45 protein-coding genes and 1 pseudogene (1 of these 46 running past the window's edge) are annotated in these 57,671 nt (G+C 69.7%); 26 read left to right on the forward strand and 20 right to left on the reverse strand.

The features are described from left to right. The first annotated feature begins 142 nt into the window (after nt 1-142). On the forward strand, nt 143-1,354 hold the full coding sequence (locus OEB96_RS14640; RefSeq protein ID WP_266216369.1) for an IS256 family transposase: 1,212 nt from the start codon (nt 143-145) through the stop codon (nt 1,352-1,354). On the opposite strand, the gene OEB96_RS14645 is transcribed toward OEB96_RS14640, so the two are convergent. Beyond that, nucleotides 1,311-2,099 carry a hypothetical protein gene (locus OEB96_RS14645; RefSeq protein WP_266216371.1) on the reverse strand — a complete coding sequence of 263 codons (789 nt, stop codon included), beginning with the start codon at nt 2,097-2,099 and terminating at the stop codon, nt 1,311-1,313. The genes OEB96_RS14640 and OEB96_RS14645 overlap by 44 nt on opposite strands. Nucleotides 2,100-2,569: 470 nt before the next feature. Between OEB96_RS14645 and OEB96_RS14650 the strand changes: the two genes are divergently transcribed. After that, on the forward strand, nt 2,570-3,442 hold the full coding sequence (locus OEB96_RS14650; RefSeq protein WP_266216373.1) for a hypothetical protein: 873 nt from the start codon (nt 2,570-2,572) through the stop codon (nt 3,440-3,442). A 283-nt stretch (nt 3,443-3,725) separates the two neighbouring features. Here the strand turns inward: OEB96_RS14650 and OEB96_RS14655 are convergent, their stop codons facing one another. The 4 genes from OEB96_RS14655 to pyrC form a co-directional block, all read right to left on the reverse strand. Then, on the reverse strand, nt 3,726-4,079 hold the full coding sequence (locus tag OEB96_RS14655) for a DUF2200 domain-containing protein (RefSeq protein ID WP_266216375.1): 354 nt from the start codon (nt 4,077-4,079) through the stop codon (nt 3,726-3,728). 211 nt (nt 4,080-4,290) lie between these two features. Continuing rightward, nucleotides 4,291-4,812, reverse strand: coding sequence for a hypothetical protein (locus OEB96_RS14660; protein WP_266216377.1), 522 nt, complete (start codon nt 4,810-4,812; stop codon nt 4,291-4,293). A gap of 135 nt (nt 4,813-4,947) precedes the next feature. Continuing rightward, on the reverse strand, nt 4,948-6,144 hold the full coding sequence (locus tag OEB96_RS14665; RefSeq protein WP_266216379.1) for an RCC1 domain-containing protein: 1,197 nt from the start codon (nt 6,142-6,144) through the stop codon (nt 4,948-4,950). Next, a complete protein-coding gene (gene pyrC / locus OEB96_RS14670) occupies nt 6,141-7,187 on the reverse strand; it encodes a dihydroorotase (protein WP_266216380.1) in 1,047 nt (348 codons plus the stop codon). The genes OEB96_RS14665 and pyrC overlap by 4 nt, the downstream gene beginning before the upstream one ends. Before the next feature lie 130 nt (nt 7,188-7,317). On the opposite strand from pyrC, the gene OEB96_RS14675 reads away from it, so the two are divergent. Together OEB96_RS14675 and OEB96_RS14680 are read left to right on the forward strand one after the other, a co-directional pair. Beyond that, on the forward strand, nt 7,318-7,893 hold the full coding sequence (locus OEB96_RS14675; RefSeq protein WP_266216382.1) for a hypothetical protein: 576 nt from the start codon (nt 7,318-7,320) through the stop codon (nt 7,891-7,893). Nucleotides 7,894-7,932: 39 nt separating this feature from the next. Then, the gene (locus OEB96_RS14680) at nt 7,933-8,991 is read left to right on the forward strand and encodes a S41 family peptidase (protein ID WP_266216384.1); all 1,059 of its coding nucleotides are present in this window, start codon (nt 7,933-7,935) and stop codon (nt 8,989-8,991) included. 9 nt (nt 8,992-9,000) lie between these two features. Here OEB96_RS14680 and OEB96_RS14685 read toward each other — a convergent pair whose 3' ends face one another. Both OEB96_RS14685 and OEB96_RS14690 read right to left on the reverse strand, forming a co-directional pair. Next, entirely contained in the window at nt 9,001-9,228 is a 228-nt protein-coding gene (locus tag OEB96_RS14685; protein WP_266216386.1) for a hypothetical protein, read from the reverse strand. A gap of 20 nt (nt 9,229-9,248) precedes the next feature. After that, nucleotides 9,249-9,737: a cupin domain-containing protein gene (locus OEB96_RS14690; RefSeq protein WP_266216387.1), complete on the reverse strand. Its 489-nt coding sequence runs from the start codon at nt 9,735-9,737 to the stop codon at nt 9,249-9,251. 136 nt (nt 9,738-9,873) lie between these two features. On the opposite strand from OEB96_RS14690, the gene OEB96_RS14695 reads away from it, so the two are divergent. Further along, nucleotides 9,874-10,797, forward strand: coding sequence for a hypothetical protein (locus OEB96_RS14695; protein WP_266216389.1), 924 nt, complete (start codon nt 9,874-9,876; stop codon nt 10,795-10,797). A gap of 67 nt (nt 10,798-10,864) precedes the next feature. Continuing rightward, entirely contained in the window at nt 10,865-12,574 is a 1,710-nt protein-coding gene (locus OEB96_RS14700) for a carboxylesterase family protein (RefSeq protein ID WP_266216391.1), read from the forward strand. Here the strand turns inward: OEB96_RS14700 and rtcA are convergent. Both rtcA and OEB96_RS14710 read right to left on the reverse strand, forming a co-directional pair. Then, a complete protein-coding gene (rtcA, locus tag OEB96_RS14705) occupies nt 12,519-13,562 on the reverse strand; it encodes an RNA 3'-terminal phosphate cyclase (protein ID WP_266216393.1) in 1,044 nt (347 codons plus the stop codon). The genes OEB96_RS14700 and rtcA overlap by 56 nt on opposite strands. A gap of 4 nt (nt 13,563-13,566) precedes the next feature. Continuing rightward, nucleotides 13,567-14,820 carry an RtcB family protein gene (locus tag OEB96_RS14710; protein WP_266216395.1) on the reverse strand — a complete coding sequence of 418 codons (1,254 nt, stop codon included), beginning with the start codon at nt 14,818-14,820 and terminating at the stop codon, nt 13,567-13,569. Nucleotides 14,821-14,985: 165 nt separating this feature from the next. On the opposite strand from OEB96_RS14710, the gene rtcR reads away from it, so the two are divergent. The 3 genes from rtcR (at nt 14,986) to OEB96_RS14725 (ending at nt 21,817) form a co-directional block, all read left to right on the forward strand. Then, the gene (gene rtcR / locus OEB96_RS14715; RefSeq protein WP_266216397.1) at nt 14,986-16,623 is read left to right on the forward strand and encodes an RNA repair transcriptional activator RtcR; all 1,638 of its coding nucleotides are present in this window, start codon (nt 14,986-14,988) and stop codon (nt 16,621-16,623) included. Between the two features lie 159 nt (nt 16,624-16,782). Then, nucleotides 16,783-20,091: an ATP-binding protein gene (locus OEB96_RS14720; RefSeq protein ID WP_266216399.1), complete on the forward strand. Its 3,309-nt coding sequence runs from the start codon at nt 16,783-16,785 to the stop codon at nt 20,089-20,091. A 169-nt stretch (nt 20,092-20,260) separates the two neighbouring features. Beyond that, nucleotides 20,261-21,817: a vWA domain-containing protein gene (locus OEB96_RS14725; protein ID WP_266216401.1), complete on the forward strand. Its 1,557-nt coding sequence runs from the start codon at nt 20,261-20,263 to the stop codon at nt 21,815-21,817. Nucleotides 21,818-22,100: 283 nt separating this feature from the next. Here OEB96_RS14725 and OEB96_RS14730 read toward each other — a convergent pair whose 3' ends face one another. Next, a complete protein-coding gene (locus tag OEB96_RS14730) occupies nt 22,101-23,204 on the reverse strand; it encodes a D-Ala-D-Ala carboxypeptidase family metallohydrolase (RefSeq protein ID WP_266216403.1) in 1,104 nt (367 codons plus the stop codon). A gap of 273 nt (nt 23,205-23,477) precedes the next feature. Between OEB96_RS14730 and OEB96_RS14735 the strand changes: the two genes are divergently transcribed. After that, nucleotides 23,478-24,362, forward strand: coding sequence for a Dyp-type peroxidase (locus OEB96_RS14735; RefSeq protein ID WP_266216405.1), 885 nt, complete (start codon nt 23,478-23,480; stop codon nt 24,360-24,362). A gap of 3 nt (nt 24,363-24,365) precedes the next feature. Here the strand turns inward: OEB96_RS14735 and OEB96_RS14740 are convergent, their stop codons facing one another. Beyond that, on the reverse strand, nt 24,366-25,625 hold the full coding sequence (locus tag OEB96_RS14740; protein WP_266216407.1) for a hypothetical protein: 1,260 nt from the start codon (nt 25,623-25,625) through the stop codon (nt 24,366-24,368). Between the two features lie 714 nt (nt 25,626-26,339). Between OEB96_RS14740 and OEB96_RS14745 the strand changes: the two genes are divergently transcribed. The 3 genes from OEB96_RS14745 (at nt 26,340) to OEB96_RS14755 (ending at nt 29,157) form a co-directional block, all read left to right on the forward strand. After that, complete coding sequence (locus OEB96_RS14745) at nt 26,340-27,986, forward strand: FG-GAP repeat domain-containing protein (protein ID WP_266216409.1); 1,647 nt, start codon at nt 26,340-26,342, stop codon at nt 27,984-27,986. A gap of 269 nt (nt 27,987-28,255) precedes the next feature. After that, complete coding sequence (locus OEB96_RS14750) at nt 28,256-28,768, forward strand: hypothetical protein (RefSeq protein ID WP_266216411.1); 513 nt, start codon at nt 28,256-28,258, stop codon at nt 28,766-28,768. Further along, on the forward strand, nt 28,765-29,157 hold the full coding sequence (locus OEB96_RS14755; RefSeq protein ID WP_266216412.1) for a hypothetical protein: 393 nt from the start codon (nt 28,765-28,767) through the stop codon (nt 29,155-29,157). Before OEB96_RS14750 ends, OEB96_RS14755 begins: the two co-directional genes overlap by 4 nt. Nucleotides 29,158-29,172: 15 nt before the next feature. Here the strand turns inward: OEB96_RS14755 and OEB96_RS14760 are convergent, their stop codons facing one another. The 4 genes from OEB96_RS14760 to OEB96_RS14775 all read right to left on the reverse strand — a co-directional run bounded on the left by OEB96_RS14760 (nt 29,173) and on the right by OEB96_RS14775 (nt 34,494). Beyond that, a complete protein-coding gene (locus OEB96_RS14760; RefSeq protein ID WP_266216414.1) occupies nt 29,173-30,531 on the reverse strand; it encodes a cytochrome-c peroxidase in 1,359 nt (452 codons plus the stop codon). Between the two features lie 50 nt (nt 30,532-30,581). Next, nucleotides 30,582-31,898 carry a cytochrome-c peroxidase gene (locus OEB96_RS14765; RefSeq protein ID WP_266216416.1) on the reverse strand — a complete coding sequence of 439 codons (1,317 nt, stop codon included), beginning with the start codon at nt 31,896-31,898 and terminating at the stop codon, nt 30,582-30,584. Between the two features lie 121 nt (nt 31,899-32,019). Further along, nucleotides 32,020-33,417 (reverse strand): L-seryl-tRNA(Sec) selenium transferase, encoded by a 1,398-nt coding sequence (gene selA / locus OEB96_RS14770; RefSeq protein WP_266216418.1) that lies wholly within the window; start codon nt 33,415-33,417, stop codon nt 32,020-32,022. Nucleotides 33,418-33,477: 60 nt separating this feature from the next. Then, complete coding sequence (locus OEB96_RS14775) at nt 33,478-34,494, reverse strand: helix-turn-helix domain-containing protein (protein WP_266216419.1); 1,017 nt, start codon at nt 34,492-34,494, stop codon at nt 33,478-33,480. A gap of 81 nt (nt 34,495-34,575) precedes the next feature. On the opposite strand from OEB96_RS14775, the pseudogene OEB96_RS46660 reads away from it, so the two are divergent. After that, a pseudogene (locus OEB96_RS46660) lies at nt 34,576-35,076 on the forward strand (sigma-70 family RNA polymerase sigma factor); the annotation flags it as partial. A gap of 53 nt (nt 35,077-35,129) precedes the next feature. Here OEB96_RS46660 and OEB96_RS14780 read toward each other — a convergent pair. From OEB96_RS14780 to OEB96_RS14795, 4 genes are all read right to left on the reverse strand, one after another. Then, nucleotides 35,130-35,906: a Crp/Fnr family transcriptional regulator gene (locus OEB96_RS14780; protein WP_266216421.1), complete on the reverse strand. Its 777-nt coding sequence runs from the start codon at nt 35,904-35,906 to the stop codon at nt 35,130-35,132. Nucleotides 35,907-36,164: 258 nt separating this feature from the next. After that, nucleotides 36,165-36,929 (reverse strand): dienelactone hydrolase family protein, encoded by a 765-nt coding sequence (locus tag OEB96_RS14785; RefSeq protein ID WP_266216423.1) that lies wholly within the window; start codon nt 36,927-36,929, stop codon nt 36,165-36,167. A 103-nt stretch (nt 36,930-37,032) separates the two neighbouring features. After that, a complete protein-coding gene (locus OEB96_RS14790; RefSeq protein ID WP_266216425.1) occupies nt 37,033-37,485 on the reverse strand; it encodes an FHA domain-containing protein in 453 nt (150 codons plus the stop codon). Nucleotides 37,486-37,537: 52 nt separating this feature from the next. After that, nucleotides 37,538-39,451 carry a ComEC/Rec2 family competence protein gene (locus tag OEB96_RS14795; protein WP_266216426.1) on the reverse strand — a complete coding sequence of 638 codons (1,914 nt, stop codon included), beginning with the start codon at nt 39,449-39,451 and terminating at the stop codon, nt 37,538-37,540. 189 nt (nt 39,452-39,640) lie between these two features. On the opposite strand from OEB96_RS14795, the gene OEB96_RS14800 reads away from it, so the two are divergent. The 12 genes from OEB96_RS14800 (at nt 39,641) to OEB96_RS14855 (ending at nt 55,883) form a co-directional block, all read left to right on the forward strand. Continuing rightward, nucleotides 39,641-41,332, forward strand: a complete 1,692-nt coding sequence (locus tag OEB96_RS14800) for an MXAN_5187 family protein (protein WP_266216428.1) — start codon at nt 39,641-39,643, stop codon at nt 41,330-41,332. After that, a complete protein-coding gene (def, locus tag OEB96_RS14805) occupies nt 41,329-41,904 on the forward strand; it encodes a peptide deformylase (protein WP_266216430.1) in 576 nt (191 codons plus the stop codon). The genes OEB96_RS14800 and def overlap by 4 nt, the downstream gene beginning before the upstream one ends. Further along, nucleotides 41,905-42,627: a transglutaminase-like domain-containing protein gene (locus OEB96_RS14810; RefSeq protein ID WP_266216432.1), complete on the forward strand. Its 723-nt coding sequence runs from the start codon at nt 41,905-41,907 to the stop codon at nt 42,625-42,627. It begins immediately after the preceding gene. Nucleotides 42,628-42,907: 280 nt separating this feature from the next. Beyond that, complete coding sequence (locus OEB96_RS14815; RefSeq protein ID WP_266216434.1) at nt 42,908-44,869, forward strand: serine/threonine-protein kinase; 1,962 nt, start codon at nt 42,908-42,910, stop codon at nt 44,867-44,869. A gap of 9 nt (nt 44,870-44,878) precedes the next feature. Beyond that, nucleotides 44,879-47,152, forward strand: coding sequence for a type VI secretion system Vgr family protein (locus tag OEB96_RS14820; protein WP_266216436.1), 2,274 nt, complete (start codon nt 44,879-44,881; stop codon nt 47,150-47,152). Between the two features lie 119 nt (nt 47,153-47,271). Then, nucleotides 47,272-47,754 (forward strand): PAAR domain-containing protein, encoded by a 483-nt coding sequence (locus tag OEB96_RS14825; protein WP_266216438.1) that lies wholly within the window; start codon nt 47,272-47,274, stop codon nt 47,752-47,754. Then, a complete protein-coding gene (locus OEB96_RS14830) occupies nt 47,754-49,349 on the forward strand; it encodes a hypothetical protein (protein WP_266216440.1) in 1,596 nt (531 codons plus the stop codon). Before OEB96_RS14825 ends, OEB96_RS14830 begins: the two co-directional genes overlap by 1 nt. 109 nt (nt 49,350-49,458) lie before the next feature. Then, the gene (locus tag OEB96_RS14835; RefSeq protein WP_266216442.1) at nt 49,459-50,970 is read left to right on the forward strand and encodes a hypothetical protein; all 1,512 of its coding nucleotides are present in this window, start codon (nt 49,459-49,461) and stop codon (nt 50,968-50,970) included. 230 nt (nt 50,971-51,200) lie between these two features. After that, entirely contained in the window at nt 51,201-52,763 is a 1,563-nt protein-coding gene (locus OEB96_RS14840) for a hypothetical protein (protein WP_266216444.1), read from the forward strand. Nucleotides 52,764-53,064: 301 nt separating this feature from the next. Further along, a complete protein-coding gene (locus OEB96_RS14845; RefSeq protein ID WP_266216446.1) occupies nt 53,065-53,973 on the forward strand; it encodes a PDZ domain-containing protein in 909 nt (302 codons plus the stop codon). Further along, nucleotides 53,970-54,422 carry a hypothetical protein gene (locus OEB96_RS14850; RefSeq protein WP_266216448.1) on the forward strand — a complete coding sequence of 151 codons (453 nt, stop codon included), beginning with the start codon at nt 53,970-53,972 and terminating at the stop codon, nt 54,420-54,422. Before OEB96_RS14845 ends, OEB96_RS14850 begins: the two co-directional genes overlap by 4 nt. A 102-nt stretch (nt 54,423-54,524) precedes the next feature. After that, the gene (locus OEB96_RS14855) at nt 54,525-55,883 is read left to right on the forward strand and encodes a lamin tail domain-containing protein (protein WP_266216450.1); all 1,359 of its coding nucleotides are present in this window, start codon (nt 54,525-54,527) and stop codon (nt 55,881-55,883) included. A gap of 118 nt (nt 55,884-56,001) precedes the next feature. Here OEB96_RS14855 and OEB96_RS14860 read toward each other — a convergent pair whose 3' ends face one another. Further along, nucleotides 56,002-57,671, reverse strand: partial view of an ATP-binding protein gene (locus OEB96_RS14860; RefSeq protein ID WP_266216452.1) — the 3' portion only. It continues 1,192 nt past the right edge of the window; 1,670 of the gene's 2,862 nt are visible here — the last part of the coding sequence; its start codon lies beyond the right edge, outside the window; its stop codon occupies nt 56,002-56,004.

Genomic DNA, 57,671 nt, shown 5'->3' on the forward strand with positions numbered 1-57,671 from the left:
GTCGAGGTCCACAGGGTCACGAAAGAAGGTTTCGTGCTGCTACATGGCAATCCTCCTTCTCCAAGCTTCATGGCGCACTCAGAAATTCTGTGTGTGAGGGCTTCAGCCTGAAGATGGGCTCCAACCAGACGCAGGAGCAACCATGGAGACCGAAGCCATCGACAAGTTCATCACGGATCTGGATCTGAAGAAGGGCACGGAGCTGTTCGGCAGCAACGGCCTGGTGAAGTTGATAACCAAGCGGCTCGTAGAGCGCGTGCTGGAGGCCGAGCTCGAGGAGCACCTCGGCTACCCGAAGGGCGAGCGCGGCGAGGAGCCCCGAGCCAACCCTCGCAACGGGACGAGCCCCAAGCGGGTGAAGACCGACGACGGCGAGATCGAGCTGCAGGTGCCACGCGACCGCAACGGTACCTTCGAGCCGCAGCTGGTCAAGAAACGGCAGACCAGGCTCGACGGCTTCGACGACAAGGTCCTGTCGCTGTATGGCCGTGGGATGAGCACCCGCGAGATCCAGGGGCACCTGGCCGAGCTGTACGGCACCGAGGTCTCGCCCGACCTGATCTCCCGGGTCACCGACGTCGTCCTCGAGGACATCCAGACGTGGCGCAAGCGGCCTCTGGCGGCGGTCTGGCCGATCGTCTACCTCGATGCCCTGGTGGTCCGCATCCGCGACGGCGGCACCGTCCGGCGCAAGTCGGTCTACCTGGCGATCGGTGTCGGCCTGGAGGGCCGCAAGGAAGTCCTGGGCATGTGGCTCGAGGAGACCGAGGGCGCGAGGTTCTGGCTCAAGGTCATCACCGAGCTCAAGAACCGCGGGGTCGAGGACATCCTCATCGCTTGCGTGGACGGGCTCAAGGGCTTCCCCGAAGCACTCGAGAGTGTCTTCCCGATGACGACGGTGCAGACCTGCATCGTGCACATGATCCGAAACTCGACTCGACTAATTTCATGGAAGGACAGAAAACAAGTAGCCAGAGATCTCAAGCCGATCTACACTGCGGTCGATCGTGACGCTGCCGAGTCCGCCCTCGCGGATTTCGACAAGGCATGGGGCAAGCAGTACCCCGCTGTCACTCAGTCGTGGCGCTCGAGCTGGGAGCGAGTCGTTCCCTTCCTCGACTTCCCGCCCGACCTACGCCGCATCCTGTACACGACCAACGCGATCGAGTCGTTCAACGCCCGAGTCAGGAAACTGGTCAACGGCAAAGGACACTTCCCCACCGACGACGCTGCATTCAAGCTGATCTACCTCGCGGTCGTAGCTGCCGAGAAGCGCTGGACTCGTCCTCCGAAAGGCTGGAGTCGAGCCCTCAACCAGCTGGCGATCCACTTTGAAGGACGACTGCCCCTCTAAAAGGTGCGACTCCTTCATACACAAAAAATCTGACAAGCTCCTCGAGCGCAGGATCGCCCCATGCCTGCGGAACCGCATTCGTGACGCCCTGTGCCGCGTTTTGGGCCGATATCACACCGAAGTAGGCATTCGTCCCCGCTTGGCAATCGGCCCGCGCAATCTGCACGCCTCCTTGCTGGACTATGAACGGATCTGCATCCGGCCGGTCGTCCTCCCGCACGTGCACGAAGTTCGCCCCGCTGACGCGCTCCCACTCCGCCATCGTGGAATGGAGCGCCCGTATCATCTTGTGGTAGGCCACCTCGTTCTCCGCGTCCTCGCCGGGCATCCCGTTGATGCAGTACGACAGCTCGATCTTGCGCGACTCGCCCCACCGCTCGTGAATGTGCGGGTCCTGCGTGGTCGCACCGACCGCTCGGCCGGCCGCCGTCAGCGACGAGGGCGACGGGCCCCCGGCCTGGCTCGATGACGACTCGGCCTCGACCGCATCGCCGTGCATGTGCACGACGTGCTCCACCGTCCCCGGCTGCGAGGCCGCCACCGGCTCGTGGGGCGAGAACCCTGGAGGCATCCCGATCGCCTCGACACACCCCGGCCCGCCTGGCCCCGGATCCAAGCCATCGGGCATGTCTTCGTCCCCACCCGTGCCCGAACCCGTGGGCACGTCGTCACCCGGGCACGCCGACGCGAGCACCATGATCCCAATGCCCACCCCGAGCCCCTGAAACCCCATCCGGGCCGCCATCGAGTGACGAGCTAGGAAACTCCGCCGCCATGTCAATCACGACCATGCTCTTTTGCCGAGCTCGAGGTCGATTGGGATCAGGTGTTTGCAGACGTGTCGGATCAGCAGTGAGCCGTTCCCCCGACCGCACTGTCCCGCGTCAGCTCGCCTGAGAGGCGAGCAACCGACCTCGCCTCGCGGCACTTCCGCGGGCTCTCCGAACGCGACATCTGCGGCAAGTACATTCTGCCCGACAGATCCTCCACCGCCATCCTTCGACGCCCCGCGCTGCGGTCAAGCAACGGCTCCCCGACCGACCGCCCTGCTCGCCCCACGACCCCGATCACCAGCCTCCGCCTTTCCCCGACCACACTCCTCCGCACCCCCTCACCGTCCATCCCCCAACCGCCCACTCGCGATCCACCCAAATCGCCGCATCGGCCCACATTGGTGCTCGCCGTTCGACGCTCACCCCGTACGCTGCACCACCGATGACAGCCCCCACGTTCGAGACCTTCGATCCCTCCCCTTACCAGCGTGCTCCTCGAGGCAACGTTCGCAGCATGCTCGCCCTCGCCCGGGCTCTCGCCGAGCTCGCGCCGCGAGACGAGTCCGGGGTCATCGAGCGCACGGCCAACGCCCTCGTGCAGGTGATCGAGGACGCAGAGGAGGCCCTGACGATGCGGCGCCGGGAGTCGGTGCCCGTCGATCTCTCGTACGAGCTGGCCCTCGACGCCTGCACCGATGCCCTGTGGGCGGCCGTGCGCAATGGGCTCGAGGCCAAGGCCTCGTTCGCGCACGCGAGCCTGCCGGTCGTGCTGGCCAAGCACGGCAAGCGCCGCGCGGTGGCCATTGCGGTGCGCGAGGGCCAGGAGCAGGCCACGCGCGCACGAGCGCTGGCCATCCGGCTGTTCGGAAGCGAGGGGCTGACGTTCACCCAAAAAACCTACGCCGAGCAGGCCGAGAGCACGGCGGAGATCCTGCGGCTCATCGACCAGGACGGCCTCGCCGACGAGCTCGACGCGCTGCTCGGCCCGCAGCTGCTGGTGGCACTGCGTGCATGTCAGGTCGAGTACGAGGCGATGGTCGAGGACCGAATGTCCCGCGACGATCGCAAGTCCGCCGATCTGGCGCGCCTGCGTGGCAAGCTCCAGCGCGCCATCTCCCGCCACTGCAGCGCCGTGCTCACCCTGCTCGACGAGGACGAGCCCGAGACGCTCACGCAGGTCCTCGCCGCCCTGCGGCCGCTCGAAGTCCACCGGGCCCAGCTGGCCAGCTCGAGCCGACCGAGCCCGAGCGAAACCGCCGCCGAGGACGACCCAGGCGCACCGGCAGAGCCCGCCGTCGCCGAGGCCGTCGCCTGAGCCGGAACGACCGCCCGACCGCACCTGATGGGTATCGCGATACCCGATCCCGGGGTCCCGACCCCTACCCACCAGTATCGCGATACCCGACCCCGGGGCCCGACCCCGCTCCCCCCGTGTCGCGATACCCGACCCCGGGGTCCCGACCCCACCCCACCAGTATCGCGATACCCAACGACGGGGTCCCCACCCTACTCCGCCAGTATCGCAATACCCGACGACGGGGTCTCGACCCCACCCTGCCGACGTCGCTCGCCCCGCCGCCCCGTGAGCCCCACCGTGGCTACCGCCGAAGGATGCTCGTCATCTTCTTCCCCCTCGCCAGCTCGTCGATCAGCTTGTCGAGGTAGCGGATCTTCTGCATCAGCGGGTCGGCGACGTCTTCCACCCGCACGCCGCACACCACGCCCGTGATGAGCCCGACGTTCGGGTTCATCCGAGGCGCCTGGGCAAAGAACGTCTCGAAATCGATCTTGGCGTCGATCACATGCGCGAGTCGCTCGCCGCTGTAGCCCGTGAGCCACGTGATGATCTCGTCGACCTCTTCCTTCGTCCGCCCCTTCTTCTCTGCCTTCTGCACATAGAGCGGGTACACGCTCCCGAACGACATCGTGAAGACTCGCGGTTTCTTGTCCATGCTCGGCGAAGACGATAGCGGACGTCGCCACACTCCAACAAGACCGCGAGTCCCGACCTCGCTCCCGACCCCACCTCGGCCGCATCGCACCCCCCGTCCGACCGACCGACGATGACCGGCGGACGCGGTCACGTGGGACCTCGTGGATCGGGCGCAGGCGACAGCGAGGGGTTGCGCGCACAGTCTGCACGCCGAGCGCGTGCTGCCGACCTCAGCCTCCCACGTGCGGTGCCGCGAAGCGACGTCCCGGCGACGACGTGGGCAACCGCAGCCGCATGGCCCGATCCTCCGCCACCACTTCCGGCACCGCCGATCGCCACCCCTCGCCCGCGTGCACCACCGGCCGCGCGCGCACCACCGGTGCCTGCGCCCGCTCGAGCAACGTTCGCGCCTGCGGCAGCAGCGGCTGCAACGCCCGGCTCAGATCCCGCGCCCGTTCGAACCCTGGCTCGAGCAGCATCGCCACGCTGCCCCGCGCATTGCGAAACCGCAGCACTCGCCCTCCCCCCGGGTGCCCCCAGGCCGCGAACGCCTTGGCCACGAGCAGCTCGATCTCCGTGCAGGGATCGACCACCGTCACCGGCAGCCGGACCTCCACGAACGCACACAGCCGCTCTCCCCAGCCCAGCGCCGCCGCGCGGTCACCCACGCAGGCCCCCAGCTCGCGCCGGGCTGGCTCTTCGGCGGACGCCCCCCAGGGGCGATAGCACCGGCAGAAGACGAGCAGCTCCATGCTTCGATCGGGCTAACACCTCGCTGCTGGCCACCACAAGAAATCGACCAACCGCGCCGGTCTGCGTCCCCGCCCCTGAACGGCCTCGCAGCCCCGCGCCACCGTGACGCCGCGATCGAGCGCGACGCACTCGCCTCAGCGGGGCCCGTAGGGGCCCAGCGTGCCGAGCTCGGAGGACCCCACGCACAGCACCTCGCCGTTCTTGCGCAGCGCACAGGTGTGCCGCAGGCCCAGCGCGAGCGCGACGGCGTCGCCCATGCCTCGCACGGCGGTGGGCCGCGGCAGCGTGGGGATCGTGCTGCGCTGGCCGAGCTGCCCCGCCGCGTTGCTGCCCCAGCACAGGGCGCGGCCCGACTGGAGGCGGGCGCAGGTGTGCTCTCCGCCGCCCGCGAGCGCCACCACCGGCTCGCGCAGGCCGGGCACCTCGACCGGCGTGCCGCGCTTGCGATCGCGGCCCGCGTTCTCGCCCAGCTGCGCGCTCGCGTTGCTGCCCCAGCACCACACCCCGCCGCTGCGCAGGCGGGCACACACGTGGTGGTGGCCGGAGGCGAGGTCGACGACGTCCTCGATGGTGGCCACCACCACCGGCTTGATGCGGCTGCCCGACTTGCCGTCGCCGAGCTGTCCCTCGGTGTTGCGACCCCAGCACTTGACCCGCCCCGCGGCCTCGAGCGCGCACACGTGGGCGGCACCGGAGGCGATGCGGGTGCTCGGGCCGAGCTGCTCGATGGGGACGGGCCGACCGAACGCAGGCTTGGCATCGCTGCCGATCTGGCCGTTGCGCGCGTCGCCCCAGCACTGCACGGTGCCGCCCTGCTCGAGCGCGCACGCGTGGTACTCGCCCGCGGTGAGCTGGATCGCCGGGCGCAGACCCGTCACGGCCGTCGGTCGCAGCGAGAGCACCCCCGGCTTGGTGCCCCGACCACCACCGAGCTGGCCGAATTCATCGTTGCCCCAGCAGATCACGCCGCCGGCCTGGCGACGCGCGCAGGAGAAGTCCGTGCCCACCGCCAGCTCGACGGCATCGGCGAGGCCCTCGACCTTCACCAGGCGCGACGAGCTCTCGCGGGTGCCGTTGCCGAGCTGGCCATGACCGTTGTTGCCCCAGCACAGCACCGTGCCCGATTGCCGACGCGCGCAGGTATGCTGCCAGCCCGACGCGAGCTCGACGAAGGGATCGCTGGGCCCGGCCGGCGCGGTCGGCCCGGGCACGGGTCGCGGAGACGGGGCGGTCGGCGAGACGGTGGGGGACGAGGGCCCCGACGACTGCCAGCAGCTCGCCACCAACGCGAGCACCGGCAAGAACGCCCGCCCACGGCGCACCGCGATCATGGTGCCGACTCCACGCGCCAGGCCACCGTGCCGCCCGCACGCAGCGGGACCACGTGGCCCTCGCCAAAGGGGTAGCTCGCCGACACGCTCCACGGCTCGCGACGCAGGGTCACCGTCTCGGTCGCCACCGGCAGGCGATAGAAGGCCGGGCCGTGCCGGCTGGCAAAGCCCTCGAGCGCATGCAGGGCCCCGGCCTCCTCGAACGCCTCGGCGTAGAGCGGCAGCGCCAGCGGAGCGGAGAAGATCCCCGCGCAGCCGCAGGCCGCATGCTTGGTGCCCACCTCGTGCGGCGCGCTGTCGGTGCCGAGGAAGAGCTTGGGCGAGCCCGAGGCCACCGCGCGCAGCAGCGCCTCGCGGTGACGCCGACGCTTGAGCACGGGCAGGCACCAGTGGTGCGGCCGGATGCCCCCGTCGAACAGCGCGTTGCGGTCGAGCAGCAGGTGCTGCGGGGTGATCGTGGCGGCCACCGTCGGCGGCGCCCCCAGCACGAACTCCACCGCGTCGGCGGTGGTGATGTGCTCGAGCACGACGCGCAGCCTCGGGAACCGCTCGCACAGCGGCGCCAGCTGCCGCTCGACGAACACGGCCTCGCGATCGAACACGTCGATGCCGGGCTCGATGCTCTCGCCATGGACGAGCAGCGGCAGGTCGTGCTCCTCCATCGCCGCGAGCACGGCCTCGATGCCGCCGAGGTCGGCCACCCCCGCATCGGAATTGGTGGTGGCGCCCGCCGGGTAGAGCTTGATCCCGTGCACATGGGGACTCGCCGCCGCGCGGGCGACCTCCTCGGCCGTGGTGCGGGGAGTGAGGTAGAGCGTCATCAACGGCTCGAAGCGCGATCCCGCCGGCAGCGCCTCGAGGATCCGCGCGCGGTAGGCTTCGGCCTGGGCCACCGTCTCGACCGGCGGCCGCAGGTTGGGCATGACGATCGCGCGCCCGAACACGGCCGCGGTGTGGCCGACCACCGCGCGCATGGGTGCACCATCGCGCAGGTGCAGGTGCCAGTCGTCGGGGCGAGGAATGGTGAGCGCGGCGGTGGCCATGGAACGCACCGCATCGTAGCGATCGCGTCCCGCCGCTCGCAAATGCGACGTGGTCTCGCCCCGCGGCGCCCACCACGAGCCCGCCGCGGATGGGGTGACCGCCGGGGCTCGCTCGTGTGACGCTCGGACCATGGATCTCCGCCAGACCCTGCGAACCCCCGGCCGCCTGTCCGCCAACCCGCACCGCTACGACTACCTGCACTTCATCGAGATCCACGACGACGGAACGGTGGAGATGCTCGCGGGCGGAGGCCAGGCGCTTCGACGTCGGATCATCGGACGGCTCGACGTGCTCGAGGCCACCGACGATCGCGCCCGGGTTCGCTTCTCCGAGCTGCTGGACACCGACCCCTACGAACGAAGCCCCGAGCGCAAGCCCCTCGACGACCTCGAGCTCGACGTGATCGTCGAGCTGGGCCCCTTTGCGCTGCCCTGTGAGGTGGTGTGGAACGTGAAGGAACACGAGCGCCCGTGGCTGCTGTTCGAGCATCGGCTCGCGTTCGCCCAGGATCCGCTGGCCGGGGGCCAGCCCCAGCTGCCGGACTGGCCCCCCGAGGTGCTCGAGCAGAACCCCGAGGTGCGCGAGCTCTACGACCACATGTTCCGCTCGGCCGAGGCCTCGCGGCGCTACTACCTCGGCGGCAAGGAGCTGCCACAGCGCGAGCTCATGGCCATGGGGCTGCCGTCACGAGCATTCGAGAAATGATCCGAATCCACCGGCGCGTGATGCGGGTCAGAGGGCCCGATGACGCTCCGCGCCCGTCTACTCGGTCTAGCCCTCGTCGCCGCCTGTGGCCCCTCCAAGGGGACGTCGACCCCCCCGCCCCCCCTCGAGACCACGGCTGCCGACACCGCCCAGGCCAGCGAGGCCGAGTCGCCGAGCGCGGACCCCCCTGCGCTCGATGATGCCGCTCGCCACGCGACGGTCGAGGGCGTCGCCAATGCGCTCGAGGACTACGTGTTCGCCGACGTGGCGGCCGCGATGCAGGCCCGCATCCGGGCCGAGCGCGACGCGGGCCACTACGACGCGCTGACCGACGGCAAGCAGCTCGCAAGCCGGCTCACCGACGACCTGCGCGACGTCAGCCACGACAAGCACCTGGGCATCCACTACTCCGTCGAGGTGCTCCCGCCCGAGCCGGAGAGCGACCAGCCCACCCCCGAGCAGATCGAGCAGTATCGGGCCGAGGTCACGCGCGAGGGCTACGGCATCGCGAGCGTCGAGGTCCTCGAGGGCAACATCGGCTACGTCGACGTGCGGCTGTTCCACCCCGTCGAGCTGGTCGAGGACGGGATCACCGAGGCCATGACCAAGGTCGCCGACACCAAGGCGCTGATCGTCGACCTGCGCCACAACCATGGCGGCGATCCGGCCACGGTGGCGTTCATGTGCAGCTACCTGTTCGGCAAGAAGAAGGTGCACCTGAACGACCTCTACTACCGCCACCGCAACGAGACGACCGAGTACTGGACCAACCCCTCCGTCCCCGGCAAGCACTTCGGCAAGGACAAGCCGGTGTACGTGCTCATCAGCGGCGAGACGTTCTCGGGCGGCGAGGAGTTCGCCAACAACCTGCGCGAGCTGAAGCGTGCCACGCTGATCGGCGAGACCACCGGCGGCGGCGCGCACCCCGTGGACGGCACGCGCGTCGACGACCACTTCGTGGCCATCGTGCCGGTGGGGCGAGCGATCAACCCGATCACCAAGACCAACTGGGAGGGCACGGGCGTGCAGCCGCACGTGGCCGTGCCCGCCAGCGAAGCGCTCGACCGCGCCAAGGAGCTGATCGCGGCCAAGCGGTAGCGGGCGAGCTCAGCCGCACTTGCTCTCGCACCCGTCGAGGCACTCGAGGTACTCGTCGTTGCCCCACGCGTTGGGGTCGTAGCCGCACACGTCTTCTTCGCAGCGCTTCATGCACTCCTCGGGGTTGCGGCTGCCCTTGCCCTTGCCAGCGCAGGCCGGAGCCAGCGCCAGCACGAAGCCGGCGAGCAGGCCGAGACCAGCCATCACCGCGGGGTGTCGCATCGAGTGCCTTGCCATGCGCGCAATCGTAGCAGGCATCAGTCGTCCTCGATCACTCCGGCCACGACCGCCGCTCCGTCGCGCTCGGGGTCGTCCACGGCCACGATCTCGAGCTCGGACTCGCCTCCGCTCTCGGGCTCGCCCGTGGCGTCTTCCGCCTCGACCACCGCCTCGTCCTCGGAGCGATCGCGCGTGGCCTTGATGATGAGGTAGCGCAACTCCTTGTCCGGCGCCTCGTTGGTCAGCTCGAGCGCCGAGCCGAGCGGCAGGTACACCACCGCACCGGGCCCGAACGGCTGCGGCTTGCCGTCGACCCGCGCCTCGCCGTAGCCGGTCAGGCCCACCACGATCTCGTCGTACTCCTGCTGCACGTGGCGCCCCACGTGGCCCTTCTCCTCGAGCACGCACGAGAGCACCGCGGTGAAGGGCGGAGCCGCGCGTCCCCGCAGCAGGTCCCACACCAACACGCGGCCATGGCCACCGAAGAGGGACTCGCGAACGAAGGGGGGACCGTGGCCGATCTGCATGGAGATCGATCAATACCAAACCCACGGCGCGCCGGCGCGGTAGACTCCCGGGCGCCCCATGGTCCTCGTGCTCACCAACCACGGCCAGCGATCGTTGGCCCATCGAAGCCAGCCCCGGATCCATGCTCGTCTGCATGTGTCCGTCTCCCTCGCGCTCGCCCTGCTCGCCGGCTGCCAGGGCAACCCCGTGCAAGGCGACGCCACCCAGGGCTCGAGCACCGACCCGAGCCCCACGAGCACGACCGATCCGCCCGTGACCGATCCGCCCCCCACCAGCACGACGGCCCCCACCTCGACCGGCGAGTTCCCCCAGGACACCGGCTCGAGCACGATCGAGGGCACGGACTCCAGCACGGTGGGAGCCACGCTCGACACCGGCTCGAGCGGCACCGACGGCACCGAGACCAACGGGCCCGACGAGTGCGGCTTCGTCGAGTCGTTCGATGGCCTCCCGAACGGCAGCGCCTGGCCTGCGCCATGGACCTCGGTGGGCGGCGTGCTGCTCGCCGACGTACAGGGCGGCCGTGGCCGCTTGCTGCCCGTCACCTCCGACTACTCGCTGGCGCGCATGTTCGCGCCGCTGGCGTGTGCCGACGTCGAGGGCACGTTCACGTTCGAGATGTCCGATCCCCAGACCCAGGGTGTGGGCTTCTACCTGCGCCAGAACGCCGGGTTCCTCACCGACACCGCGCCTCCGGGCGAGGGCTATGCCTCGTTCTCACAGGCGTTCACGCCTCCCCACGGGATCAGCGTGTGGCGCGAGGTCGACGGTGAGGAGATGATCCTGTCCCAGTATGCGCCAAACCCGATCGCGGCCGGCATGGTGTATGCCGTGCGGTTTAGGGTCACCCAGCTCGATGCCACGACCACCCGGCTCCAGACCCGCATCTGGCCGGCGGGAAGCGCCGAGCCCGGCAGCTGGGACGTCGACGTCACCGACGACACTCCGAGTCTCCAGGACCAGCCAGGAGGGCTGGCGATCGACGCGTGGTCGCAGCACATCGCCGGAATCCCTTCGGATCTGTTCGTCGACGACATCGTCGTGACCTCCGCTCCCTAGACCAAGGGCCCGGTGCCACGCGCGGGAATGCCCCCTCGTCTCGTCGCAGACCTGATATCTTCGGGCCATGATGCGCCGACGCTCCAGGACGGGATGGTTGGGATGGTTGGGATGGTCGGGGTGGCTCGGAGCCGCCGCAGCGACCGCGATGCTCGGGCCCACGCCGGCCCACGCCGTGATCCCCTACGACGCCCAGCTCACCCCTGGCGCGCTGCGGGGCATCGCCCACACACCCGGTGATCCGTGGATCTACGGCTACTGGGAGTACCTACCGGCGGCGTTCAACCCGGCGGCCGGACAGGAGTGGCCGCTGGTCGTGTTCCTGCCCGGCATCGGCGAGTACGACGACGTCTCGTCGTGCCCCGGAGGCGTCGACGTGTGCACCGCCGGGGCCTGCGGCAACGATGGTCTGTGTCGCAACCTCACCTGGGGCCCCCAGCAGCTGATCCGCAACGGGGACTGGGACGACGTCCTGCGCCCGTTCATCGTGATCTCGCCGCAGCACCCGGTGCCGCCGGGCTCGCAGACGCCCTGGAACATCGCCACGCTCGACGACTTCATCCAGTTCATCGTCGACGAGTACCCGGTGGATCCACGGCGGCTCTACCTCATCGGGATGAGCCAGGGTGGACGCGCGGTGCTCCAGTACACGCGGGACAACCCGCGTCGGTTCGCCGCGGTGGCGCCCACCCCGGGCGGAGCGGTCGAGGAGTCCGACACCTCCTGCTACTTCCAGGACACCGCGCTGTGGGTGTTCCACGGCGAGGACGATGCCGACGGCAACCTGGGGCCCGGCGTGTTCGCCCCCTGCAACATGGTCGGCGTGGCGTACCAGTACGATCACCCCGACGTCTACGTCGGATCGGCACAGTGCCAGTCGATCGTCGGTCAGCCACGGCCTCCCGGGCGCTTGACCATGTACCACAACGTGGCGCACTTCTCGTGGATCCAGACCGTCGACCCCATCGGCTCGGGCTTCCCCGCGAGCGAGTGGCTCGCCGACGAGGGCTGCGGCGTCCCGGCGACGTTTCGAGCGTACAGCGCGGCGCTCGATCCCGACGGCGTGTACTCGTGGTTCCTGTCGCTCGACCGTCCCGACGTGGCGGCGCCGGACGACCTCGTGGTCGACCAGCCGTCGACGTCGCTGATGGCCGTCATCACCGACGACGACACGGTGACGATCGAGTGGACGCAGACGAGCGGCCCGGCGGTGACGCTGAACGACACCGACACGGACACGCTCGACGTGTCCGACATGGTGCCGAGCGAGCAGTACGGGTTCCAGATCTACGTGGTCGATGCCGACGGCCAGTGGGATCTCGACGACGTCATCGTCACCACCGCCGACGAGTTCCCCCCGGCGGGCAGCACCGGCGACAGCGGCAGCAGCAGCGACGGGAGCACCAGCAATGGCGTCGGCGACACCACGAGCGCGATGGGCAGCACGAGCGGAGTGGGCTCGACCACCACGCCCGGCGACCCCAACAGCACCACCGGTGATGTCCTCGACGACACCGCCGGCCCGATCTCGACCTCCGGTGGGGGCAGCTCCGGCGTCGGCCCGGGCCCGGGCTCCTCGGACGACACCAGCGGCGCCCAGACCGATCCCGACCCCGGGTCCGGGTGTGGATGTCGAGCCGAGCGGCCCCGGGGCCACGACCTCGCTCCGTGGGGCGCCTGGGCCATGGTGGTGCTGGCCGCCGTCCGCCGACGCCAGCGGCTCACCGCGGCCCGACGTCCACGCGCCACGCCCCGCCACCCTCGTCGTGCAGGGTGATCGAGACCGGCAGCCACCGCTGCACGAGCTCCGCGTTGGTCCGCGTGTGGAGTGAGGGCTCCATCGTCCGAAAGCTCCCGCCGCCGGCCAGCGCCAGCGGAACGAGCAACTGATCGGCGAGGTGCTCGCACACGGGAACGCCGGCCGCGATGAAGCGCTCGGCCTCCTCCACCGTGCGCACCGCCACCTCCTCGGCCGACACGCCCTTCTCGCCGAAGCCCGTGACCAAGGTGGTGCCCCCGTCGTGCCGCAGCTCGAGCATGAGCACGTTGCCGGGACCCAGGCTGCTCACGCGCTCGGTCTTCAACCACTGTCGCGACCAGCCCAGGCGCGCATGCACCACCTCGAGCTCGCGACGGGCGATCGAGACCGGCAAGCTCGAGACCTGCGCGCGTGCGAAGGTCTCGGCGATCGCTCCCCGCTGCAGGCGCTCGAGCGGTCGCAGCGGGTGCCCGCCGTCGATCTCGACCACCAGCTCGCCCCCGCCCGCCGGGTAGAACCCCGCCCGCCGCAGCTCCACCTGCACGTGCGCGCCCATGGCGTGCAAGAGCGGCAGCAGGCAGCGCTCCACGAAGTCGAACGGCGGCGCCATCGGGTTGTGGGTGCCACCCTCGAGCGTCAAGCGGGAGCGCCCCGGCGCGAGCAGCAGCGGCCACAGCACCGTCTGCAGCACCAGCATGGTGCTGCCCGCGCTGCCCACCGCGAACCCGTAGTCACCCGCCCGCACCGGGCCCGGCGCGAACCGGAGCTCGGGCGAGCGGAGCGCGTCACCCTCGACCGTCGCCCCGCTGACCTCGGCCGCCGCTCGCACGGCGGTCAGGTGCTGCCGCAAGAGCCCCGGCTTGCGCCGTCGGGCGCGAATGCGGTGGATGTGAAACGGTCGCCCGGTGACGAGCGAGAGGGCGAGGGAGGAGCGGAGCACCTGACCTCCCCCCTCGCCCTGGGCACCGTCGACCGTCAGGGGCTCGCGATCCTCGTGCCCGTCCATCGCGCTACCCCTTCACGCACACGACCTGTCGCAAGGTGTGCACCACCTCGACCAGGTCGGCCTGCGCGGCCATCACGTCATCGATGCTCTTGTAGGCGCCGGGGGTCTCGTCGATCACCGACTCGTCCTTGCGGCACTCGATGCCCTCGGTGGCCTTGATGTGGTCCTCGACCGTGAAGCGCTTCTTGGCCTCGGTGCGCGACATGCTGCGCCCCGCGCCGTGGCTGCACGAGCAGAAGCTCTCGGGGTTGCCCTTGCCGCGCACGATGTACGAGCGGGTTCCCATGCTGCCCGGGATGATCCCCAGCTCGTCCTTCCCCGCTCGAACCGCGCCCTTGCGGGTCACCCACACGTCGGCCCCGTAGTGACGCTCGCGGGCCACGTAGTTGTGGTGGCAGTTCACCGCCGAGATCCCCGCCGTGAACGGAGGCAGGTCGCGGACCTGCTGCAGTGCCCGCAGCACGGCCTCCATCATCAGCTCGCGGTTGATCCGCGCGAAGTCCTGGGCCCAGGTGACCGCCTCGCAGTAGTCCGCGAAGTGCTCGGTCCCCTCGGGGAAGTAGGCCAGGTTGACGTCGGGCAGGTTGATGAACCAGCGCTTCATGTCCTCCTTGGCCAGCGCGATGAAGTAGCTGCCGATGCGGTTGCCCACCCCGCGCGAGCCGCTGTGCAGCATCACCCACACGCGGTCCTGCTCGTCGAGGCACAGCTCGATGAAGTGGTTGCCGGTCCCGAGGGTCCCGAGGTGAGCGACGTTGTTGCTCCGAGCGATCGCGGGGTGCTTGTCGGCGATCACGTCGAAGCGCGCCGACAACTGCTGGGTCCACGCCTCGCCGACCACCGACGGCGGGACTCCCCAGGCTCCCCTATCATGACCACGGCCGCGCCGGCTCACGTGGCTGCTGCGCCCGTGGGGCACGGCCGCCTCGATCGCCGCGCGCACGTGACCGAGCCCGTCGGGCAGGTGCTCGGCGCGGAGCGAGGTCTGCACCGCCATCATCCCGCAGCCGAGGTCCACGCCCACCGCCGCGGGGATCACCGCCCCCTTGGTGGGGATCACGCTACCGACGGTCGCGCCCACGCCCACGTGCACGTCGGGCATCGCGGCCACCCAGCGGTGGATGAAGGGCAGCTTGGCCACGTTCGAGAGCTGCCGCAGCGCCGCATCCTCCACCGGCACCCCGCGGGTCCAGTGCTTGACGGGAACGCCCCCGTCCTCGTTGGTCACCTGGTAGAGGTTGGGATCGAGCGTGGTCATGGTCGTGGTCTCCATCATCGGCTCCTTCGGTCCGTGGGACGAGCCCGGAATGAGCAGGTGGCGTTCCAGCACGGAACCACAGTGATTTCGGGCCCTTGGGGGCATCACCCGGGCTCGGTCGTATCCATGTGACGCGCTGATTTATCCATACTGATAAGCTTGGCCATGGCCCGTACGCGCGAGCCCAAGCCCGTCGTGGTCCTCGGTCTGGTCGGCTCGACCCTCGACGCCGGCGTCGGGCCCAAGCGCTGGGGGCGATGGCGCCCCACCGTGGATCTGTGCCGCCACGAGGACCTGCTGGTCAGCCGCTTCGAACTGCTGCACCAGCCTCACTGGACCGACCTCGCCCGCACCCTCGCCGAGGACATCGTCCAGGTCTCGCCCGAGACCGAGGTGCGCCCGAGCGTCATCGAGATGAAGGACCCCTGGGACTTCGAGGAGGTCTACGCCGCTCTGCTCGACTTCGTTCGGGCCCAGCGCTTTCGCCCCGAGGCCGAGGACTACCTCGTGCACATCACCACGGGCACTCACGTGGCGCAGATCTGCTGGTTCCTGCTCACCGAGTCGCGCGAGCTGCCCGCGCGCCTCTTGCAGACCTCGCCCCCGGGCGGGCGCACCAAGGGCGGGGATCCGGGTCTTCACCGCATCATCGACCTCGATCTCTCCAAGTACGATCAGATCGCCTCGCGCTTTCGGCAGGATCAGCGCGAGGGCCTGTCGTTCCTCAAGGCGGGCATCGACACCAAGAACCGGGCGTTCAACGAGCTCATCGCGCGCGTGGAGCAGGTGGCGATCCGCTCGCGCTCGCCGGTGCTGCTGACCGGGCCCACCGGCGCGGGCAAGACCCGGCTGGCGCGGCGGATCTACGAGCTCAAGCGCCAGCGCAAGCAGGTCTCGAGCACCGGCCGCTTCATGGAGATCAACTGCGCCACCCTGCGCGGCGACCAGGCCATGTCGATGCTGTTCGGCCACGCCAAGGGCGCGTTCACGGGCGCGGTCAAGGACCGCCCGGGGGTGCTCGCGAGTGCCAACGGCGGGGTGCTGTTCCTCGACGAGATCGGAGAGCTCGGGCTCGACGAGCAGGCCATGCTGCTGCGCGCGATCGAGGACAAGCGCTTCTTGCCGGTGGGCAGCGACCACGAGGTGGAGAGCGACTTCCAGCTGATCGCGGGCACCAACCGCGATCTCGGCCGGCGTGTCCGCGAGGGCCGCTTTCGCGAGGATCTGCTGGCGCGGATCGATCTGTGGACCTTCGAGCTGCCCGGGCTGCGCGAGCGACCCGAGGACATCCCGCCCAACCTCGAGTACGAGCTGCAGCGCTACGCCGCCCGCGAGAACGCCCGCGTGACCTTCAGCCGCGAGGCTCAGACGGCGTTCCTGCGCTTTGCCACCTCGCCCGCGGCCACCTGGGCGGGGAACTTCCGCGACTTCTCGGCCGCAGTCGAGCGCATGGCCACGCTGGCGCCCGGCGGTCGCATCACGGCCAAGGGGGTCGCGGAGGAGACCGAGCGACTGCGTCGCGCCTGGGGCCGCGGCGAGGACGTCGATCTGGATCGCGGCCTCATCGTGAGCGTGCTCGGCGAGCAGGCCTACGAGGATCTCGACCTGTTCGACCGGGTGCAGCTGGCCGCGGTGCTGCGGGTCTGCAAGGGCAGCCGCAGCCTCAGCGAGGCCGGGCGTACGCTGTTCGCCGCGTCGCGACGCGCTCGAACCTCGGTCAACGATGCGGATCGCCTGCGCAAGTACCTGGCCAAGCACGGGCTGCACTGGCAGGACCTCCACGGGGACGGCGCGGCGAGCTGAGTCGGCGCAAGGCGAACCCGGACCCGGATCATGGGCCGGCCATCTCTTGCCGACCTCGAGCAACGTGGCGAGGTCGGCGATGCGCTGGAAACGAGGTGGCGTCTGCATGCTCGCGGAAGCACTGGCATCCTCGATGCGACGGGGTATGAGGAGGATCGAGTGGATTCCGAGACGAGCACCGAGCGCAGCCCGCGAATGAAGGACCCCGCTTCGACCCTCTTTGCTGGACCAGGACCGGTCAGGGCTGCCTGCCGCGAGATCGACTGGACGCGAACGCCTCTGGGCGCGGTGGATCGCTGGCCCGCGAGCCTGCAGACGGCGGTACGGCTGTGCCTCGATTCACCGACCGCGATGTGCGTGTGGGCCGGGCCCGAGCTGGTGCTCATCTTCAACGAGGGCTATTCGCGCACGCTTGGCCCGGACCGACATCCCTGGGCGCTCGGTCGCCCGGGCCGGGAGGTCTGGAACGCGTTCTGGGACTGGCTGGGGCCGGTGCTCGAGGGCGTCATCCAGCGAGGGAAGCCCTTCTACCACGAGGACCACAGGGTGGTGATCCATCGTGGAGGCAAGGCCGCCGAGGCGTGCTTCACCTACTCCCACACGCCCATCCGGGAGCCGGATGGCCGCATCGTCGGCTCGCTCAACGTCGTTCAGGAGACCACGGAGCGAGTCGGCCTCGAGGACGCCCTGCGCCAGAGCGAGGAGCGCCAGGCCTTCCTGCTCGAGCTCAGCGATGCTCTCAGGCCGCTCGGCGATCCGGCCGAGATCCAGAACGTGGCCATGCGCGTGCTCGGGCGACGTCTCGGCATCGCCCGTGCGCACTACTACGAGGCCGATCCAAGCGGGCAGTACGTCGAGTCGTTGGGTGGCCATGCGGACGGCACGCCGCCGGCGGTCGGGCGCTTCCGGCTGGATGACTTCGGAACCCATCTCGCCAAGACCTATCGCGTCGGGCGCACGATGGTGGTCCACGACATCGGTGCCGACCACCGCTTGAACGAGGCCGAGCGACGGGCCTACGAGCCGTTCACCACGCGCGCCTTCGTGGGCGTTCCGCTCGTCAAGAACGGGCAGTTGGTGGTCGTGCTCGTGGTCGATCACGACCGCCCGCGCGAGTGGTCGAGCGAGGACGTCGCGCTCATCGAAGAGGTCGCGGATCGCACGTGGGCGGCGGTCGAGCGGGCGCGCGCCGAGGCGGCGCTGCGTGAGAGCGAGCAACGCTTTCGCGCCCTCACCGCGGCCACCAGCGACGTGATCTATCAAATGAGCCCCGACTGGACGGTGATGCGGCAGCTCGAGGGGCGCCAGTTCATCCCCGACACCCGCAAGCCCCGCCAGAGCTGGCTGCAGACCTACATCCCCAAGCCCGCACAGCCCCGGGTCACCCAGTCGATCGACCAGGCGATCGAGACCTGCTCGGTGTTCGAACTCGAGCACCGCGTGGTTCGGGTCGACGGTACGGTCGGCTGGACCCACTCCCGCGCGATCCCCATCGTCGACGACGGCGGCGAGATCACCGCGTGGTTCGGTGCCGCCAGCGACATCACGGACCGCAAGCAGGCCGAGCAAGACCTCGCCAAGGCGAAGGAGTACGCCGAGCGCATCGTCGAGACCCTGCACGAGCCGCTGCTGGTGCTCCACGCGGACCTGACGGTCAAGAGCGCCAATCCGGCGTTCTTCGAGCACTTCGCGGTGGCGCCACTGGAAACGATCGGCTGCAAGATCTACGACCTCGGCAACGGGCAATGGAACATCTCCGCCCTGCGGAAGCTGCTCGAGGACGTGCCCGACAGCAACGCCTTCCACGACTTCGAGGTTCGACACGACTTCGAGAGCATCGGCGAGCGGATCATGCTGCTCAACGCGCGCAAGCTCGACGACGCGCAGATCCTCCTGGGCATCCGCGACATCACGGCACACCAGACGGCCGTCGAGAAGCTTCGCCAGAGTGAAGAAAAGTACCGCTCGCTGTTCGAGTCCATCGACGAGGGCTTCTGCATCATCGAGGTGCTGTTCGACGAGCGCGACGAGCCGGTCGACTATCTCTTCCTCGAGGTCAACCCGGCGTTCGAGCGACACACCGGCTTGGTCGACGCCGCCGACAAGCGCATGCGCCAACTCGCTCCCGGGCACGAAGAGCACTGGTTCGAGACCTACGGCCGCATCGTCCTGACCGGTGAGCCGAGGCGCTTCGAGAGTCGCGCCGCGGAGCTCCAGCGCTGGTACGACGTCTACGCATGGCGTCATGGTCCGCCACGAGGCCGCCAGGTCGCCATCCTCTTCGCCGACATCACCGAGCGCAAGGAGACCGAGCTTGCGCTCGCAGAGGCCAACGAGCGGCTGCTCGAGTCGGACCGGCGCAAGGACGAGTTCCTCGCCATGCTGGGGCACGAGCTACGGAACCCGCTCGCCGCCATTCGCAACGCCGCGGAGGTCGTCAAGAGCGTCGCCCCCGGGGACGGCCTGCTGCAGCGGGCGCAGGGGGTGCTGGAGCGACAGTCCGTGCACATGACGCGGCTCATCGATGGCCTGCTCGAGGTCTCCCGCATCGCACGTGGCAAGATCCGGCTGGAACGAGAGACGCTCGACCTGCGCGACGTCGTGAACACCGTCCTGCAGGATCGACACCCCGAGGCAGCAGCCCGCGGTCTGGCGCTGCTCCAGGACCCGCCCCCCGAACCGGTGTGGATCTACGCGGATCAGGTTCGCATGGTGCAGGTCATCGACAACCTGGTTGGAAACTCCATCAAGTTCACCAACGCCGGGGACAGCATCCGCGTGCTGCTTCGGATCGATGGCGACCGTGCCGACCTCCGCATCCGCGACAGCGGGGTCGGCATCCGGCCGGAGATGATCGAGAGCCTGTTCGAGCCCTTCCAGCAGGAGAGCCAAGAGATCGCGCGCTCTGCCGGTGGCCTCGGCCTCGGCCTGGCTCTGGCCAAGGGCCTCGTCGAGCTCCACGACGGCACCATCGAGGCACACAGCGAAGGCCTGGGGTTGGGCGCAGAGTTTCGGGTTCGGTTGCCGCTGACCACCTCACCTGCAAGGGGAGACCGAATGGAGACCGCCGAGGTCACCTCTCACCGCATCCTCGTCGTGGAGGACAACACCGACACGGGCCAGTCGCTGCGCGACCTGCTGGAGATGCTCGGCCACCGCGTCGAGGTGGTGGAGACCGGCTCCGATGCGCTGCGAGCCCTCTCCCAGCGAGGAGCCGACGTCGTCCTGTGCGACCTCGGCTTGCCCGGCATGAGCGGCTTCGACGTCGCGCGAGCGATCCGCAGCCACCCTTCACTGGGCGAGACACCCGTCGTTGCCTTGACCGGGTATGGCCAGCCCGAGGATCGAAGGAAGACGAAGGAAGCGGGCTTCGACGCTCACCTGGTCAAGCCGGTGGACATCGACGCGCTGAACGAGACGCTGCGCAGCCTCTGCGCCATCGATATCGATATCGATAGCGTTGGATAGAATCGCGGCATGGCCGAGAGTCTCTCGACCGGGGCTCCTCTTCCACTACATGCCCGATATCATGGAGCTTTCTCGGAGGGGTGGGACGATTGCCCGGCGCTGGCCCGCATCGTGCTCTTCCAGGGGCCATCGGCCGCCCCACCCCGGCGGCATGCAAGGACCGACCACCATGGCCCACGCCCAGCTGTTCCGATCCGCCGCCCGGCGCACCGCCCCCGCCAATGCTCGCAACGAGGCCGGCGGCAAGGCCTACGCCCGCTCGGCTCGACAGGCGCTGGCCCAGTATGCGGCCACCGGCTGCTTCGGCACCACCTTCTACGCGACCCCGATGGCCCAGCTCGACAAGGTGATCGAGCTCTGTAACCAAGTCCCCGACGACTTCATCGCGCGCACCGCCGTCTACGCGCGCCAGCGCGCGTACATGAAGGACATGCCGGCGCTGCTGCTCGCGGTGCTCGCGGGTCGCCAGGGCGACGCCCTCGACCGCGTGTTCGACCGGGTCTGCGACAACGGCAAGATGCTGCGCGGCTTCGTGCAGATCGTCCGCAGCGGCGTGACCGGCCGGCGCTCGCTGGGCACCCGCCCCAAGCGGCTGGTGACGCGGTGGCTCGAGCAGCAGACCGACGCGACCCTGTTCCGCGCCAGCGTGGGCAACGACCCCTCGCTCGCCGACGTGATCAAGATGGTGCACCCCACCCCGAGCACCGCGAGCCGTCGCGCGCTCTTCGGCTACCTCGTGGGGCGCCCCTACGATCCTCAGGCCCTGCCCGAGCTCGTGAAGGCCTACGAAGCCTACAAGGCCGACCAGACCCAGGATCTCCCCAACGTTCCGTTCCAGATGCTGACCAGCCTGCCGCTCGACACCAAGGCGTGGCGCCAGATCGCCCGCAGTGCCAAGTGGCAGATGACGCGCATGAACCTCGCCACGTTCGCACGACACGGCGTGTTCGAGGACCGTGCGCTCACCAAGCAGATCGCGGCTCGCCTGTCCGACCGCGAGGAGATCCGCCAGGCCAAGGCGTTCCCCTACCAGCTCATGGTCGCCCATGCGCACGCGGGCAAGGACCTCCCCCACGAGCTGCGCGAGGCCCTGCACGACGCAATGGAGCACGCGGTGTCCAACGTGCCCCGCATCAACGGCCACGTGTACGTGCTGCCCGACGTCTCGGGCTCGATGCACTCGCCGGTCACCGGCCACCGCAAGGGTGGCACCTCGGCCGTGCGCTGCGTCGACGTGGCCGCCCTGGTGGCGGCGGCGATCCTGCGAAGCAACCGTCAGGCCACCGTGATGCCGTTCCACGACCGCGTGCAGCCGTGCGCGATCGAGCCCCGCGACAGCATCCTGACCAACGCCAAGCGGCTCGCCTCGCTGCCCAGCGGGGGCACCGATTGCAGCGCGCCCCTGCGCGAGCTCAACCGGCGCAAGGCCAAGGGAAACCTCGTGATCTTCGTGTCCGACAACCAGTCGTGGATCGACCGCGACCGCGGCTGGAACTCCGGTACCGCCGTGCTCACGCAGTGGGACGAGTACCGCCGGCTCAACCCCAAGGCCAAGCTGGTGTGCATCGACGTGCAGCCCAGCCCGACGATCCAGGCCCCCGACCGGGCCGACATCCTCAACGTGGGCGGCTTCTCCGACGCGGTGTTCACCATGATCGACGCCTTCGTTCACGACCGCATGCACCCCGACCACTGGGTGCACGAGATCGAGCGCATCTCGATCTGACGACCCGACCTCTGGCTGCGAATGCAGGCGAGACTACATCTTGGTAACGATCACGTCCCGTCGACTCCTCGTCGCAGCCACCTTTCTCCCCCACCCCCTCCACGACACGATCTTCGACCGCGAATGCAGTGAGGACTACATCGCTTCAGACGACGGGATCCCGGTTCGAATCCGGGCCGGTCCACCACTCACGGGCCGGTAGCTCAACGGTAGAGCACGAAAACGTCTTCACATCCCTCGTCGCGGTCACCTTTCTTCCTTGCAAGCCCCTCCATCACGTCGCTCATGGCACCGCCATCGTGCGCTCGAGCCGAGCGCCCACCCGCACGCGTACGCTGGCCGCTCCCGGGGGCGCCACGAAGTCCGTGGCGGTGATCGTGAGCAGCACCTGCCCGGAGGCATCGAGCGCGGTCCACTCTCGCAGCGGCTCCCCCTCGTCGAAGCCCTCGGCGGGGGCCCGCCACACGCCGTCGTCGCCCGGCTCGAGCGTGGCCTGGAACTGCGGTCGCTCGCCCTCGCCTCCGTCCATCGCCATCCCGAAGAACTCCTCGTCGACCGGATCGAAGCGGAAGTCACAGTGCACGTGGGTGGTGTACTCCACCAGCATCCCGCCGTGCGACGTGCAGGCGTTCTCGAGCGTCCCCAGGCCGACCTCGAGGGGATTGAGGTCGTAGGCGTCGCCATACATGTGCCGCGAGTAGGTGGCCGACCCGGGCACGCTGGCGTTGTAAGCGGGCGAGCGGTAGCCCGAGTTGACCCCCAGCGCGCCGACCTGATCGCGCAGCGCCTGCAGCGACACGATCGCGTGGACCTGCACCACCGCGTAGCGCCCCTTGTCGGCCTGGGCGATCTCGCCGAGCTGGAAATTGGGCGCGAGGTAGGTGGCGGGATCGAGCTCCTCGAGATCGAGCAGCGCGACCGGCGAGCGGTAGTTGGGGTCGCCCATGTAGGGCGGCGGATACTCGTAGCCCGCGGGCAGCGGGGCGAATTCGTGGATCGGCAGGCAGGTGCTGAAGTCGCCCGACTGCCCGGGGTAGCAGACCACATTGCCCATGGGAGGCGGTGGCTCGTCGCCCGTGGTCTCGTCGCCACCGTCCGAGCTCCCACCGTCGCTGCACTCACAGGGATAGTAGCCGTCGCCCTCGGGGTTGCACACGTGCATTCCCATCGAGCCGTCGGGGCACTCGCAGGCGATCGTCTCGCCGGGCGTGCATCCGGGGATCGTCCCGGACGTTCCGCCGCCGGTGGTCTCGTCGGCCGAGCCGGTCGAGGCCTCTTCGTCGCCGCCGGTCGAGGCCGCGTCGGTGTCGTCCGCCAGCGGATCCCAGGCCGACGTGCCCCCGTCGCCACCTCCAGCGCAGGCGCCGAGCCAGAGGCTCAGCATCATCGTCGTCATCGTTGGTCGCAAGGCCATCCTCGTGCGCGCGTCGAGCTCCACGCCTGCAAGCGTAGCGCGACGCCGCACCAGCAACCGCCGCATCGCAGCCCCCGAGGCCGGCCAAACGACTTCGCCGGGGGTCTCCCCGGTGGGGTGGATGGCCCTGCGTACAGCGTTCGATCCATGGATCACCGCGCCGGCGATTTCCGAGGCCTGCGATACTCGAAGAATTTCGGGAGACGCCCTGTCGCATCGAGCGACGCAGACGGTACAAGCCACCCCATGAGCGCCCAGCCGGGAATCCTCGACGACGTCCCCCTCGTCGCGCGCCACTTGTTCTTTCGTCGGCGCCCGGGCTGCGATCCCTCGGCAGCGCTGGCCGCCCTGGCCTCACGGGAGCTCGGGGGAGACGTCGTCGGGCTCGGCTCGTCGGTCGTGCGCGAGCACGCGGGCAAGGTGCCCGGGCTGCGCGAACACCCCTGCCTCACCGGACCTGGCCTCGCGGTCCCCTCCACGCCCTGGGCGCTGTGGGTGTGGATGCGTGGGGACGATCGCGGCAAGTTGCTCCACCGCGGCCGCGAGCTCACTCGCATCGTCGCCGAGGGCTTTGCGCTCGACCGCATCCTCGACACCTTCCGCTACGCCGAAGGCCGGGATCTGACGGGCTATGTCGATGGCACCGAGAATCCCACGGGCGACGATGCCCTGGCCGCCGCGTTCCTGAAGGGGGCCGGCCCCGGCCTGGATGGCTCGAGCTTCGTTGCGCTGCAAGCCTGGCGCCACGATCTCGATCGCTTCGGCGCCATGACCCCTCGCCAGCGCGACCACGTCATCGGACGCCGCCACGAAGACGACGAGGAGCTCGAGGACGCCCCCGCGTCGGCTCACGTCAAGCGCACCGCTCAGGAGAGCTTCGAGCCCGAGGCGTTCGTGCTGCGGCGCTCGATGCCGTGGGCCGAGTCCGGCGGAGAGGGCCTGCTGTTCGCGGCCTTTGGGCGCTCGCTCGACGCCTTCGAGGCCCAGCTGCGCCGCATGCTCGGACACGACGACGGGATCGTCGACGCGCTGTTCGGCTTCACCCGCCCCGAGACCGGCAGCTACTTCTGGTGCCCACCGCTCGCCGCAGGCCGCCTCGACCTGTCGGCGCTCGGGGCATGGTCGCGATGAGCGTCAGTTCCGCGACAGCTGGTAGACGTGCACCTCGTAGGGCGCGAACTCGTCGATGAGCGCGTCACTCACGAGCGTCACCGTCCGTGCCTCTGCGAAGACGCTCGCGTCTCCGGTGATGCCACCGAGCTGCAGGTGACCGGTGACCGCCGAGCCCGACGTGTTGAGCACGAACACCCAGGCCTCGCTCGCGGTCACTCGCCACGTTGCCTCGAGCGGCGCGTCGGGAGCCACCGTGACGGAGCCGGGATCGATCGCGGTCTGCAGCAGCGGGCCGAGCTCGGCGAGCAGATCGTGCTGCACGACCATCTCGGCCTTGACGGCGGGCTCGGTGTTGTCGAACTCGAAGGGGTTGAAGGCCTCGGGGAAGTAGAAGACCCCGCGCGCGCCGTGGATGATCGCGTGCCATAGCTGGGCGCGGTATTCATCGGGCGTGGGGCCGCGCGTGCCAGTACCCGGGAACCCAAGGCGTTGATCGCTGACCTCGATGATCGCGAAGAGCGGCTTGTCGGTCCAGTCACGGAGCCGATCCAGCGCTTGCCCCACGACGGTGACGTCCTCGCGAAGCGTCTCGTAGGGCAGCCACCCGCTCACCGGGTAGATGTCCTGGCTGACCCAGTCGGTCGAGTCGATGAGCCGCGGGTAGCACTGGTCGTTGTCGGGGTAGCAGTACTCGACCGGCGGCTGGTCGCCGGGTCCGTTGCAGTAGTCGCACGACGCAGAGAGCAGGATGTTGGGGCCGGAGAGGTTGACGAAGATCTTGCGCGAGGGATCGAGCGCCTTCCACTGGGCATGGCGGGCCTCGACGAGATCGACGCAGTTGCCCCCACACGGGACGTTGTTGCCCTCGACGTCGGGCTCGTCGGGCAACAACCAGGCCAGGAGATCGGTGCGTCCCAGATCTGCAGTTCCATCGCCGAGCGGCTTGCGGATCACCGCCAGGCCGAGGCTCTGCGCCTGCAGGTCCCACTCGGCCACCGTGGACCCCCCTGGCACGCTGAGCATGGTGTTGCAGCCGAGGTTGGCCCAGCCCTGCATGTCGTAGGGCGGCACGGCAAACACCCCGATCGGAAAGAAGCCGTCCAGGAATGCGCCAGGCTCGGGCCCGGGCGGCGGAGCCTGACCCGTGTCACCGGACTCGTCCGTGCCCGAGCCGCCGTTGCTGATGGTGCTCGGATCGCCCGGCCCTGCGCCGGTCGTGCCGCCGTCGCTGATCGAGCCTGGATCGCCGGGCATGGCACCGGTCGTGTCAGCGCCGCTCATGGAGCCCGGGTCGCCCGGCATGGCGCCGGCCGTGCCACTGCCGCTCGTGGCACCGCCGGTCGAGCCGGCGTCTGGCTCGTCGCATGCGGCACACGGTAGTGCGCACGACAGGAGGACGATCGTCAAGCGTCGCGAGACTCTGGTGATCTCGCATGAATGGTCGGGGATCGATTCCACGATTGCGAACTAGCACGTCACCAAGCGGCGGATCGAGCGTTCAACGCCATGCGTTCGATTTGGGCCATGACCGCAGATCGAGCAACGATCGATACATGATCGACTCTTGCATCTCACTCGATCGAGTACACGTTCGTCGAAGTCACGGTGAGTTGGTCATCGATCCCCGACCGGACGATCCATCTCTGCCATACTCGAGTCGACTCGACTCGCGCTCGCGCAACCGCGGTTCGAGCGGCCGTCCTCTCGACCCCGCCCCCATCGCGCGGTCGCCCCCGTCGACGCCACCGCCTCGTCGCGCCGGGCCGGTGCCCCCCTCGGGCTCGGCCGGCTCGGAGCACGCCCCGCCCCGTGCGATCCGTCGACGCTCGTCGCTTGGGCCGGCGCATGCACCCCACCGCAGCGCGGCTCCCGACGGCATCAGGGGCGGCCAGGGATGCCCGTACGAGACTCACCGCGAACGACGCTCGCGGGCCCGAGGCCGCGCCGCGGGCCTCCCTTTGCGACGATCGCTCGGATCTGCAACGGTATCGCTCGATGCGCGACGTCCGACGGGCGATCCTGGCCACGGCGTTCCTCCTCGCCACCGCGTGCGGCGACGACGGAGCCGAGAATCCCTTCGATCTGCCCGCGACCGAGACCAGCACGGCCTCGGGCTCGGGCTCGACGATCCCTTCGCCGTCGACTGGCTCCGCCACCGCCGACACCACGGTGGACACCACCGCCACCTCCGACGGGCCATTGCTGGACGTGGGCATCCCCGACGTGGGTACCGCCAGCTGCGAGGTGACCGACGACGGAAGCGGCGTGGTGCCGTGCATCGACAGCGCGCCCCCCGACAGCTTCGAGCCCGACGTGCAGTGGCAGTGGCAGGGCGTGGACGGGATGGATCAGATCATCACGATCCCGCTGGTCGCCAACCTCACCGACGACGACGGCAACGGCACCATCGACCTGTGCGACACGCCCGACGTGGTGGTGCAGCCGTTCTCCAACTACGCCAACTTCCTGGGCGCGATCGTGGTGCTCGACGGGGCGACGGGGCAGGTGCACTGGAGCAGCGACCCCATCATCGACGCCTCGTTCACGCCCGCGCTCGGCGACATCGACGGCGACGGGCTGCCCGAGATCATCGCCGTACGCCACGGGGTGCAGTACCTGGTGGCGTTCGAGCACGACGGCACGCAGAAGTGGCAGAGCGACCAGCCCTGGCCCGACTTCGGCTACTCGGCGCTGGCGCTGGCCGACCTCGACGGCGACGACGAGGTCGAGATCCTGGCCGACGTCTACGTGTATGGCTCGGGCGGGCTGCGGGAGCTCCAGCTCTCCGAGACCACGATCACCGGCTGGGGCAACGCCACCACCGCGGCCGACCTCGACGGCGACGGCGACCTCGAGATCGTGCTGGGCCGCAGCGCCTTCCACCACGACGGCACGCTCTACTACCGCAACGACTCGGTTCCCACCGGGTATCCCCAGGTGGCCAACCTCGACGGAGATCCCGAGCCCGAGGTGCTGGTGCAGACCTACGACGGCCTCACCGTGCTCGAGCACGACGGCACCATCAAGCTCGCGGCGCTACGCCCCACCGGGGTGCCCGCCGACGGGACCTCGTGGATCCGCCCGGCCACCGTGCACGACTTCGATGGTGATGGAACCGCGGGCTGGGCCACCAGCTCGGGACCGGTCTACGCCCAGTACGAGCCCAACGGGAGCCTCTCGTGGACCGCGATGGTGGAGGACGTGACGGGCAGCGCGGCGGGCACGGCCTTCGACTTCCTCGGCGACGGCGTGGCCGAGGCGATGTACGCCGACGAGTACGAGCTGTTCGTCTACGACGGCGACGGGACGCCGCTCTTGACCGTCCCGCGCAGCAGCGGCACCCTGCAGGAGTACCCCGTGGTGGCCGACGTCGACGGCGATGGCTCGGCCGAGATCCTCGTGGTCTCCAACGAGGGGTGGTTTGCCGACCAGACCGCGCCCGCGCTCCAGGTGATCCGCGACGTGCAGGACCGCTGGATCCCCGCCCGCCGGATCTGGAACCAGCACACGTACCACGTGACCAATGTGCGCGAAGACGGCACGATCCCGGCGATCGAGCCGCGACACTGGGAGCTGCTCAACACGTTTCGCACGCAGGCGCAGATCCAAGCGGGCGGTGTGTGCCAGCCCCCGGTGGGATAGGGCGGGGCGCGGCGGAATATGCGTTTGGCACGAGACTCGGGCCCCCACGCCGAAGCGTAGGGTGTTACCATGATGCCGGCCGTCACCGTTCGATGGTCCATGCCGACTGCACCTACACGCGGCGAATCGACCCCCGCCATCGCCCCCCGACATCGCCCCCCTCACCGGATCGACGAGGAGCCCCGTAGATGTCCAATGCGACAGCCTTGGTAGCGTCCGAGAGTCCCAAGGGAGCGCGGTTCTCGACCGCGTTCGACCGTCAACCAAGGATGGCTCGACTGGTTCGCCGGTTCGTGTCCGACTTCCACGACGAGCTCGTCCTGGGCTCGGTCTGCTCGGAGGGCTATGCCTCGCCCCAGGCGAGCCGGCTGTCGATGGCCGCGCACGAGCTGGTCGAGAACGCGATCACCCATGCGGCCGAGGGGGAGGCCTCGTTCTCGATCGAGATCGGCCCCGATCCGGAGGACCCCGCCCGTCGCTACCGGGTCGAGATGAAGACACGCAATCGCGCCGTTCCCGGAGACCACGAGGCCATCGATGCGCTGCTCCGGGCGCTACGGGCCGCCGCCGACCCCTTCGACGTGTTCCTCGAGCTGATGGCCAGCACGGTCAAGCGCACCGATGGCTCGGGGCTGGGGCTGGCGCGGGTCTGGGTCGAGGCGCAGATGGACCTGGCCTGCCTCGTCGACGGCGAGCAGCTCGAGATCACGGCCCGCGCGAGCATCGTGCGCGACTCGGAAGACACCGAGCGAGACCCCTCACGAGGACAGGCCCCGTCATGAACGCACCCAGATCCATTCGCCCCATCGTGTCCCAGGATCTGCTGGCCAAGGGCACGTCCGACGGCGAGGTCGTGGCGCTCGAGCTGCGGGGCACGGCCGAGCTCGGCGCCAAGGATCTGCTCGACGATCTGTTCGCCGATGCCTTCGACGTCAGCACCCGACACCGCCGGGTGGTGGTCGACCTTCGTCGGCTCGAGTACATGAACTCCTCGTCCTTCAAGAGCATGCTGACCTGGCTGGTGCGGGTGAGGGAGCTTCCCGAGTCCCAGCGCCCCAGGATTCGCTTCCTCTCCAATCCGTCCTTTCACTGGCAGCGGCGCAGCCTGCACTCGCTGGCGACCATGGGCGGAGACCTGATCGAGGTGGAGGAGAACCCGGAGACCCCCTGAGCCCGTCGCGGTCCCCTACTGATCGGTGAGGTCCTCGAGCAGCGCGTCGTCGACCGGCTCCCCGGTCAGCGTCTCGAGGAACGCGACCAGATCCTCCTTCTCCTGCGAGTCGAGGTTGAGCGGAACCATCAGCGGGTCCTTGGTGCCCTGGAAGCCATCCGCCTCGCCGCCGCGATCGTAGAAGTCCACGACCTCCGCGAGGGTCTGGTAGTGGCCCGTGTGCATGTACGGCGCGGTCATGGCCACGTTGCGCAGCCCCTTGGTCCGGAACGCGCCGCGCAGCGACTCGTCGACGGTGATGCCCTCGCTGCGGTCGATGCTGGGGTCGTCGTTGTAGGGGCCGGCCGTGGTGAAGTCCCAGCCGAGGTAGAGCCTCACGCCACCGAGACGGCCGTCCTCGCGGTCCTCGGGGAACACGTGATCGCCGAGCTGCGACACGCCGGTCACGTGGAACTCCTCGTCGGTGAAGTGGGGCCCCGCGTGGCACTCGACGCAGGCAGCCTTGCCGATGAACAGCTCGAGCCCTCGCCTGGCGCTCGCGCCGATGGCCGCGTCGTCGCCGGCCACGAAGCGGTCGAACGGGGTCTCCCCGGTGACCAACCGCCGCTGGTAGGCCGCGAGCGCCTTGCCGAAGTTGGCGAACACGCGGTTGACGAGCTCCTGGTCCTCGGGGGTCATCGAGCTCCACGGGCTGCTGGCATCGAGCGGGGTGGCGTCACGAGGGAAGCGCGTGTCGACGTGGGGGTTGGCCGGATCGAGGTCGTCCCCCAGCGCCCAGTCGGTGAAGACCGCGTCGTACTCGTCGCGGTACTGCTCGTGGAGGAAGCGCGCGATTTCGGTGCGCGTGGTGGCCATCATGAGCTCGGGCGGGGTCAAGCTCTTGCCCCACAGGTTGTCGCCGTGACCGACCCACCCAAACCACTCGCCGTAGGCCGCCACGTTGACGAGGGTGGACGCATTGCGACCGTACCAGTCGATGCCGAGCGAGGTCTGGTTGGGCATCGAGCGGGTGTCGATGAACCACTGGCCGAGGTGGCAATCGCGGCACGCCAGCCGCCCGGCCTCGCCGACCGCTCCGAGTCCACCCGTGGAACCATCGTCGCCCACGACCAGCGGGCCGGCGTAGCGCCGATCGAAGAACAGCTTCTGCCCGAGGACGGCGGCGTCCGGATCGTCGGCGTAGCGGTTGGTGGTGTCGGGCTCGAGCGCGGGCATCGGCGAGAGCGCGCCGATGATCTCGAGCTCGGCGCGGGAGAAGTCGTCGTCGTCCGAGCAGGCACCAAGCAACAGCAACAGCAACAGCCCCCCGCGGTGCGCCTTCCTGGGCACCGAGGCCCGCCGGTGTGCCATCGGCCCCGCGACCACGGCGTCCATCGTGGTCACCGCGCTGGGCCGGAGTCAATGACGCGGGTGGAGATTCGACACTACTGGTCGGTGAGGTCGACGAGCAGCGCGTCATCGACCGGATCCCCCGTCAGCGTCTCGAGGAACGCGACGAGATCGGCCTTGTCCTGCGTGCTGAGGTTGAGCGGCACCATCAGAGGATCCCTGACGCCCTGGAAGTCATCCGCCTCGCCGCCGCGATCGTAGAAGTCCACGACCTCCTCGAGGGTCTGGTAGTGGCCCGTGTGCATGTACGGCGCGGTCATGGCCACGTTGCGCAGCCCCTTGGTCCGGAACGCGCCGCGCAGCGACTCGTCGGCGGTGATGCCCTCGCTGCGATCGACGGTGGGATCGTCGTTGTAGCGGCCGGCCGTGTTGAAGTCCCAGCCGAGGTAGACCATCGCGCCACCGAGACGGCCGTCCTCGCCCTCCTCCGGGAACACGTGATCGCCCAGCTGCGACACACCGGTGACATGGAACTCCTCGTCGGTGAAGTGGGGACCCGCGTGGCACTCGGCGCAGGCAGCCTTGCCGATGAACAGCCGCAGCCCTCGCTTGGCGCTCTCGCCGATGGCCGTGTCGTCGCCGGCCACGAAGCGGTCGAAGGGGGTCTGCCCGGTGACGAGCAGCCGCTCGTAGGCCGCGAGTGCCTTGCCGAAGTTGGCGAACACCCGATTGACGAGATCCTGGTCCTCGGGGGTCATCGAGCTCCACGGGCTGTCGGCCGCGAGCGGGGTCGCGTCACGGGGGAAGCGCGTGTCGACCTCGGGATGGGTCGGGTCGAGGTCGTCCCCCAGCGCCCAGTCGGTGAAGACCGCGTCGTACTCGTCGCGGTACTGCTCGCGGACGAAGCGCGCGATCCCGGTGCGCGTGGTCGCCATGACGAACTCGGCCGGGATCAGGTTCTTGCCCCACAGGTTGTCGTTGTAGCCGACCCATCCAAACCACTCCTCGTAGGTCGCCACGTTGATCATGGTGGGCGCATTGCGGCCGAACCAGTCGATGCCGAGCGAGGTCTGGTTCGGCACCGAGCGGGTGTCGACGAACCACTGGCCGAGGTGACAGTCGCGGCACGAGAGCCGGCCCGCCTCGCCGACCGCCCCGAGCCCTCCGTTGGACCCGTCGCTGCCGACCGCGAGCGGACCGGAGTATCGCCGGTCGAAGAACAGCTTCTGACCGAGGATGGCCGCGGCCGGATCATCGGCGTAGCGGTTGGTGGTGTCGGGCTCGAGCGCGGGCATCGGCGAGTGCTCGCCGATCAGCGCGAGCTCGATCTCGGTGAAGTCATCGTGGTCCGAGCAGGCACCGAGCACCAGCGGGAGCACGAGCCACCCCATCTCCATCGATCTCGTACCCATCGATTCCATCGTGGCCGCCGCACGAGGTGGGAGTCAAGCGCAGCCCCGGGCCAATGACACCGACGGTGGACCAAGGGGGCCATCACGGCACGCCCTCGAGCCGCCGGGAGCGTCATCGTCGTCACCTGGATTGCAGGGCTCGCAGTGCATGCAGCAAGCGCTCGTCGTCATGCGGATCCACGCTGCGTAGATCGAGCAAGAGCGCGTCGTCCTCGATGCGCCCCACCACCGGCGGATCCCCGAGCCGCAGGCGCTTGGCGTCGCGGCTCGGGGCCTTGGTCGGGACGCGCAGCGCCACGCTGTCCATGGTGTCGCCGGGCAGGCTGCCGCCGCCGATGGTGGCGCGGCTGTCGACCACGGCCTGGGGAAGCGGCCACGCGAGCGCGGAGGCCAGCGCCTCGGCCCGCTGCCGCAGCTCGGTCACCGACACCGTCGCCATCTGGTGCAGCGGCAGGCTCGGCACGCCTTGGGGGCGCGCATGGGCGGCAAACGTGGCGTGCAACGCCGCGAGCGTGGTCTTGTCGGGCCGCAGCGCTCGCGCCATGGGATGCCGGCGGCAGCGCTGCACCAGCTCGGCCTTGCCGGCGATGATCCCCGCCTGCGGGCCGCCCATGAGCTTGTCGCCGCTGCACAGCACCAGATCGGCGCCCTGCTGCAGGTACTCCATCACGGTGGGCTCGCCCTCGGGTAGGCCGCCGCCGAGCGAGCCGCTGCCCAGGTCGGCGACGAGCGGCACGCCGTGGGCCCGGGCGATCTCGGAGAGCGCGGGCAGCTCCACCTCGCGTACGAAGCCCGACTGTTCGAAGTTGCTGCGGTGTGCCCACAGGATCGCCGACGCCGGTCGTCCCTCGTGCCCGGGCGCCTCGCCGCGCAGCGCCGCCTCGTAGTCGCGTGGATGGGTGCGGTTGGTGCTGCCCACCCCGATCACGGGGCAGCCCCCGGCGGCGGCCATGGTGGCCACGCGAAAGCCATCGCCGATCTCGACCATCTGGCCATGGCTGAGCACCACGCCGCCGGGCGGGCCCAGCACGGTGCACGCGAGCAAGAGCGCGGCCGCGTTGTTGTTGACCACGTGGGCGTCCTCGGCGTGGAGCACGGCGCGGAGCAGCGGCAGCAGGGCGGTGAACCGCGAGCCCCGCTGGCCGGTGGGCAGCACCACTTCGAGGTCGCACGAGCCCGCGGCGTCGACCATGGCTCGACGCGCCGCGGGCGACAGCGGGGCGCGGCCGAGGTTGGTGTGCAGCAGCACGCCGGTGGCGTTGATCACCGGGCGCGGGCGCGGGCGCGACCAGTCGTCGAGGGTGGCGCGCACGCGGGAGGCCAGCGCGGCGGCATCGGGCAGCGCGGGGGTCTTGCCGTCGCGCACCTCGGCCCGCAGCGCGTCGAGGGCATCGGTGACCAGGCGCTTTTGGATCGCACGCTGCCAGCCGCTGTCGGCCAGCGCCGGCTGGTCGAGCACCTGATCGACCTTGGGCAGGCGCGACAGGAGGGAGGAGAGCTCGGAGCGCGGTTGCGACATGAGACGGCGGCGGCGAGTCTGCCCCACGGCATTGCCCCTCGCCAAGGTTGCCCTGGACTCTCAGCCGAGCAGCGTCGCCACCCGCGCCGCCAAGCGCTCGGCATGCTCGGGGAGCCGCGGGTCCTGCAGGAGGTCGATCTCGTGCACCGTGTGGCCGCGCCAGGAGAACTGCTCGCTCGCCTTGCGGTGCAGCGCCAACGCGCGCTGCAGCTCCTCGGCTTGGGTGTAGGGGCTATAGAACTGCCCCGCTCGTGGGACGTCGAGCGTGGTGCGTCGCACGGCCTGCTCGGGGTCCGAGTACACCACGATCACCAGGTCGGGCTGAATGAGCAGGGTCTCGATGATCTCGATGACCCGTCGATCGCCGATGCCATCGGCCTCCTGATACACGCTCGGAGCCATCGCAAAGAACGGCGTGAGCACGACGGCCTCATCGGCGAGCGCGGGCCGGATGGCAGCCTCCTGCCGTTGCAGGCGCTCGCAAGCGAACAACAACGTGCGCTCGAGCGCGGGGCTGTTGCTGCTCGACAGGTCCCGAAACCGCATCCGCATGTGCTGCCACAGCTCGCTGCCATGGTCGTAGGAGACGAGCTTGCCGACCGCGTCGGGCGGCAACCGCTCCACCACCGCATCGGCCAGCTGCTCCAGGAGCACCCCGTCGATCCCCTCGAGCGAGAGCAATAGCCCGCCATGCCGACGATGGCGGCGCGTCGTCTGGAGCACGAAGGTCTCGGACCAGTTGGTGAGGTTTCGAGCGAGGTCGAGCAGCACGAGTCGATCCCGCCGCGGCAACGCGTCGAAGAACATGCGCCACTCCCGAGCCAGCTCGTCGGGCGGAGCCTCCGTGCCCAGCAGCGCGGTCACCGGCTCCTCGAACAGGCTCGAGAGCTTGAGCAGCAGGGATGCACTGAACATGTGTTTCCCCGACTCCAGTGCGTTGACGTGGGTCAGGCTCAGGCCCACGCGATCTGCGAGCTGACGCAGGCTCCAACCCCGCTCGGCCCGCAGGCTGGCCATACGGGCCCCAATTTGGGCATTGAGCACATCATCCTCGGCGGTCTTGCGGGCGCGGGCCATGGCGACCCCGGACGATACCGCAGGTTCGCGCAGGGGTCCTCATCCCCTCCGTCTCCCATTTTTCAGGAAAATTCCTGTTCAATGGTATCTTCGGGCACCGGGTGTGTCCTTTCTGGTGTGGCACTGCGCAGCGACTCCGAGGTGAGGATCGCCGGTCTCACCGTCGCCGAGGCCCATCGAGTGATCGAGCACGTCGTGCGCTCGATGGTCCGAGGACGAGCCCACGACGTGGCCGATGCGGTGCAGCACGTGTGGAACCAGATCCTCGGCGCCCTCGCTCGTGGACGCGCCCCCGAGCACCACCCGATCGCATGGTGGCGTAGTGCTGCGCGCAATACGGTGCTCAACACGTTTCGGCGGCGGGACGCACTCGACGACCCGAGTCGCGTCGAGCCGATCGAACCATGGCTCGACGAAGGAGAAGGCCGGCGATGGCGCTGGCACGACTGCGGCGCCGAGTCCGAGCTCGAACTCGAGCTGTGGATCCGGAGCCTCTCGGCGAGGCAGCGGGCGATCGTTGGGTTGCTTCGAGAAGGGTGGTCGGGGCGGGAGATCGCGGTGGCACTCGAGCTCTCCCCCACCACCGTGAGCCGCGAGCGACGCTCACTGGGACTCAGCTCGCAGCGATGGCTCGGCTACGGCCCTCCTCCGACGGGACCCGACGCCCCTTCCGACGCCGCCGCCGATGCCGGCTCGGACGAAACCCCCGGTCCGTCGTGGAGGGCCCGTCCGATCAGCCTCGACAGCGCAGCCTCGTCCACCTCGTAGATGGACCGGCGCTTGACCGCCACGCAGCCCATGCGCTGGAGCGTCGCCATCGCGACCCGCACGGTGCGAGGATCGTAGCCCGCGAGCCGCCCGAGCTCCCGCTGACCGATCTCCACCTCGTTGCGAAAGGCGTGGCACTGCGAGAGACGCCGCAGATGGACCGCCACGTGAGCGATGGCGGGGCGCTTGCGACGGTAGAGGATCTGCAGATCGTTGAGATGGTGGACCAGGTGCAGCGCATCACGCAGGAAGATCCGCAGCAGCTTGCTCGAGCCGAACAGCTGGCTCACGGCGGGAGCGTCGACCCTCCATACCGCCACCACGGGAGCGCGCCCCTTCTCGGTGACCCGAGCGCGAACGTCGGAGGCATGGGGCTCGCCCCACAGCGCCGAGTGTCCCAGCACCTGCCCATAGCCCACCGTGTCGACGGTGACGCCGAAGCGCACGATGTCGAATGCACCATCGAGGATGCACGCAAAGGTACCGAGCTCTCCACGAGCCCATAGACGCTCACCCGCCTCGAACGAGAGCAATCGGGCAGAACGTGCCAGTGCCACCTGCTCGTGCACATCGAGCTGGCCCAGCGGCGTGAGCCGCAGATCGTGACAGACCTCTGCCGGCTTCCTGAACACTCGCCTTGGCATCGGAGCACGAGCATAACACGTACGAGCATCACGACATCGGAAGGGTGTCGGCACGAGCAGGATCCGACGTCCTATTCATGTTCGAACCCGAGTCCTCGACATGCAGTCATCCGAACGTCGTTGGGAGGTATGTGTCGATGTGATGCGAGATTCATCGATCGAGCGAGTCGGATCTCGTCTCCGCTTGGTGCTCGCTCGAACCTCGGTTCCTCCAAGCATGCTGACGAACACGACCCGCAGCCATGGCCATGGCTGGTGCTACGACCGCGGTCTCGCTCCGCCCAGCCGCTGTCCGAAGTACTCCAGCACCGACCGCAGGGCCCGCTGCGTGGGGTGCCCCTGTTCGTCGACGAAGTGCCGGGTGAGCACCGAGTGGCCGCGCCCGGGGAGCGTGACGAGGCGAATGCGCTCCTGGTCGTCGTTGAAGGCGGCGCCGAGACCCTCGAACTTCTTGGCCGAGCAGATGAGATCACCCGCGAAGCGGAACGCGAGCATGGGACCCTTGGCGGTCAGCCCGTCGCGGGCGGCCGCGACCTCGGCCGGGCTCATGTGCAGGCCCTGGCGCGGCGGGGCCGGAAGCGAGGGCTGGGAGGCAACCGCCGCGAGCACGCTGTCGTCGGCCATGAGCGTGATGGCGAAATTGCCGGTCAGACACATGCCGATGACGCCCACGCCCGCGACCCCCTGGCGCTCGCGCACGTCCTGGCACAGCGCGCGCAGCCAGTCGACCACCGCGCTGCTCTCGTTCCTGGCGAACATGCGAAGCTCGCGGCGCATGCACAGCGCGCGGACGACGTTGCCCACCATCGAGACGCGCCCGAGCGGGCCGAACAGGTGGGGAAGCACCACGCGGTAGCCGGCGTCGACGAGGCGATCGGCCAGGCGCAGGGTCTGCGGGCCGATGCCCGGGAGTTCCTGCACGAGCACCACCGGCGGGCCGTCGCCGCGCTCGTACACGTCGTGGGTGACGCGGGTGCCGTCGCGAACGGGAGCGTCGAAGGTGCGCCGTGCGTAGCCGTGCATGGAGGCTCGCGAGCCCTGGAGGCCAGCTGGGCCTCGGCCATCGCATCGTACATCGGCTGGCACGCTCCCGCTGGGGCCGGCGCTCTGCGTTGCCCGCGACGGCTCACCCCTGCAGCCACATCAGCACCACCAGCACCCCGAACACCACCACCCCCAGCAGCGGCAGCACCAGCGAGACCGGCTCGGGCTCGGGCTCGGTCGGCAGCGGTCGATGACTGGTGGCGGTGGTCTCACCACCCATCGCCAGCGCGCGGGTCACCTGCGATGCGGGATGGCTGATCTGCAGCGTCAGCTCGCCCAGCGAGAAGCGGTCGTCGTGCACGAGCATCACCGGTGCCCCGATCCGCTGCCCGCCGACCCACACTCCGTTCTTGCTGCCGAGATCGTGGACCCGCACCCCGTCGGCGGTCACCTCGAGCTTCGCGTGTCGACGCGACACGTCCTCGTGATCGAGGCGCACGCCGCGGCCGATGCCGCGCCCCACCACGTGGACGCCGTAGGGCAGCGCATGCGTACGGCCGGCCCGCGGTCCATCGACCTCGACGAGCTGGGGCATCGATGAGGATGACATCACGGCTCCGCGATCGGGTCGGAGTCTGGATCGCATCCTAGCCCCCGTCCAGCCGGGAGGGGTCCACCTCGAACGAAGACGCCTGCCAGCGACCCCCCACGAAGCACCACCCTCGGCCCTCTTCGTCGACCAGCGCCATGCCGTGCCGCGTGGAGGCGCGCCGGCGGCAGTGCTCGAGCGCGTCGCGGGCCAGCGCTTCGGGAGGCGGCGCGGGACATCCTCGCGGCGCCTCGATCCCGCGGCCCTGGACCGCGAGCGTCTGCTGCAAGGCTCGCTCGTGGGGCGCGAGCTCGGCCCGCGGCACGAGACCGGCGGCCTCGAGCCCGAGCGCATCGAGCAGCCCTCGCCAGCGCTCGGGCGCCAGGCTCACCTCGTGCACGCAGGCGATCGCCCGGCCTCCGTCGCGCGTCACCGTGACCACCGCGGGCATGCGGGGGCTGCCCGCCACCCACCAGCGCGCCGCCGGGGCGACGACCTCCGGCGGCCACACCACCACCGCCACCACCGCGAGCGCCACCGGAGCCGGCGGCAGCCAGCCCCAGCGCGGATGGAGCCGGCCATGCCGGTCGCGACGGCCAACCACCACGCCCACCACGAGCGCCAGCCCGGCCGCGACCGCCACGCTCCACGGCGGCGGCGAGGGCCACTGGGCCACCACCCTCGCGAGCTCGAGGATCACCTCGGCCCCCCAGCTCGCCGGCGCCAAGGCGGTCGCGCCCAGCCACGGCACCGCCCACCAGCCCACGAGGCCCAGCGGCAGCACCCAGAGCGTGAACACGGGCACCGCCACCAGGTTGGAGACCACGCCCAGGATCCCCGCGTGACCGAAGTGCCACAGCGAGAGCGGCAGCACGGCCCACGTGACCCTCCACGTCTGCCGCACGATCCCCTCCCCCACCGGCGCCCGCACCAGCGTGGCCATGGCCGCCACCGAGAGCTGGAAGCCAGGGTCGAACGCCCACGCCGGACGCGCGACGAGCATGATCACGCAGGTGACCGCCAGCAGCACCGGACCGTGGTGCGGCCGGCCGATCAGCCCGCCGACGCCCACTCCCACCGCCATGATCCCCGCCCGGACCGCGGGCGGCGAAGCCCCGGTGAGCACCACGTAGGCCAACAGCGGCACCCACGACAGCACCACGCCGAGCCGGCCACCGCCCACGCGCGCGCCCACGCGCAGCGACAGCGCCAGCAAGGCCCAGGCCGCCAGCCCCACGTGAAGGCCGCTGACCGCAATGAGATGGCCCAACCCCGCGCGTCGCAGCGCGGTGCGATCCTCGGGGGACAGCGCGCTGCGAACCCCGAGCCCGGCCGCCACCACGAAGCTCGCCCCGGGCTCGGCGCGGGTCACCTCCCACGCTCGCTGTCGCTGCCGCGCCACCCACTCCCAGTACCCGGACCCAGGGGTCGAGCCCGCGGCCTCGCTCCGCCACACGCGATCGACCGTGGCCAGGCCCGTCGCGCCCTGAGATCGCGCCAGCGCACCGGGTGAGGGATCGCCCGGGAGTTCGGGGTCGGTGTGGAGGTGCACCCGGGCCGCACGCACCCGGATGCGCTGACCCGACCACAGCGGGCAGACCTCCGACGGTGCATCGAGCCACACCGCCACCCCGGCCGATCGGGCCAGCACTCGGCAGCGCGGGCCGGGATGGGACGCGCCCTCGATCGCCAGCTCGCGCAGCCCCGCCGCGGGGCCGCGCGGACCGAGCCATGCCTCGGAATCATCGTTCCCCAAGGCACCACGCCCCACCATGAGGAGCAGCACCGAGCCCACCAGCCCCCCGATGCCAACCGCGTGCCCCGGCCCGGGCCACGAACGGCCCATGCTGGGACCTGGTCCCAGCGCGCTGCACGCTCGCACGGCCGCCACCACGGCCAGCCCCACGGCCAACGCCAGGGCCAAGAGCCCCAGCTCCATGCCCGCGAACAGGTCGCCGACGGCCAGCGCCATCGCGCACGCGATCCAGAATCCAAGAACTCGCACACCCGATCCTCGGCCACGGACCGGTCGGCGTTGCATGCTTTCTTCGTCTCCGACGGTCCGGCCCTGCGGCACCCACCCGCCGCCGCCCAAACGAGCACCAAAACCAGCCGCACGGCATTTGCCGGTTCCATCGGCGTGCCACTAGACTGGTGCCCCGTGCCGCTGACCAGAGCTTGGGCCATCATCCTGGCGTTCCTCGCCACCGCGTGCCTCGCCGGCATGTTCCTGCTGTCCGGGAGCTCGGGCGGTGGGTTCACCGATGCCGACAAGGCGGCCGTGCGCGCCGTGACCGAGGCCGGCGTGGCTGCGCTCCAGGCCCAGCTCCAGGCGTCGCCGGTCCAGCAGGTGGGTAGCCTGCGCCAGGACTCGCGCCTCAAGGACGCACTCACCGCCGAGCGCGACCCCGACGATCCCGACGCCTACGAGGCCAACATCTACGATGCGCTGGCCGAGGTCGCCGAGGAGACCCGGGTGAGCACGAGTTCGAACATGACCGTCGCCCTCGTCGACGACAAGGGCACGGTGGTCGCCGCCAGCGGCATCGTGGAGAAGGAGCTTCCCGAGCTCATCGCCTCCGTTCCATTCCAGGAGGCACCCACCGACGCCGACGTGCTGTTCTCCATTGCCCTCGCCGACAAGCTCCACGTGGCCAAGGTGATCCGGCCCGATGCCGAGGGACGTCGCCTGCTCGCGGTCGAGTCGCTGGAGACCGGTGCGGGCTCGCTGCTGCGTCGCGTGCTGGGCACCGAGACCCCGGCCGCGCTGGTGCGCAAGGGCCAGATGCTCGGGGACATCATCGGCGACCAGCCGGTGAGCGAGGAGCTGATCAGGCTCGCCAAGGACCATCACTCCGAGGCCCCCGAGGTCGGCGCGAGCAAGGTGTTCACCGTGGGCGAGGGAATCGGTGCCCGCATCGGCTCGCTGGGGCGCATCCCTGGCCCCGCCGGCAAGGGCGACGACGGCGCCCTGTTGGTCGTGATCTCGGCCCGCACCGCGGCCGCCGGACAGCACGACCTCTCGCAGGCGCTGGCCCAGGCCCGCGAGCAAGGCGTGGAGCTGCCCCTGCCGCTGCTCATCGGGCTCTTGCTCGTCACGGTGGGCCTGGCGTTCTACCTGCCCGGGCTCGAGGGCCTCACCCCCATGCGACGGCTCAGTCGAGAGTTCACCGCCATCGCCCAGGGCACCCAGCACTCGATCTTCCACGATCGCTACGGCGGGACCGCCGGCGAGGTGGCCCGAGCGGCGGCCGCAGCCCACGAGGCGCTGCGCCAGGCGTACCTGGCCGAGCTCGAGATCGAGGAAGACGAGGACGGCGAAGAGTCCAGCGACATGCGTACCCGCCCCCGCACCTCGCGAGGTCGCCGGCTCACGCGATCCCATCGCAGCACGACCGAGGGCGGTCGCCCCGGCAGTCGCTCCAACCGCACGCTGAACAGCCCGGAGCGAGAACCAGAGCCAGAGCCAGAAGAGGCGGAACCCGAGGAGTCGGAGCCCGACGAGCTCGAGGCCGAGCCAGAGCCGATCCGCGCGCCCGAGCCCACGCGGTCCCGAACCCCGTCTCGTCCGGCGCCCCCGGTCGGCACGCCTGGACCCGCGTCGACCCCCGCGGCCCCCGCCGCCGCCGATCCTCGCGAGGCCTACTACCGCAGCGTCTACGACCAGTTCGTGCGGGTCAAGACCCAGTGCGGCGAGCCCACCGACAAGCTCACGTTCGAGAAGTTCGCGCAGAAGCTGGCCAAGAACACCTCGGACCTCAAGAAGAAGAAGCCCGACATCGACGACGTACAGTTCACGGTCTACGTCAAGGATGGCAAGGCCGCGCTCAAGGCCAAGGTCGTCAAGGCATGACGCTGCTCAAGATCGCCTCGATCGGGGCACCGGTGCTGCGCCAGCGCGCACGCGAGGTCTCACCGCAGGAGCTCGCCAGCCCCGAGCTCCAGACGTTCGTCGACGACCTGGTGGAGACCATGCACGACGCCTCCGGCGCGGGCTTGGCCGCCATCCAGGTCCATCGAGCCATTCGGATCGTGGCCATCCACGTCCAGGACAACCCGCGCTACCCCTACAAGCCCAACATCCCGCTGACGATCCTGGTCAACCCCGTGCTCACGCCGCTGTCGGAGGAACGCTTCGACAACTACGAGGGCTGCCTGTCCGTGCCCGACCTGCGCGGCGTGGTCTCGCGCTGGGCCGAGCTACGGGTGCAGGCGCTCGATCGTCACGGTGCCCCCATCGACACCGTGGTGCGAGGCATCACCGCGGGTACCTATCAGCACGAGGTCGATCATCTCGATGGCGTGCTGTTCGTCGACCGGGTCACCGACCCCACCACCTTGACCACCTGGAAGGAATTCGCGCGGCACCACGAGGCCGGCTTCCGCGAGCGGGTCGAAGCGGTGGTGAAGCGCTGGGGGTCGTAGGTGGACGCGGCCCCTCTGCCCTTCGGGCCCTGGTGGGAGGTCTTCCGACGCCTGGTCGGCATCGAGACCGATGACGTGCCGGTGCTCCCGGCCGCCACGGCGCTCTCCGAGATCCTACAAGGCGGTCATACCTGGACCGGAGCCGACGCCGAGCTACGGCGGCTCGAGAACGCCGCCCACCTGGCGCTGGCGAGCGCGAGCGACGACCCGACCGAGCGGGCCATCACCGTCGCCGCCGTGCTGCGCGAGGAGGGCTTCGTCGGCGACGACGAGCACTACGAGGATCCCCGCAACAGCTACCTCGATCGAGTGCTCGAGCGTCGCCGCGGTCTGCCCATCACGCTGTCGATGCTCACGGTGCACCTCGGGCGGCACGCCGGGGTGCCGCTTCGTGGCATCGGGTTCCCCGGGCACTTCCTGGTGGGCCTGGGGCTCGACGGGACCGACCCGCTGGTGCTCGACCCGTTCCGCGGCGGTCGGCGCCTCGAGGACCAGGATCTCGACGCGCTGCTGCAGCGAGCCACCGGACGCCGATCCCGCCCCTTGCGCTGGCGTGACCACTTGCGCCCCGTCAGCGGTCGCGAGGTCGTGGTCCGCATGCTTCGCAACCTGACGATGCACCTGCAGCGCGCGGGGCGACCGAGTCATGCGGGGGTGGCCCAGCTCCTGCTGCGGATGGCGGCCACCCCAGAGGCCCGCGTGGCCCACCGGGCGCGTGATTGAGCCCACCCAAGGTTGAGCCTCGCGCACCGGACCGCCCCATTGCGGTCCGGCGCGCGAGGCGACGAGGAAGCCCAATGCCGGTCTGGCCTCGGACGGGACGGGAGCAAGGAAGCCGATCCATGAGGAGGCTCACCGACTGGAAAGCGAGTGCTCGCCTCCATTTTGGTTTTAAAGGATGCTCGTAGGGGATGACCCTGGTCCGCGCTCCCGCCCGAACGCCGTTGGGCTCGCCCCACGCCGCGTGGCCCGCCGAGGCCGCGATGCCCGACCGGAGATAGGCGTGCGCAAGGGCAAGGTCGTCGGCGGTCGCCATCGGGTGGAGGAGCAGCTCGGCGTGGGCTCGCTGGGCCACGTCTACGCGGGCAAGCACACCTCGCTGGAGCAGCAAGTCGCGATCAAGGTCGTGCTCGAGGAGATCGTGATCTCGAACGGTGGGCGGCGCGGCCTGCTCGAGCGCCTCAAGGCCGCGGCCCGGATCCACCACCGCAACCTCGTCGACGTCATCGACGTGGGGGAGGTGGGCGACACAGTCTACATCGTCACCGAGCGGATGCCGGGCCCCACCCTGCTCGACCTGGTGAAGGAGGAGGGACGCCTGCGGTGGTCCCGGGTGCGGGCGGTGGCCCTGCAGATCGTCGGGGCGCTCAAGGCCGCGCACAAGCGCGGCGTGCTCCACCGCGGGCTGAACACGGCCAACTGCTTCGTGCTCGACGATCCGGACGACCCCGGCCAGCCGCTGATCAAGCTCTCCGACCTCGGCCTGGGTCATCCCGTTGGCGGCAAGTCCGACGTCGAGCAGGAGCACACGTCCCCCATCATCGCCAACGCCTCGTTCGCGGCGCCGGAGCTGGGCGAGGGCAAGGTCCCCTCGATCCAGAGCGACCTCTATGCCCTCGGCGTGGTCCTCTACCAGCTCCTCACCGGCGCGCTGCCCTTCGAAGGTGCGACCCCCTTCTTGGTGCTCGCGGCGCACGCGGAGCGACCGGTCCCTCCGCCACGCGACAAGGCGCCCTCGATCCCTGCCGCGGTCGAGGCCATCGTCCTGCGCGCGCTGGCCAAGGATCCCCGCCAGCGCTTCGAGTCGGCAAGGGAGCTCGAGCTCGCGCTCTGGGACGTCCCAGCCGACGCCGAAGTCGAAGAGGAACCCGAGGACGACGACGCCGAGGACGACGAGCCCACCTGCTCCCGTCCCGCCCACACCGACCCGGGGCCGTCCGCGCCCTTGGTGGCCGAGGCCACGGGAGCCCGAGGGACCCGGCCGGCCGCAGCCTCCGCGCGCGACGAGGCGATGCACGCCGCATTCGAGGCGCAGCAGCTCAGCCCGGGCGAGCCACCCCCCAGCGCGGGGTTCGATGCGCGCTCGATGGCGCCCTACCTCGGCCCGGCCGCACGCCACCTCGTCCAGCCGCCCATGCGGGCGACCGCGTCGCCGCGTCCCTTCTCGCCCGCGCCACCCGCCGCGGCTCCCTTCGCGCCCGTAGCGGCTCCCTTCGTCGCGCCCGCGGCTCCCATCGCGCCCGCGGCTCCCATCGCGCCCGCGGCTCCCGTCGCGCCATCACTACCCCTCTACGAGCCGAGCGGACCAACCCAGCCGTTCGCGTCCCCCGCCGCTCCACGACCCCTCTACGAGTCGAGCGGATCGACCCAGCCGCTCGCCGCCCCGGCCGAGCCCGCACGCCCCCTCGGACGGCTGGGCGTGACGTCGATGCCGTCCTCCTCACCGAGCGACCCGGAGCTCGATCTCGAGGAGACCCAGCGCCAGCCGAGGCTCGCGCTGCCCGATCACGAAGCCGCGTTCGCACCTCCCGAGCCAAGCGTCCTCCCGCCCCCCGAGGACACGGTCGTGCTCGCGCCCGCGCCCGACTCCACCACACCACCGCCCGAGGCCACGGTCGTGCTCCCCGATCCCACGTTCGGACCCGTGGTCGACGAGCGAGTCATGGCCACCATCGTGGCCCCTGCCCCTCCGATCGTGCCCACGCGTTCGGGTCGCACCGTTCCGTTTCGCGCCCCCGAGCCGCGCATCGTGCTCCCGCCGCCCGCCACTCGAGTCCCCACGAGCGCGTTCGCGCCCCCACCACCCGCGAGCGCGCGATCGAGCGTGCCCCTCGTCATCATCGGGGTCTCGATCGCGATCGCGGCCACGCTGATCGCCGTGGCCTCGACGTGTTCCGCTCGCGGGGCACCGGTATCCTTGGCCGCCCCGTCGGGAGCGTCGCCCCTCCATCCACCCGTGCCCTGAACCACGCCCATGGCCAACGACGAACGCGATCCCAACCAGGACCGAAACCAGCTCGAGGTGCGCCCGCTCGCCGAGCCGCCGCCCGAGCAAGCACGGGACGCCGATGACGAGCGGGCGGGAGCCACGAGCCCCGGACGCTCCCCCTCGTCGCGCGGCGCTCGGCGCTCGGCATCGGATGCATCGGCCACCGACGCGCTCGCCGCTGCCGCCAGCCGCGTCTTTGGCGAGCCGCTCGAGACGGTGAGCTACCAGCTGCGGGTCCACGACGGTCCCGACCCGGGCTGGCACGTGAGGCGCGTGCACCTTCGAGAGGCCATCTCCGAGCCCTATGCGCTCATGGTGGACCTCATCACCGACGACGTCGACCTCGAGACCGACGAGCTGCTCGGGGCCGATGTCGAGCTCGAGCTCACCCGCAACACCTTTGCACGTCGCGTCCCCGGCATCGTCGAGCGCGTCGACTTCCTCGACGTGGCGTCCGATCGCCTCGAGGTGCGGCTGCACGTGGTGCCCGCCTTCAGGCTGCTCGAGCACCACGTGGACACCCGCATCTTCCAGGACAAGAGCGTGCCCGACATCCTCGCCGAGGTGCTCGAGCCTGCGCTCGCGCAGTACGGCCGCAAGCTCGACCGCTCCAAGCTCGGCGGCACGTACCTCGTGCGCGACTACTGCGTGCAGTACGGCGAGTCCGACCTCGCGTTCGCCAACCGGCTGATGGAGGAGGAGGGCATCGCCTACCTGTTCGAGCCCGAGGGCGGCGACGACGGCGACGGCGGGGCCGAGGTGCTGGTGCTGCTCGATCAGAACCCCGACGAGGCCAACGCCGACTACCCGGAGATGGAGGGCGACATCCTCGATCAGATCCCGATCATCACCGATCGCCCCGAGACCGCCGACTGCGAGTCGCTGCGCTACCTCGAGTGGTTTCGACCCGAGCGCCCCACCAAGCTCAGCACGCGGCGCTACAACTGGAAGCGCCCCGATCCCAAGAAGCCGCCGGTCGCCGAGCAGCAGCGCGAGGCCAAGCGCCAGCGCGTGCGCGAGATCTATGCCCCCGATCCACGGCGGCGCATCGTCGACTACCAGGGACGCGACAGCTACCGCGGCACGCGACCCGAGGACGACGAGGAGCCGCTGACCCTGCATCGCTTCGAGATCCTAACCCGCGATCTGGCGTGGGGCACGGGCGCGTCCAACGTCACCTGCCTGCGGGCGGGCGGGGTGTTCGAGATCGCCGAGCACCCGCACGACGGCGTGTCGTACCAGCGCCTGCTCGTCACGCGGGCGATCCACGTGGGCGACTGCCCCGACCGTGAGATGGGCGCCACCTCCGACGGCATCCGCTACGAGAACAAGTTCGAGTGCATCCCCGCCGCCACCCCGTTCCGTGCGCGGGAGCTGACGCCCAAGCCCCGCATCCACGGTCCCCAGACCGCGCTGGTCACCGGACCCGCCGGCGAGGAGATCCACACCGACGTCCACGGACGCATCAAGGTCTCGTTCCACTGGGATCGCATCCAGCCCCAAGACGACGGCTCCTCGTGCTGGGTACGCGTCGCCCAGATGTGGGCGGGCCCCGGCTGGGGCACGTGGTTCCTGCCGCGCATCGGCATGGAGGTGGTGGTGGAGTTCCTCGACGGCAACCCCGACCGCCCGCTGGTCACCGGCTGCGTCTACAACGGCCGCAACCAAACCCCCTATCCGCTGCCCGAGGACAAGACCAAGAGCACGCTCAAGAGCAACAGCAGCGTGGGCGGCGACGGCTTCAACGAGCTGCGGTTCGAAGACGCCAAGGGCAAGGAGGAGATCTTCATCCACGCCCAGCGCGATCAGAACGAGCGCGTGCTCAGCAATCGCACCCGCCTGGTCAAGGGCAACGAGTGGATCACCATCGAGGGCAACACGATGGTCAAGATCGACGGCCACCCGGTCCACGGCGAGGCGCAGGGCATCGTGCAGGGGCGCGAGACCAAGATCGACGGCCACGAGATCCTCGAGACCACCCACACGGTGCACGTGCGCGCCCCCGAGCGCATCGTGCTCGAGGTGCCGGGCAGCTCGATCGTGCTCGAGCCCGGCTCCATTACCCTGACCGCGGGGGACGGGGCCTCGATCCGCCTCGATCAGGACATCCTGGCCATGTCCAAGGAGCGCTCCACCATGGAGCTCTCCAAGGGCATCGTGATCGACACGGCCGCCTCGATGGAGCTGCAGGGCGGGGACGTGACCGTGATCGGCGAGACCGAGGTCGTGGTCCGCGGCGGCGTGATCCGGCTGAACTGACCCGTACCCAGACCCACGAGCACACGAGAGGAGCACGATCCATGTCAGGGGCAGGACGAAAGGGCGACATCTCCCGCTGCGCCGCCGATGTGCACGGTGGCAGCTGCTGTCCGCACTCCGTGTCGGGACCCGCGACCGAGGGCTCGGCCGACGTGCTGGTCAACGGGCGGGGCGCCATCCGGGTGGGCGATCGAGGCACGCACTCCACGTGCTGCGGGCCCAACACCTGGAAGGCGATCCAGGGCGCGGGCTCGGTGCTGGTCAACGGCAAGCCGCTCACCCGCGGTGGCGACGGCACCGAGCACTGCGGCGGCCGAGGCTCGCTCATCGCGGGCAGCGGCGACGTGATCGTGGGCGAGTACGCCGACTCGGGCCAGACCGGCCTGGGGGGCAACCGCCTGCGCGTGGGGCTGCTCGACGGCCACGGGCGCTGGATCCCCGGGATCTCGTTCGAGGTCCGCGGGCCCACCACCGTCTCGGGCGTCACCGAGGAGCGCCCCGTGGTGTTCCGCGACCTGCCGCCCGGCAAGTACGAGATCCACTACGACCTCGCGCGGCGTCTGCTGCCCCACGGCACGCCCAGAGAGAAGGACGCAGGCTGATGGCCAGCGGAGATCGCAACGTCGTCCTCACCCAGCTTGGAACCCAGGGCACCAGCGAGGTGCTCGCCTACGCGGCCAAGACCCCGATCATCGTGTGCGCAACCGATGATCCCCTGCGTGGGGTGCCGGGGGGCATGTCCCAGCGCACCGACATGCTCGATCCCCAGCACGAGGCGATCATCGCCGATGCGCGCAAGCTCTGGGGCTGGCCCGTGTTTCCCGGCCTCGTCTACCACACGCCCGTGGAGCACGGCCCCGACGAGTACGCCCCCCAGTTCATCACGATGATCGAGGCCAGCCCCGCGGCCAGCTCGCTCCACGACCTCCAGATCCAGTTCATGCCGCGCGACGACGGGGTGACGCCGCAGCTCAAGATGGTCCAGGTGTGCACCACCAAGGTGAAGCACCAGGGCGTGTTCGAGGGAGCCACCAACGCCAACGACACCTACGGCGACCACGTGGTCGTGATGAGCACCGAGGCCTGCACGGTGCAGACGGTGTGCCCCAAGGACCAGTGGTGGGACACCGACGAGCTCCTCAAGGTGTGCCTGCGCCCCACCCTCAAGGCCAAGATCGGCAGCGAGGAGTACCCCACCGCCGACGACCTGGCGGCGGGGCACGATGCGTTCACCAAGCAGTTCCAGGAGGCGTTCCCCCAGGCGCACGCAAACGCGGTGGCGAGGTCCGGTGACCGAAGCGTCGAGTTCATCGGCATCGACGGCCGCTGGACGTCGGGACCGCCGATCTCCATGGTGCGCTACCGGATCGGCCAGAACTACCGCACGGGGATGAGCCGAGCCTCGCGGGACATCACCGCCTCGGGCTACCTGCAGCGCCACGGCCACGCTCAGCGCTACATCGACATCGTGGAGCTCTACGGCAACCACGAGGGGGGCTGGTACGCGCTCCAGACCTACGATGGCCCCAAGGCCTCGTTCGGGTGGGCGCAGCTCACCTTCGGTCCCAACCCCTCCAGGGGCACGACGATCACCGAGGGCTACGGCAAGAACTTCTTGTCGTTCCTCTACGCCCGCTACGCCGACTGCTTCCATCGGCTGTTCGGCGCGTATGGCTTTCGCGTGTCCTATGCAGACGCCGCAGAGCGCGACGCCTGGACGAGCGACGAGTCCATGGCTCCGCGGTACTCGGCCTCCACCTACGCCAAGACGTTCATCTGGCGTCTGCCGTGCTGCTGGCGGTGGGGCACGAACGCGCTGCCCACCAGCAACGTCTACACCCCGCCCGTCGAGCTCAAGCTCACGCGCGTCCAGACGGCCTCGGTCGGCTTTGCGGGGCTGCTGGCCCAGGCGATCATCGACCCCACCTTCGAGCGGGCGATGGCGCAGTGGATCGTGGGCATGATCGATCTCGCCGCATCGCAGGCCGGCAGCAACCCCACCAAGGCGGCCGTGGTGAGGCGCCTGTTCCTGGCCATCCGCGGCACCGCCCTCGAGAACGAGCTGGGGTCGGGCTTCTACGGTGGTGAGATCAATCGAGCCATTCAGTCGCCGCTGGGCGCCCAGCCGTGGAACGGACCGGCCTCGACCGCGCCGCTGGCCGTCCCTCGCCCCGTGCCCCGTCCAACCCGACCATAGAGCCCCCGCGCATGGCCCCGTGGCTCCAGGGAGGCCGCATGCCGGGCGACTCCGGGGTGGCTCGGGAGCCCGGCCTGGGGCCCGATGCTATCTTTCCCGCTCCGAGCCCGTGAACCGCCGTCGACGCCACAGCCTGGCCTTCCTGGCCTCCCTGCTCGGGCACACGATCACGGTGGGCGGCTTCGCCACCGGGTTCACCTTTCGGTGCGCGCCCGACATCGAGATGCCGGACATCGACATCGAATTCACCGAGATCGAGCTGCTCGATCCCGATGCGATCCAGGGCGAGGAGGAGACGCCCCCGCCCGAGCCCCCCCCGACCGAGCCCGAAGCAACCCCGCCCCCGCCGACTCCCGACGATCCGACCAGCGTGGAGGAGAAGCCCGAGCCGCCGCCCGAGCCCGAGCCCGAGCCGGAGCCCGAGAAGCCCAAGTTCGCCACCAAGGCCTCCAAGGCCGACGAACTCGCGCCGCCCCAGAGCACCTTCCACATGCTCCTGGTGCCCAAGAAGATCCGCACGCTGCCGTTCTCGCAGGAGGTGCTCGACATCATGGCGCCCCTGCCCGACTTCGAGCTGCTCATCGACAAGGGTCGCTTCGACGCGCTGCGGGACTTCGACCACATCGTCGTGGCCAGCCCCGACATCCGCGACTGGACCCAGACCTTCCTCGCCGTCGACTACAAGCTCCCCCAGGAGGAGGTGCAGCGCGCGATCGAGCGTGCGGTGGCGGCCAACGGCGAGGTGATCGAGTGGGTCGACGACGGGGGCCCGCTGCGCGGCAATCCCCGCCCCACCAACCCCGAGGAGAAGGACGCCGACAACCGCTGGTTCGTGTTCCTCGAGGGCAAGGTCGCGATCTACGTGCGCGACGAGTTCCTGCCGAGCATCCTGGCCGGACCCGCCGACGACGACCGCAAGACCGCCGGCAACTTCGTGGCCAACCTGGCCAAGATGCGCCGCTTCGCCGCGCGCCAGCCCGAGGCCGGCTTGCAGCTGGTGTTCAAGGGCCTGCGTCGCAACCTCAAGCGCAAGCCCCAGGTCGGCGGCAAGCCGCTGCCGTTCGAGCTCCCCGACGACTTCGAGCTCTCGGCCTCGGCCGCCGAGGAGCCCGAGGTCGTGATCCGCATGGAGTTCACCAGCGTGGTGGAGGCCAAGGCGTTCGCCCAGTGGTGGAACGACGAGGTGCTGCTCGAGGCGCTCCCCTTCGGCATTCGGATGATGGTCTCCGGGATCTACCGCCAGTTCGTGCCCGAGCGCAGCGGCGCCAAGATCATCCTGCGGGGGACGCTGGATACGGATCAGACCCTGATGCTCATGTCGATGATTGCCGACGGCGCGAGCAAGATCGCCCGCAAGACCCCCGAGGAGCTCGCCGAGATGAAGCGCCGCCGCATCGAGGCGCTCGAGGCTCGCAAGGGCGGAAAGCTCCCGCCGTCGGCCCTCGATCCCACGCTCGACGAGCCCGATGAGCCCGCGCCCACCGAGTCCACCGCGCCCACCGAGCCCCCCGAGCCCGTCCGAGCCCCCGCTGGGCCCCCCGACGAGCCCTCCCCTACGCCCGCCGAAGACCCCGCCGGTCCCGCCGATGCCCCACGAAAACCCAACAAAACTCCCACCTAGTGGCCCCAGGGCGTGGGCGAGCGCGGGTCAATTGCGGAACCGCGCGGCACCGGTTAGGCATAGCAGGGCGTTACGACGGCGGGGGGTGGTCGTTCGCACGAGCGGAGCTCACACGGCCCCAGGATCGGGACCTCGCATCGGCCTCGCGCCAGCTCGGGGTCCAACCCGAAGGGGCCAACCCGAGACCTGAACCCGAGACCCTGAACCGACAAGAAGCCAGGTAACTCAGCATGGAAGACAACAAGGACTCGACGCACGGGAGCTCGGAGAGCTCGGGTCTTGCCGATCTCCTCGAGGCCGCCGAGAAGCTCGTCAACGAGGACGGCGACGACGGCGGCTTCGGTGGCGACGATGATCTCGACAGCGTGGGCCCGAGCAAGGGTGCCGCGGCTGCGCTGGTCGGAGGGGACGAGCCCGTCGCCGCCGCAACGGCTCCGGCCCCGCCCAAGCCACCACCCAAGGAGATCAAGGCCAAGGCCGCTCCACCACCGCCGCCGCCGCCCAAGCCCAAGGTCGTGTCGGCTCCCGTGCCCGCGGCCACGGCCGATGATCCCGAGGCCGAGCTCGCCAAGATCCAGGCCGAGCTCGCCAAGGCCGAAGCGGCGGCCAAGCTCGCCGAGGCTCAGGCCAAGCTCGCCGAGGCCCAGGCCAAGCTCGTCGAGGCCGAGGCCAAGAAGCGTGCCGCGACCGGAGCCCAGCTGGTCGTCGACGGCAAGGCGGAAGACGAGGATCCGCTCGACGCCCTGCTCAAGCCGCCCTCGAAGGAGGAAGAGAAGGCCCAGCGCGAGGTCGATCGAGCCAAGGCAGCCGCGGCTGCCGTCGACGATCCGCTCGGTGCTCTGCTCGCCCCGCCCGACGACGACGACGAGGAAGAGGGAGGTGCCGTCGTCGTGGCCCCGCTGGCGTCTGCCTCGGTGAGCGCGTCGGCGCCCGCCGAGTCGCGCTCGGGCAAGGCGGCCGCCGCCTCGACGGCCGGCGCCGCGAAGGTGACCGCGGCCGCTGCACCGCAGGAGGAAAAGGGTCCCAACAAGGGTCTGCTCGCCTTCGTGGCCGTGCTCCTGATCGGCGGCGGCATCGTGTTCTGGATGATGCAGAACCAGAACACCGAGCCCAAGCCCGAGGTCGTCGAGGCCAAGGTGCCCGTCGAGCCGGCCAAGCCCGAGCCCGAGCCCGAACCGGAGCCCGAGCCCGAGCCCGAGCCCGTCGTGGTCGACGGCAGCAGCACGGGCGATGCCACCGGCACCGGCACGGGCAGCGGCACCGGTGACGCCACCACCGGTGGAGAGGGCGACGAGGACGACGACTTTGGCGGCAGCCGCACGGTCGCGCGCGTCAAGAAGGCCGGCAGCGGCAAGAAGAAGGACGACTCGGCCCCGTACGCCAACTACGACGACGACTCCAAGGGAGCCGATCCGTTCGACGCCGGCAAGGCCGACTGCGTGTTCAACCCCAACGACCCCCGCTGCGTGGGCAAGAAGTCCGGCGGCTCGTCGCTCATGGACCTCGACGCCACCCTGCCCGACAAGCTCAGCGAGTCTGCGATCCGCAAGGCGCTGTCCAAGTCGAAGAACAAGGCCAAGAACAACTGCGGGTCTGCGCATGGGGCCCAGTCGGGCGAGATCGTGCGCGTCAAGCTCTCGATCGAGGGCGACAGCGGCAAGGTGATCGAGGCCGAGCCGCTCGCGCCGCACAACAACGCACTCGGCGACTGCGTGGCCGATGCGCTCAAGGACGCCACGTTCCCGCGGTTCACCAGCCCGCAGCAGGGGACGACCTTTCCAGTTACCTTCTAGGCCCCCCGCAACCGGCTCGGGCTGGCCGACGGCGAGCTTGCCCCCCTGAAAGGGGGGGCTTGGTTGGTGGTGGTTCCTACGCTTGGGGTGGGGCGGTTTGCGACCGGCTCGGGCTGGCCGACGGCGAGCTTGCGCCGAAGGAACGTCGTCTATTCTCCCGTGTCCCCGGTGGTCTTCGCGCTCCTCACGTTCGCTTGTTCCCCAGGGCCCCGCGTGCAACGCTGCCCCAATGCACTCGCCACCAAGGCCCTACCGCTGGTGGCTCCTCCTCGGCGGCGCTCTGCTCGGCGTCGCTGCGGCCATGCTCGCACCCGCCACCACCGGCTGCGTCTACCACGACACCTGTATCAAGGTGACCTCGCCAGGCCATGACTGGTGTCGCAACCTGGTGTTCGCCGAGCAGTGGCCCATCGGCAGCAGCTTCGATGAGGCCGTGCCGATCCTCCGGCCCGACGGTGGTGTGCCCCGGGGGTGTCGCTGTTACAACGATGCCGAGACCCAGATCTTCGAGGACAAGGCTCCGGCGTGTAGGTTCGAGGCATTCCTCGACGAGCTCGAGCTCGCTGCCAGGCAAGAGTGCCAGTCGCTCGTCATGCCGGGCTACGACCACAACTGCTGGACTTCCGTAGGCATGCAGGCATCGATTGCCGAGACCCACTTTCCGGACGGCGTGGGTACATGCATTGGCAACTGCGAATACGGAGGACCTCCCATCGGTGGCTCGTGCCCCGACCCCAACCCCTACGAGTGCGCAACGGGGGGCGGTAGCGACGGTGGATGTGCCTCGGAAGGAGGCGACGAAACCAGTGCGAGCGATTCGGGCCTCGACGACACCGGCAGTGACACGTCAGGCGGCATGCTGCTCGACATCGATGCGCTCATCGCCTGCGTGGAATTGGATTGCGAGGTCGACCGAGCCCTTGCGAGACAGCTCTACGTCGACCCCTCACCGTTGCTCGAGCAAGGTACCGTGCTCGTCCATGTCGCCAAGCTCCAACGCCACGTCTTGCAAGGCGTCGAGCCCGACTCGATCGTCCACGCGTTGGGCCTGCGCAGTGGAGACCGGCTCGAGTCGGTGAACGGCATCGTCATCCGCGATCTCGACTCGGCCCTGCACGCCTACGTGCAGCTCGGCGATGCAACCACCCTCGAGGTACGCATCAAGCGAGGATCCCAATGGCTGGACTTCACGTACACGCTCGTACCGTGAGCCTGGTCGCGCTGGCCTTCGCCCTCGTGATCGGCAGCTGCACGTGCTCCGACCGCCCTCTCGGTGATCCCCCCGCGGATCGAGTCGAACCGGCGTGCCTGTGGCTCATCAGCCCCTACGCGGAGCTCGCGGATGGTGGCACCCACCTCATCTACGACGAGCCCCATCACCGGTCGGGCACCGTCTGCCTCTGCCTCACCCAGGATGAGTTCGACGGCCTCGGCGATCGCTACGAGCGTGTGGGCTGGCCCGAGGAGGGCACCCTGCTCGAGGAGTACAACGAGCTCGCCTACGAGGAGTGCAAGCGACTGTCCGCCCTCATCGAAGACGTCGTCGACGACGAGTGCCTCGAGTACTACGAGGCGGGCGACTGGCTCGACGACATCTACTTCGCCCGCGGTGACTGGGCCATCGGCGCGCCCCCTGGCTTCACGTGCGACGACCCCTAGTCGATCGTTCGGGCTCGCCGCCATTCAGGGCGGGATCCTCGGCCGTTGGCAGGTGCTAGACCGTCACTGGGCGAGGGCGTGCCTCGGCACCCGAGTGCGGTCATGGTGGACGTGTACGAGCGCCTCTGGAATGCGGACGAGAACGGCTGCCGCGTGTCCGCACGCGCTGCCAGCGGGGAGTGGCTCGACCCCGCCGCGGACGTCCTGCTCGACGTGCAGCGCCGCGCCCATGGACGCCGCGACATCGACCTCTCGACCAGGCCGCTGTTCGCGAAGGTCGAGGACGCCAAGCTCGCGCTCCCGACCTACGCCGCATTCATCGCGCTGCTCGACAACTACGTGGCCAACGCACGCGAGCCGGAGCACGAGTCGCCCGGGGAGCGTCGGGAGATCGATGCCTTCCTCGACGCCGTGTGCAACACGCAGGTCGCCGCGGTCGCGCGCGCGCACATCAACGACGAGCTCGGCGAGACGTTGACCGAGCAGCAGTTCCGGACCGTGCTCGATCGACTCTGGTTCGTCGACTACACCAACCACTACGGCGGACGATCCGTCGAGTTCGCCTCGGGCTTCGAGCACGTCTTCGTGGGCGAGGGCATGTTCGACGCCCGTGTTGGCGGCCGCGCCCTCGGCGAGGTCAGCGGCTACCACTCGTGGATCAAGTTCGCGCTCGACGAGCGGGCCGGTAGAGTCGACTACTTGGGGATGAGGTTCGATCTACGCGGAGGCGATCAGCCCGAGCACCCCGACGTGGTGACGCTGCAGATGCTCTGGTACTTGAGCGACATCCACGGTCGCGTGATCGCACAGCTGTTCAAGAAGAAGGGCGGCTTCCTCGTGGGCCCGTCCCCCGAGCTCGAGCTGGTCAGCGGCGCCGTGGCCTACTACGAGAGCATCCACGGCCGATTTCCCCGGGACCGGAGGGAAACCACGATCCGGGGCAGCCGCTACGAGCTCGTGCTCTACCGCAACATCACGCTCCAGAACACGCGAGGCGAGCACATCCGCTCGTTCTACCCAACGTACCTCGGACACGAGAACAGGGAGCCTGCCGTGGGTCGCACCGAGATCGTGACGATCCCCGCGGGGGGCCTCCGGGGCGGGGCCGTGTCGATCGTTCGCGCAGGGCCCAATCCCCGGGGTGGAGATCGCGGCGAAGAATGGGTCGAGCTGCGCAACGACACCGCGGATCCCATCGACCTCGCCGGCTGGCGGCTGGGCGATCGCATGCATCGGACCGAGGCGCTCGAGGGGACGCTCGCCCCCGGCGCCATCGCTCGGGTGGTGCTGCCCGGGGGCGAGGACGGCATGCAGCTCGGCAACCGGGGCGGAGTCATCGCGCTCTACGATCCATCCACCCTCGTTGCCGCGGTCCGGTACGGTCGCACGGACGAAGAGGAGATCGTGCGGTTCGATGACGACGCGGACCCGGAAGAGTTCGCCGCGCTCGGGGCCGGATGACCCGTCCGCCGCCCCTGGCTGCTCGGGTGAGCAGCCATCGCCGATGTCCTGGAATCCGTGGATCTCTGCACCCACGCTCGGCGGCTCGACGAGCCGATACGATACGAGCCTCCGCCCCCTACCCCTTCAATGTCGCCAGGAACCGATCGGTATACACCCTCCGCCGCCTCGCGAGCTCTTCCTGCGTCTCGATCTCGATCCTCTCGTCCGGTGTCACCCTGAAGATCGTCTGCCCCTTGCCGATGATCACGCCGTCGGTCTCGACCAGGACCTCGTCGATCGTGCCCGAGAACGGTGCATACACCTTGTTGAACATCTTCATGACCTCGATGATGTACAGCGGGTCGCCCTTCTCGAAGTGATCGCCGGCCCCGACGAATGGTTCCATGCCCGGTGCCTCGCGCGGATAGAACATGCCGCCCGAGGGCGCGAGCAGCTCGTCCGAGCGCGCCGCGGGCGGAGGCACCAGCACCTTGGCCATCTCGTCCTGCAGCGTCTTCTCTGCGAGCCTGGCGGGGATCTCGATCGACAGATCCGCGCTCACCTCGAGCTCGAAGAAGCCGGTCCGGTCCGCAATGTACGGCAGGAGGTCGAGCAGCTCGGTGCCGAGCCGATAGCCGGCGTGCGCGGATCTTGCCGCGACGAACTCGGCGTCGGTCAGGCCCGCCGGCGCCTCGCGGCCCGAGAGCACGGCGACGATCTCCTGATGGCTGGTGGTCTTCAGCCGGTCTTCCAGCGCGCCGTAGAAGGCCAGCGCCGCTTGCAGCACGTCGTCGTCATGTCGCCAGATGATGGAGGCCGGCGCCGCCGTCTCGCGGAACTGCATGTTCAGGAAGTCGTAGGTGTCGGCCAGCACCTTCATCGGGTTCTCGAGCCACGTGACCTTGCCGTCCCGAACATCGAAGTGCTTGCGATGGCGTGACAGCCACCCCGCCATCACGTGCGGGCGCTCGAACAGGCGCTCGATCGGACGCGTCAGCAAGCTGCGCTTGCGATCGAGCGCATTGGCCGTGGCCCTCGACAGCCCCTCGTCGTCGCCCGCGGCGGCCACGTGACCGTGGCGGATCCGACCGAAGGCATGTCCCACGTCGACCTGCCTGGCCTGCTCCCTCAGCAAGCCCACGGCGGTGACGTAGGGCACCACGAAGCGCGTGGTCGGACGCGCCTGGATCCCGTGGCCGATGAACCAGTGGACGAGGCCATAGTGGAAGTCGAGGTTGGTCTGCAGGTCGTCGCCGCGCAACACGGAGTGGCGCAGCACCTCGGCCATGCGCCGATAGGTCTCGAGACGATCACCACCCACCGTCAGCAGCAGCGCGATGTTGCTGTCGTAGGCACCCGCCAGGCGATAGCGCATGAACGCATCGGTGTCCGGGTTGTGCATGCTGATGCCCTGGTCGTCGCGGATCTCGCCCTCCAGCGCACTCGACCACTTGGTGACGACGCCCCCCGCGTGCGGCTGCAACGCCTGATTGGTCGCGTTCATGCGCACCTCGACCGAGGCCCCGTTGCGCACGAAGCGGGTCGGCTGCGGCAGGCACTCGCCGTGGCGCGCCAGCAGCACCATCAGCTCGACCAGCGACTGGACGACGAAGGAATCGCCCGCATCGGCGGGGTTGGTGAACCTCAGACCATAGCAGAGCTCGGTGACCCGGTGCTCCACCTGGATCCGCGTGTTCATCTCCATGAAGTAGTGGCGATCGCGATCGACGATGCACTCGAAGGTCGAGACCGAGTCCAGACCCACCGCCTTGCCGAAGCGCGCGGCCTCTTCTTCCATCTTGCGCA

The sequence above is a fragment of the Paraliomyxa miuraensis genome (assembly GCF_026337845.1).
In the GTDB taxonomy this organism is placed as follows: Bacteria; Myxococcota_A; Polyangia; order Nannocystales; family Nannocystaceae; genus Paraliomyxa; species Paraliomyxa miuraensis.

Coding starts and splice junctions, on each gene's coding strand:
- OEB96_RS14755 (WP_266216412.1), top strand. CDS start 28,765: ATGAACGCACCCAGATCCATTCGCCCCATCGTGTCCCAGGATCTGCTG.
- OEB96_RS14760 (WP_266216414.1), bottom strand. CDS start 30,531: ATGGACGCCGTGGTCGCGGGGCCGATGGCACACCGGCGGGCCTCGGTG.
- OEB96_RS14650 (WP_266216373.1), top strand. CDS start 2,570: ATGACAGCCCCCACGTTCGAGACCTTCGATCCCTCCCCTTACCAGCGT.
- pyrC (WP_266216380.1), bottom strand. CDS start 7,187: ATGGCCACCGCCGCGCTCACCATTCCTCGCCCCGACGACTGGCACCTG.
- OEB96_RS14840 (WP_266216444.1), top strand. CDS start 51,201: ATGGAAGACAACAAGGACTCGACGCACGGGAGCTCGGAGAGCTCGGGT.
- OEB96_RS14830 (WP_266216440.1), top strand. CDS start 47,754: ATGGCCAGCGGAGATCGCAACGTCGTCCTCACCCAGCTTGGAACCCAG.
- OEB96_RS14765 (WP_266216416.1), bottom strand. CDS start 31,898: ATGGGTACGAGATCGATGGAGATGGGGTGGCTCGTGCTCCCGCTGGTG.
- rtcA (WP_266216393.1), bottom strand. CDS start 13,562: ATGGACGGGCACGAGGATCGCGAGCCCCTGACGGTCGACGGTGCCCAG.
- OEB96_RS14675 (WP_266216382.1), top strand. CDS start 7,318: ATGGATCTCCGCCAGACCCTGCGAACCCCCGGCCGCCTGTCCGCCAAC.
- OEB96_RS14780 (WP_266216421.1), bottom strand. CDS start 35,906: ATGCCAAGGCGAGTGTTCAGGAAGCCGGCAGAGGTCTGTCACGATCTG.
- OEB96_RS14655 (WP_266216375.1), bottom strand. CDS start 4,079: ATGGACAAGAAACCGCGAGTCTTCACGATGTCGTTCGGGAGCGTGTAC.
- OEB96_RS14730 (WP_266216403.1), bottom strand. CDS start 23,204: ATGATGCTGAGCCTCTGGCTCGGCGCCTGCGCTGGAGGTGGCGACGGG.
- OEB96_RS14775 (WP_266216419.1), bottom strand. CDS start 34,494: ATGGCCCGCGCCCGCAAGACCGCCGAGGATGATGTGCTCAATGCCCAA.
- selA (WP_266216418.1), bottom strand. CDS start 33,417: ATGTCGCAACCGCGCTCCGAGCTCTCCTCCCTCCTGTCGCGCCTGCCC.
- OEB96_RS14680 (WP_266216384.1), top strand. CDS start 7,933: ATGACGCTCCGCGCCCGTCTACTCGGTCTAGCCCTCGTCGCCGCCTGT.
- OEB96_RS14745 (WP_266216409.1), top strand. CDS start 26,340: ATGCGCGACGTCCGACGGGCGATCCTGGCCACGGCGTTCCTCCTCGCC.
- OEB96_RS14735 (WP_266216405.1), top strand. CDS start 23,478: ATGAGCGCCCAGCCGGGAATCCTCGACGACGTCCCCCTCGTCGCGCGC.
- def (WP_266216430.1), top strand. CDS start 41,329: ATGACGCTGCTCAAGATCGCCTCGATCGGGGCACCGGTGCTGCGCCAG.
- OEB96_RS14685 (WP_266216386.1), bottom strand. CDS start 9,228: ATGGCAAGGCACTCGATGCGACACCCCGCGGTGATGGCTGGTCTCGGC.
- OEB96_RS14790 (WP_266216425.1), bottom strand. CDS start 37,485: ATGCCCCAGCTCGTCGAGGTCGATGGACCGCGGGCCGGCCGTACGCAT.
- OEB96_RS14845 (WP_266216446.1), top strand. CDS start 53,065: ATGCTCGCACCCGCCACCACCGGCTGCGTCTACCACGACACCTGTATC.
- OEB96_RS14660 (WP_266216377.1), bottom strand. CDS start 4,812: ATGGAGCTGCTCGTCTTCTGCCGGTGCTATCGCCCCTGGGGGGCGTCC.
- OEB96_RS14710 (WP_266216395.1), bottom strand. CDS start 14,820: ATGACCACGCTCGATCCCAACCTCTACCAGGTGACCAACGAGGACGGG.
- OEB96_RS14820 (WP_266216436.1), top strand. CDS start 44,879: ATGGCCAACGACGAACGCGATCCCAACCAGGACCGAAACCAGCTCGAG.
- OEB96_RS14645 (WP_266216371.1), bottom strand. CDS start 2,099: ATGGCGGCCCGGATGGGGTTTCAGGGGCTCGGGGTGGGCATTGGGATC.
- OEB96_RS14750 (WP_266216411.1), top strand. CDS start 28,256: ATGGCTCGACTGGTTCGCCGGTTCGTGTCCGACTTCCACGACGAGCTC.
- OEB96_RS14855 (WP_266216450.1), top strand. CDS start 54,525: ATGGTGGACGTGTACGAGCGCCTCTGGAATGCGGACGAGAACGGCTGC.
- OEB96_RS14700 (WP_266216391.1), top strand. CDS start 10,865: ATGATGCGCCGACGCTCCAGGACGGGATGGTTGGGATGGTTGGGATGG.
- OEB96_RS14665 (WP_266216379.1), bottom strand. CDS start 6,144: ATGATCGCGGTGCGCCGTGGGCGGGCGTTCTTGCCGGTGCTCGCGTTG.
- OEB96_RS14795 (WP_266216426.1), bottom strand. CDS start 39,451: ATGGCGCTGGCCGTCGGCGACCTGTTCGCGGGCATGGAGCTGGGGCTC.
- rtcR (WP_266216397.1), top strand. CDS start 14,986: ATGGCCCGTACGCGCGAGCCCAAGCCCGTCGTGGTCCTCGGTCTGGTC.
- OEB96_RS14725 (WP_266216401.1), top strand. CDS start 20,261: ATGGCCCACGCCCAGCTGTTCCGATCCGCCGCCCGGCGCACCGCCCCC.
- OEB96_RS14785 (WP_266216423.1), bottom strand. CDS start 36,929: ATGCACGGCTACGCACGGCGCACCTTCGACGCTCCCGTTCGCGACGGC.
- OEB96_RS14640 (WP_266216369.1), top strand. CDS start 143: ATGGAGACCGAAGCCATCGACAAGTTCATCACGGATCTGGATCTGAAG.
- OEB96_RS14690 (WP_266216387.1), bottom strand. CDS start 9,737: ATGCAGATCGGCCACGGTCCCCCCTTCGTTCGCGAGTCCCTCTTCGGT.
- OEB96_RS14740 (WP_266216407.1), bottom strand. CDS start 25,625: ATGAGCGGCGCTGACACGACCGGTGCCATGCCCGGCGATCCAGGCTCG.